The organism is Lactobacillus agrestimuris (genome assembly GCF_943193025.1).
In the GTDB taxonomy this organism is placed as follows: domain Bacteria; phylum Bacillota; class Bacilli; order Lactobacillales; family Lactobacillaceae; genus Lactobacillus; species Lactobacillus agrestimuris.
On the sequence record NZ_CALPCQ010000002.1, the window covers coordinates 1 to 57,671 of the forward strand.

A 57,671-nucleotide genomic window follows, 5' to 3' on the forward strand; every position below is an offset into this window, starting at 1 on the left:
GATGCGGCTGAACTTGCGTTACTCTTTGCTACATCTGCTGCACTATTTGCTTCTGATGCTGAGCTTGATGCTGCTGGGTAGTAAGGGTTAACAGTAATCTTACCATCTAAACCATTCTTGGCATCGTTGATTGCCTTAGTTGCTTCATCTACTTTAGCTTGGGTTGCATCTGGGTTATCTAAAACATCCTTACCTGCTGCTACAGCATCATCGTATGCCTTCTTAGCATCGTCTTTACCATTAATGTATGCTGGGGTCTTTTCTACTGTTGGTGCATCGTCAACTGCCTTTTGTAAGTCAGTCTTGTCTGCACCTTCTACTGTTACTGGAACAGTTACTGTATCAGTGGTTCCATCTGGGTATGTTACTGTTACTTCACCAGTAGTTTCGCCAACCTTGCTTGTGTTTGGAGTCTTAGTCCATTCATAAGTTGTGCCTTCTGGCATATCCTTGCCATTAGTAATAGTAGTTCCTGCGTCTGGTACTTGGCCACCTACTGGAACCTTTACATCAGTTGATGCTTCTGGAGTGTAAGTATCTGAATCTGGCTTACCATCTAATGCACCCTTAGCGTCGTTGATTGCAGTAGTGGCGTTATCTACTTGAGCTTGGGTTGCATCTGGGTTATCTAAAACATCCTTACCTGCTGCTACAGCATCATCGTATGCCTTCTTAGCATCGTCTTTACCATTAATGTATGCTGGGGTCTTTTCTACTGTTGGTGCGTCGTCAACTGCCTTTTGTAAGTCGGTCTTATCTGCACCTTCTACTGTTACTGGAACAGTTACTTTGTCAGTAGTTCCATCTGGGTAAGTTACTGTTACTTCACCAGTGGTGTTACCAACCTTACTTGTGTCTGGAGTCTTAGTCCATTCATAAGTTGTGCCTTCTGGCATTTTATCTGCATTAGTAATAGTAGTTTCTGCAGCTGGTACTTGGCCACCTACTGGAACCTTTACATCAGTTGATGCTTCTGGAGTGTAAGTATCTGAATCTGGCTTACCATCTAATGCACCCTTAGCGTCATTGATTGCCTTAGTAGCGTCATCTACTTGAGCTTGGGTTGCATCTGGGTTATCTAAAACATCCTTACCTGCTGTTACAGCATCATCGTAGGCCTTCTTAGCATCATCTGTACCATTAATGTATGCTGGTGTCTTTTCTACTGTTGGTGCTTCATCTACAGCATCTTGCAAAGCAGTCTTATCTACTTTTTCTGCAGTTACAGTTACGGGTACTGAGACCTTATCAGTGGTTCCATCTGGGTAAGTTACTGTTACTTCTCCAGTAGTTTGACCTGCTTTACTTACATCTGGTTCAGTAGTCCATGCATAAGTAGTACCTTCTGGCATTTGATCAGCATTAGAAATTGCTTTAACTGCTTCTGGTACATTACCTACAGTAGTAGTTAAATCAGTTGCAGCTTCTGGAGTGTATTGATCTGCATCAGTAAGTCCAGTAGTAGTAATAGTAGTAGAAACTTTATCAGTTGAACCATCTGGGTAAGTTACGACAATCACACCTGGAATAGTTTGATCTGCAGTAACTGGGACTTGTTGTCCATCTTGCCATGCTGCAGTAGTACCTTCTGGTAACTTGTCCATGTTCATAATTTGAGCTGCTGCATCTGGTAATGATTCTGGAGTAGCTTGAACAGGGTTTTTAACTTGTGGAGTGTAAATAGCACTGTCGTCGTAATGAGCTGTACCAGTTACTTCGATTGGTTCAGCACCTGGAACAGTAACAATAACCTTAGCTGGTACATTGTCACCTGCTACAGGAGTATTATCATCTGCCCAAGTTACCTTAGTACCGGCTGGTAAGTTAGCTGGATCCTTGACCATGTCATATGGAGAAGTTGGGTTCTTCACATCATCATTAGTTGCAACGGCTACGCTCTTAACAGTAGTTTGAGTAGCTGAACCATCTGGGTAAGTTACTGTTACAGGAACAGTGGTTACACCAGTAGTATTAGTTGCTGGAATAGTAACAACACCAGTTGCTGGATCAATAGTTGCACCTGCTGGAGCATTACCATCAATAGCAAACTTAGTTCCAGCTGGAACTTCAATAGTCTTACCATCGTTATCAGTAATTACTGGAGTAATAGTTGCAGCTTCTTTAGCTGAAGTTGCAGTAGTTGGGTAAGTTACATCAACATCATCAGCAGTTTTTGCTGGATCATTAACTTTGTATTGAACTGGAATATCTAAGTAAGCTGGAGTAGTACCATCTGCTTGCATTACTGATGGGTAAGTTACACGAACAACACCAGAATTTTGTGCCTTAGTAGTTGGAGTTTGTGCCCAACTTAAAGTGTAACTAATTCCAGCATTATCTAAAGCAGTAGTATCAACTAAACGCTTGAATTGAGTTTGAGTTAAACCGTTATCGATACTCTTCTTTGAGAAGCCAAGATCAGTATTCTTAGCAGCAGCACCGGTTAAGTCTAAGTTTAAGTCAGCAGTTTGAGTACCACCCTTAACATAACCATTCTTAACTACAACTGAATCTGGAGCAAAGCTAATAGATACTGGAGCTGTAATAGTTTCATTGTTACTTGGAGTATCTACCACAGTTGATGGTGCCTTAGCCCATGAAACTTTACCGTAGTTAGTAATATCTACTGGAGTAACTTCTGGATTATCCTTAGTTGGGATAGCGTAGTAAGTTAACTTGTAGTTATCAGCAATATTTTCTACTTGTGCTGACTTATCAGTAGTTTCTGGTAAGTTACCTGCAGCATATTGAATTGCAACAGCACCAGTGGTATTACCATTTTCATCCTTTTGCCATACAGGTGTAGTATCGTTACCTAAAACATAAACAGGAGCAATAACTTGATCGATTGAGTCATCCTTGTAAGTTACAGTTACAGGAATGTATACAACAGTACCAACTTGACCTTGGTTAGCAGCAAAAGTAATCTTACCAGTTGCTGGATCAATAGTTGCACCTTGAGGAATTGTTACATTACCAGTTTGTGCCCAACCTAATTGGTATGGGTGACCTGACATAGTGTTATCAAGTAAATCAGGATTTGGATTTGCTGGAGTAAGAGTTCCATCTTCACCTACTTGGTAGAAAGTTGGTGCATCAATGTTAACAGTTTCGCCAACTTTAGCAGTTGAATCCTTGTAACGAGCATCGTAGTTGTATGCTTCAAGATCCATTGAAGTCATTACTAAACGTTGTTGAGTACCCTTGGTTAAGTTAACACTTGAAAGGAAATCGTTTAATTTGTTGTTATCAACTGGTGCCATACCAGCAGCGTTAATCTTACCGCTAGATTCTTCACTAAAGTTTTCAACTTGCCAAGTCTTGTTTGGGTCAGCATTGTTATTACCCTTATCCCATTGCTTGATATCAACGCCACCAAACTTACCAGCGTCCATGTGAAGACCTGATTCAGCATTAATTAAATTACCAACTGAGTAACCATTAGGGTTAGTTCTTTGGAGGTTTAAGTACTTAACTTGACCAATAGTTCCAACCTTTGAGGTCTTCATAATGTAAATTAATGGACTATAAGCATTTTTCTTACCAGTAGTAACACCAATATTACCTATACCAGCAGTCATACCTTCATTGTCAGAAGCATCTTGAATATCAATGATTGAGCCATCTGCAAATTCTAAGTCGTAAGATTGACCACCAAATACTGTACTTCCCCCAATTTGAATCATGGCAGTAGAAGTCTTAACATTACCACGGGTCATCTTTAAGGTAGCACCGTCAGCAACTGTTAAACGTGCATTACCAGTTTGTGAGAAACTGATGGCACCTAAAGCAATAGGAGCATAAATCCAACCATTTGAACCCATGTTACCAGACATTCTTTGACTAAAACCATTATTGTCTTGCATGGTGTCAATATTAAGAGTTGAACCCTTCTTTAAGTCTAAGTTAGATAAAAGAACAGCAGATGAGTGACCTTTACCTAAGGTCATGTTAACAGTAGCACCTTCATTTAATGTCAAGGTACCATTAGCATTACGTGAAGCAATACCACGTAAACTTGTAGTACTTCCTTTACCATCAATACCATTAGTATTAATAGTTAACTTAGCATTCTTACCAACAGCCATACTACCTGCTGGATCACTACTATCACTAGTATCAGGACTAAGCTTAATTACATTGTGTTCTTCATCTTGAACACCAGAAGTAAGGCCACCAAGACCAAATGATCCAGTCATTGATGCCGTAATACTTACATCAGCATTGTCATCAATAAGGACGTTACGTGCAAAAATAATGTTTCTATCAGCACCTGATTCAATTGAACCAGTAGCATTATCTGCTAAAGGTGAAACATTAATTACATCTTTACCCTTGAAGATAACATCCACACCATCTTCATCATTAGTTAATGGTGTATTTAAATCAGCTTGGAAATTATTGAAAGTAAGAGTAACCTTTTTGAGATTAGCACTGTTCATGTTTCCAAAGTAAATTGGTGTGTAACGTGTACTGGTTGAGTTGTTCTTAACCTTTACATCATTGAAAGTTAATTTCCAACCATTAGTATTATCTTGGTTTTGGTTCCACAATGAAATGAACCAGTTACCCATATTAACTGTGTGGCCATTACCATTAACAGTTAAAGCACGAGCAATGCTAGTAAATGGACTATTTGAAGTCTTATTAGCAGCTAATTCGTAAGGTTGTAACCAGTTATCACCAGTTAAACCAGTACCACCTGATACTAATCCACCATCAACTTGACTTTGTTCTTCAGTCATGTTGGTTAAATCAATATCACCAGTAAGGTTAATGGTATTAATATCCTTGTTTGCAATAGCCTTTGATAAGTCAGCAAAGTTGTCTACAGTAGCAGTATGTTCATCAGTAGTTGCTGGAGTAGCAACTTTACTTTCTTTAATTAAAGCATCTAATGAACCATTACCTTTTGCTAAATCCTTAGTATTAAGCTTTAAAGTAGTTGTTTCTGTGGATTTTGCATCTTTATTATCAGTCTTTTCATCTGCTTTTGTAGCATCAGACTTAGCTTCTGACTTAGGTGCATCAGATTTAACTGCATCTGATTTTGGAGCTTCAGATGTTGTTTTTTTATTTTCTCCAGCAGCTGACTTTGCTTCTTGATTTTCTTGAGAAGTAGAAGCAGAAGCAATTTGTAATGTTTCTTCAGATGAAGTAGGAGCATCAGAAGCAACTTGTAATGTTTTTTCTGCAGATTGGGGATCTGGAGTCTCAGATCCAGTTGAATCAGTTCCTTTATCACTTGCAACATTAACATTGTGACCAGTTAATTCAGAAGCACGAACTACATGATTGGTTGGTCCCTCATTCATAAAGAACAATACTCCGATAAGAACAGAAGCAGCACCTACGCTAAACTTTCTGATTGAGAAACGTTCTTGTTTACGTTCCATCTTACGAAGACGTTCTTGATAATTATTCTTAGATAACATCTATTCTTTATCCTCCTTAAGCAACTTGTTGTTTCTTATTTTTCTTTATTAAAGCTTATTTATTTATTAAGCTTTACTTATGATAGCAGGATTTTTTATAAAAACAAGTGTTATTCTATACTTTTTGAATTTATTTTTATACTTTTATTTTTCAAAATCTTTAGTCTATACATGGTTATATTATTCTTGCGCCATAATTATAGTTTTATCGCTTATATAGCCAATTCTTAAAGCAATTTATTTATGATTTGAATAGGAAATTTGTTATTTATTTAGGTATGTGATCATGCTGATTTATAGTCGATTTCTTCCAAAAATTATTTAAAATTCGAGTGAATAATTTGTTATTTATTTAGGTATGTATTCACAAATTTGCGATATTTAAACTAATAAAAAAGCTAATGCATATTAATGCACTAGCTTTTCCTATCTATAAAACCACTATCTTTTAAAATATTAAATTATTAAAACTAATCTTCATTAGTATATTCTGCAGTCCATTGCATTTCTTCAGTAACTTTAACAGGATCAGTAATACCATCCCCGGCTAAGCCTTGATCAATAGCAGATTGTACTACTGCACGAGCTTCAGTCTTAGTAAATGATTGAAGCATTGAAATTGGAGGAAGTACTGCAGCACCTGGTTGAGAAGTATCAACAATACCACCAAGTGAGTGAGCAGCTGCTGATAAAATTTCATCATTAACAAGTTTAGTCTTACTTGCTAAGACACCTAAACCTAAACCTGGATAAATCAAAGCATTGTTTGCTTGACCAATGTGGTAAGTTACACCATTGTATTCAACTGGAGCTGATGGAATACCAGTAGCAACTAATGCACGTCCTTCAGTCCATTTAATAATGTCTTCTGGGTGAGCTTCAATTAACTTAGTTGGGTTTGAAATTGGGAAAATAATTGGACGTTCAGTACCAGCAGCCATAGCTTTTACTACGCCTTCAGTAAAGGCACCTGGATTAGTTGAAGTACCAATCATTACACTTGGATGAACTGCCTTAACTACGGCTTCTAAGTTAGTTAATTCATCAGCATTAGCAAATTCACTTCTCTTACGTACAAATGGCTTTTGTTCAGGAGTTAAGCCTGGAGTATCTTCGAATAAAAGACCTTGCTTATCTACTAAGTAGAAGTGCTTCTTGGCTTCTTCTTCACTTAGGCCTTCCATACGCATTTCACGGTACATCATATTAGCAATACCCATACCTGCAGTACCAGCACCGTAAGTTAAGAAGACTTGATCAGTAAATTTTTGCTTAGAAATGTTTAATGCGCCTAAGACACCAGATAAACATACAATACCAGTACCTTGTACATCATCGTTAAAGACAGGAATCTTGTCTTGGTATTGCTTTAAGATCTTAGTAGCGTTATCACGACCAAAGTCTTCAAAGTGTAAGTAAACATCTGGGAAGACTTCACGTGCTGCTGCAACAAATGAATCTACGAAGTGGTAGTACTTGTCACCATATACACGTTTCTTTCTCAAGCCTAAGTATAATGGATCATTTAATAAAGTTTCGTTGTTAGTACCAACATCTAATGAAACTGGTAATACTTCACTAGGATCAATTCCAGCTGCTGCGGTATAAACCATTAATTTACCAACAGCAATGTTTACACCATTAGTGCCCCAGTCACCAATACCTAAAATACCTTCTGCATCAGTAACAACGATTAACTTAACGTTACGACCAGCTGCAGCATTCTTCAAACTTTCCTTAATATCATCTTCATTATCAATTGATAAAAAGGCAGCTTCTTGAGGTCTTTGGAAGATTTCACTATATTTTTCAATTGCTGGTGCAATAATTGGATCGTAGATAATTGGCATTAACTCTTCAATGTGATCTTGCATCACGCGGTAGAACAAAGTACGGTTAGTGTCAAAAACTTCCATTAAGTATTGACGTTGTTGTAAGCCTTCAGGACGATTCTTATATTCGTCATAAACACGCTTAGCTTGTTGTTCAATAGTTTCAACTTGGATTGGTAAAGTACCTACTAAGCCAAGTCTCTTTCTTTCTTCATTAGTAAATGCGGTTCCCTTATTTTTGAAAGGATTATTTAAAATTGACCATGCATTACTCATTATATTGCCTCCCTAACCTTGGTAATTCTAAATTTTTTCTTGTATCATAGGTTAGTATATCTTGGCCAAAAATTTATAGTCAAAGAGCACATTATCCTAAACTTTTGTTTATATGAAGAGGTTAAACATGAACATCCAAGATTTGAGATACTTCCACGCATTAGTTAATTTAAAAAGTTATACCAAAACTGCTGAAAAATTTGATGTTAGTCAACCAACAATCTCCGCTGCCGTTAAACGCTTAGAGAAGAAATTTGGTGGACAATTTATTATCCGTGATCAATCGCATAAAAGTATAATCATTACAGGTTTGGGACAACAGTTTGATGAACATGCACAAACAATATTAAATGAAGTTTCAGTTGCCGAAGCAGAAGTTAAGGCTCACCCCAGTGCAGATATTTTATTTGGACTTCCACCAATTATCGGACGTAATTATTTACCAAAAATTGCTCCAACACTTTTTTCAAAAGGAATTTTGCCACGACTAAATGTTGTCGAACGTGGTTCTCATGATCTGCGTAAAATGCTTGTTGAGGGTGAAATCAATCTTACTTTGCTAGGTCTTGCTTCATTAGATATTGAACCAATAATTAAACTTCATATTATTGATCGTTATCCAATGGAAGTAATTGTTTCAAAAGATCATACCTTTGCTAAAAAGGATGGCATCTATTTTAAAGACTTAGCTAAAGAAAATTTTATCGGGATGACTCAAGATTATATTCATACTCAATCTTTAGAAAAAATGGCTCATAAAAATCATATTACGCTGAATACTATCTACCGTAGTCCTGATGTAGCCGTCATCAAGTCATTAGTCGGCCAAAATTTAGGTGTTTCTTTTGTTACCACATTATCCCTGAATGAAAAAGATAATGTTGTATCAATTCCACTTTTAGATAAAGATCAGCCTGAATTTATTTTTGCGGCGGCCACAAGAAAAAACTATATCCTTACTGAAAAAGAAGAGCTACTTTGGAACATCTTAACGCAAAAAAAATAAGACTTCGAATGAAGTCTTATTTTTATATTCTAAATTTAACCAACAATCATCATTAATACTGGAACAACAATGATGAATAATAATGTACTTAAAACAACTACGTTAGTTGCGTAATCAACATCACCATGGGCTTCACCAGCCAAGATTGGTAATACGGCAAGTGCTGGAGTAGCTGATTGAACGATGAAAGTATTAGCCATTAAATTAGGCATAGTTAAGTGCATTTGTGGTGCACAGAACATTACTAATAGAATCATGATTGCTGGTGCAAAAATCAAACGTCCAAGCAATGCAAAAATAGTATCTTTATCAAAGTGGATACTCTTAAGACCTGCATTAGCCAAAACAATACCAATATATACTAATGATAATGGAGTAACTAATTGACCAACATAGTTAAGTGTATCACCAGCAAATTTTGGTACTTGAATACCAGTCATTAACCAAATTACGGCTACAATAAAACCAACTAATGGCATTGGTAAAACTTTACGCCAGTTAATCTTATTACCCTTCTTTTCTTGAGCAACTAAAGTTGGATCATCATTCTTAATTAAGAAGACACCAAATGCCCAAGTAGAAACAGTATTGATGATGTAGTAAATCAAGAAGTATGGAGTTGCTTTGTTACCAAATAAAGCAATGTTTAATGGCATTCCAATAAAAATAGTATTGGCGTTAGCAAATGTGTTAATAAATACTCCTCGACGTCCTACCGGTACTTTAAGTACCTTTACTAAAATAAATGCAATAATATATGAAATTACTACTGCAATAAAAGGAATTAATAAATTAGAGAATAATTCTAATAATTTATCCCTAGTCAGAAAGTTTTGAACTGACATAAAAATAGAAGCAGGAAGGGCGATTTGGGTAATAAGTTTTGAAATATTTCCAGCAAATGTATCCGCAAACCATCCCTGCTTACGCAAGATATATCCTAAAGCGATGATCAAAACAATTTCAACCACGCTTGATACGGATGTTAAAAAGTTGGCCATTGCCTAATCTCCTCTCATATAAATAAAATTTTGTTAACCTTTGGGAATGCTTATATGGACATCCCTAGAACAGAATATTTATAACACTTTTTTTAAAAAATTAAAGTGGCAATTTTATTTAAACAAAAAGAGCATTATCTCAAAAATAATATTATGAACAATCCATTTGTATAAATATTTTGATTTGATAAAAATAAAAATAGCAGTCATGGACTGCTATTTTATTATTCATTTTTGGACTTAGCATTTTCAACCCGCTTGTTGATTTCTGCTTCAATGAGTTTTTCTTGTTCAACAAATGAATCATACATTTGTTTAGAATTTGTCATGTTACGACGAACAATTTTTAACTGAGTTTTTAAATCACTCGTTGAATATGTTACTGCATTCCTTTGAATTTGTTCAGTTGCATCATAAGTATTTCTAATGGTATTCAAAGTTCGTGTACCTAAGTGTTTCAGTAAACTTGTAACCACGTTAAGACGACGTTCAGGACTAGTGGCCTCATCAATGGTAGAAACTAATGGTTTAGATACATGACTATCCCACCAAGAAATTAATGGACCCGTGAAGAAGGCAACAATAATTGTGGCAATTCCTACTGGACCACCAACGAGCCACCCACAAACCATAAACAATACATCTTGAGCTACGCGCACCCATCGATAAGGTAAATTAGTTTTCGAAGTAATAATTGGTGCGATCGCATCATAAGGTGCAACACCAAGATTTGGTCCCATATAAAGTGAGGCACCTAAAGTAAAGAGTAGTAGACCAATAATTAAGTCAGCCGCAATAACAAAGAATCCGCTACGGCTGCCAAACCATTGTTTATAAAGAATATCGAAGCCTTGAATTTCAAATCCAACCAAAACCATGTTTAAAAAAGTTCCAATTCCAATCTTCTTGCGGTCTAACCACAAAATAAAAAGAAAAATAACGAAGTTAAATGCAAGTTGAAAAATTCCTAGTCCAATATGTAAATGATTAGAAATTCCCATGTTTAAAGCAGTAAAAGGATCCATTCCGACGCCGCCTCCACGTAGGAAGGTAGCTCCCATCGAAAGGATTGTAATTCCTATGAAAGACATTAAAGTCTTCAAAGAGATATTTACTACAGGACGTGATTTTTTCATAAAGTAATAACCTCCTATAAACTTATTGCTTTCTATTATACAAAACCATCTCATTCAGACAAATTTCATTAAGCTTCCCTCCATATCCCTTATTTACTTCTTAAAGATAACTTTTATATAATGAATTTCAGAACTATTTTATGCTTGAGACAAGTGCATATATATAATTACAAATATCTATTTAAGGAGAAGAAAAATGCATCGTAAACGCAACTATGACTTTGATAAGCTTTCTGATCAAGAAAAAAGCATTTTAAATCAAAACAGAGAAAAATTCCATCATTCATTGGCTAAAGAACCAGAGAAATTACGCGAACATTTACAAGCTTTTAATGATGGGGTAATTGCTATCATTATTACCATTATTGTATTAGAAATTCAGCCTCCCCTTCACTCGACTAATTACGTGAAATTTTTTGGAGACATTTTAGTTTTCTTAATTTCATTTTTTATAATTGCGGACTTTTGGTATGATCTCCACCTTGATTTTTCATATTTTATTCTGAAACCAAGGAAAACAACTGCCATTGCAGATTTTTTCTTACTTGCCGACTTATCTCTGCTCCCAATTATGACTAAATGGATTATGGAAGATACTTCTAGTTTTGCCATAACTTGTTTTGGAATTGTCTTCTTTATCGCGAAAATACTTAGAATCCTCGTCCAATATGTTGGAGCACTGCCAACGATGAAGGACTATAAAATCATTAATACTTTTAGAACACGTGCCTCAATACGCAGAATGTTATCCATTTTAATATTGAATGTAGCGCTAATCGTTCTATCATTATTCGCTCCAAAATTAGCAATGATTCTTTATGTAACTATCCCTATTCTTTCCTTTATTTTCCCTTCAGAAAACTTTTCAGGGAGAACAGGAGGACGTAGACAAAATAAAAGTTCTGCAAAATAAGCGGAATTTTTATTTTTTTGTCCAGTTTTCTTTGTCTTTTATATTTTAATATTACCCTTAATTTCGACTTAGTATTTTAGAATGCCGAAATTAAGGGTGGAATTATATAAATATTATAATTACAAGACGTTTAAAGAATCAAAACTATAATTTGTGTTATCTAAGTATTCAAAAAATCTGCCTCAAATGAGGTGGATTTTTTATGTAAATAGAGTACTTTATATTAATTATTATAAATATAAATAAGGCTATACTTTTAACTACTTGTAAACAAGTAATATCAATAATTACTTAAATTCACATCGTTTTAAATTTATTATAAACGACGTGATTTTTTTATCTTTATAATTGTACTTATTATTACTATTATAATTATCTTTAACCTTATCCACAGATATACAATTATTAAGACAAATATAATTATTTTTAGCTTTAATATTATATGGTGATGTCACGATATATGTGTATTAACATTTACATCTATAATGCTTTCATATCTTAATATTTATATTTCCAAATAACGTCGTTCTTATTTCTACAATATAAAAAGCGACTCCATTTGGAGTCGCTAATAACTAGAAATCAAATTTTATTTACAATACTATTTTCTTTTATATTTATTGCTATAAATATATTAATAATAATATAAATATTTAGATGATATAATTTATAATTATCTATATACCAAAGATTATATTTTAAGCATTAAAAAAAGGCTATAGGTCAACTCTTTAAGCACCTATAGCCTTTATCTATTTTTGATAATCTTCTAATTCAAACAGTGATAAACTATCACCTAAATCTTGTCCAGCATGTGAAAAATCAATTGAATAATTGCCCCTATCACGTCTTGCTTGAAGATCCTTAGCATTATTTTCAAGATTCTTTAGACGCTCTTTTTCGGCCTTCTGGTCGCGTTCTCTGTCCTTCTCAGACTTTTCATAGCCCATCTTGAGTAATTGCATATCTTCCTTGTCTTCTGGCGTTAAGAAGCCTTTCTTATTGACCTCTTGATATACCGAAAGCAATTGAGCAAACTGAGCGTGTTTATATTGAGTTAAGGACTTTAGATCAGATCTATGGAAAGCAGTACGTCTTTGACGCTTATGAAGCTTGTTTGGTAAGAAATAAGAGTGGATATCTCCCTCTTTGTACTCCTTAGCGGTAGTACCCAAGGTAAAGCCATAAAAACGGTCTAAGGCGCGGAATTTCTGCTCATCCGTCATATATGGATTCGATTTGATGTAATAAACAGAGTTAGTATCTTCAATACTGCTGTCATAATAAACATCTTGCTGATTATTTTTCTCTGGAACCCATGTAAAGATGTATGAATCGAGCTTTCTGCCACGTACGCCCTTACGATAGTTTTTAGTGATCTTAAAGTTTTGGAAATTTGCACATAATTCTTCCATGCAAAGTGTTAACACTCTTCGGTCAATATCAGTAGGACGGTATGATTTAGGAATTTGAAGTCGTTTTCTAAATTCATCAATTGGGTACTCTTTACGCCCCACCGTACGCCACTGCTTAAGTAATCTAAATAATTTTCTTGAATAGTTTGAGTGAAGTCGCACATATTGAGTAATAGAAAAACGAGTCCAATGTTCCAAGTGGTTAAACAAATACAAAAAGCTATCGCTTACTTCAACACTTGTTTCCAAAGTATCTGTATCCACAACTGAACGCTTGAAAATATTCTCTCTAATTTTATTGGTATGACCAGTTTTTTCATCTTTTTCCTCAGTAGAAAGTTGAATCGTAAGTAGCCTAGAGAAAGTATCATCAACGTTTTTCGCAATTTGCTTATTTGAAATGTGACTGTTGTACCCAACCTCACGCTTAATTTGGTCTGGGGATAAAGTAATAGTATTACTACCTTGATCCTTTACTTGTGCAGCAATTAACCAAAAGATATTACTATTAATTTCAGGTAGGCTGTCGATAGGCTCAAATAGAGGATCATCGTTAAATCTATTATCAATTTTTATAATTTTTTGAACAGGTCTTTTTCTTATAGCCATCAAGTGTCACCTCATATAACGACTAGACTCCGAGTTACGTCGTTTCTAACAAATTAAAGATAATATAAAGCAATTGCAATGGAATAACAATACTTTTCACTTAATTGGCCCCATATGACGTCACCCTTATTAAAATTTGCTCCATATTGCGTCACTCTTATTAAATTTTCACTCCATACAACGTCGTCTTTATAATAAATTGAGCACTTTCTCCACAAGATGTCACCCTTATTAGCTCCATATGCCGTCGTTTTTAATAAAACTCCATATCGTGACACCCTTATTAAATTTTATTGACTTAGCTACTATATCTAGTGCTTTTCTAATGAAAAAGATCATAATTTTAAAAAAATTATCAATATATAGTAGTTTTACGTTAAAAAACATATATTATTTATATTTTTTCTCCATATGACGTCACTCTTATTAAAATTCGAGCCTTTTCAATAAAAGTGACGTCTCATGGAGGTTCTTTTGAAAATTTGATGTTTATCAATATTCACAGAGTCAAAAGATGAGTAATTTAACATGTTTTTTCCATATTCCGTCACCCTTATTAAAGTAATTTATCGAGCTACATCATATACGACATATTGTGTGTTAGTTCTTAAAAAGCCCAATAGATCAAGCTTTTTTAAACGATGAGTTCCAATATTTAGTATCCATGATGCGTCACTCTTATTAAAAGAAGTCATTATTAATTTCTACTCCATATGACGTCACCTTAAGTATAAAAAGGATGCGCAAAGCCCTGTGGATAAGTATTCTCCACGCTCCGTCACTCTTAAAATTTTGAGCACCTTTTCGAATCCATAATACGTCACCCTTATCTCCACATGAAGTCGTTTAATAATTCCACAGACCGTCACTCTTATCAAAAATCCCCTCATGTCCTACTACTATAGGCTTTATAAGTAATTTTTTCATTTTTTAGCCTCCATCAAACGTCACTCTTAATAATTTTCCTAATAAACTGTGCAAAACGTTGCTACAAGTGGGTTTATAAGATGCTTTACCCATTAAAGTTCTCCACAAGACGTCGTTTATCAAACGCTAGAATCCACCTTGCTCTAAGCTTCATCAAAAAGCTAAATGGAATTAAAGGGTTTATAAAGGGTTTTATATAAATGGATTTAAATATAATTCAAATTTGCCGCTGCGATAATCTAGACCTTTCAGAACCACAATTCAACAATTTGCGAATCAAAGAAATAAATATTTTTATCAAAATCCGTATAAAGATTTCTGATAAGAACTTTCTTAATGAGTTGCAATTAAATCCCATGGCGACTAACAAACATACTTAAACTAAAAAAAGCCAAACACTAATATGTTTGACTTAATTTCAAAAATTTATTTTTGATTAATTATCTTTATTTGCTTCAATCCACTCATCAAGAAAAGCACTAGTTGATGAGAAACCATGTCTTTTAGCAATTTTATTTAAAGCCTTTCTATTACTTGGCTTTAGGGTAAATGTAAAAGGCTTTACCTTTTCTTTTTGAATAGGGGTTCTAGTCGGCATTGAAGAAATAGTTGGTTGAGGTGTTACTACGTCAACAACTGGTTTATTGTTTAAAGCCTCAGTCATTTTTTCATGTGTTTCTTTGCCTTTTTCAAAAGCATTCTTTTTTGGACCATCAAAAGCCATTATAATTAGCCTCCATAAATAATAAGATATATAAACATTATACACACAAACATAAATATATGTAACCATATGTTTTATTCTAGATAAAAGCTGAATAATACTAATATTAAAAGATATATTTTTACATGTATTGATAAATCTATAAAATAGTATAGCTATTATTTTACATACAATTATAATTCAAAATACAAACATATGTATAAATATAATTATAAATGTTTGAAAAAAGCCGATATCAAAGGGATTATAAAATAAAAAGGCCCACAATAAAGTTGTGACCTTTTAGATTTTTATAAACTCTCTTGAATATTTTTAAATGTTTTTTCAAATTCTTGGAAGAAATTGTAATTTCTATTATAAGTTCTAGTGTCGTTTTCCATTTCAACTACAGAAACTTCATCCAAATTTGAACGATTAAATAATTCTTTCTCTGGAATAACTGCGATTACGCTCTTATCATCTTTGATTGATTCTAGCATTTCATTTGAAGATGAAGTATTTCTCTTAATCATATTTGCTATAAAGTACAGCTTTGCAGTAACGTATGATTCACCAGTACTAAATTCAATTGCTTCTTTACGCAGGTCATCAATACGATCTTGTAGATTGTATTTTGCATCAAAACCGTGTTTACTTGGAGTAATAGGGCTAATGATGTCATGACTGACGATAATTGCGTTCTTGGTAGCAGTAGAGAAATCAGGATGACAATCAATAATAATATAATCGTATTGATTAATGCCTAAACTATCAAAATTATTGTTTAACCACATGTATAAACGCATATTTTTATTAGTCATGTTTTCGATATTAGTTTCAATATCATCCAAATGCATGTTTCCAGCAATTAAATCGATATTTTCTTTTACATGATTAATAGTTACATTGTCTTTTTGAAGGAAAATATTAGCAACTGTTCCTATTTTTTCATCACCATATACTTCATAGGTTTGACTTAAGTTACATTGGTGATCCAAATCAATAAATAAAACTTTATTATTTTGTTTAGCTAACCATTCACCAAAATTATAAGCAAGAGTGGTCTTACCAACACCACCTTTAATGGCCGCAAAAGAAATTATTTTCATAATTTGATCTCCTCTAAAAATTCTTGATATTTAGATAATAGCACAAATAGATAGACAAATATATAGTCAAGCCTATGTATTATAGATAATTAAAACTATAATTCTACTCATAAGTATAAATATATGTATGATAAAATATAGAAAAAATGTCAGTACATCAGTAAAATTCATAACACATATAGTTATTAATATGCTAAATATTTATGATTTAAAATATTATAAATAATATGTACTATATTAATTAATATACATGTAGTAATTTTAAAATTCATATCGAAATAAAACGCATACACATTGGATTGAAAGTGATAAAATTAAAGTATGAAATTAACAAAAAATGATAATAACTTAAAGCGAATCAAGAAGATATTATTTCAAAAAGAAGCAAATGTAGATTTTGAAAATAGATATAAAAATAGTGAAGATTATGGAATTATTTCAGATGGCAAATTAAGCAGCTATATTATGTTGAATATTTTTAATTATCAATTATTTCGTAAGAGAGTAAATGTAGCTGGAATTGGTTACATTGCAAATAATGATGAATCAACTGGAGAGAAAAATACAACTAGATTATTGAAGGAGATAATTGAAGATTTACATGTTAAAGATATTGCCTTTGCTAATATTGCAACTCATTCTGAAGAATTCTTTAAGCAATTTGGATTCGAAAATACAATCTATCAAAAAATTTATCAATTTGATTCTAGTAATATAAATGATCTTACAGTTCCTATGAGAGGAAAAATACTCGTGGGGGATTGGCATGATCTCGAAATTCAAAATGGTGCTGTGCAGCTTTATGAAGTGCCCATGCACACCAGTAATGAACGTAATACTATGAATCGTTCATATTGGTGGTGGAATAAGTTAGCTGATCAATATCCTACATATAAATTAGCAGTTTATATTGGGCGGATCGGTTTGCCTTTGGCATATATGTTTTATGAAGAAAAATCCGATCAAATAGTAATTTCGGAATTGTTTTCTAACGATGCAGAAGGAGTTGAGGGATTATTCAATTGGTTAAAGCAAAAAAATAAGAAAATTACACTAACTATGCCCATCGCAAGCCATATGGAACAGTTATGCAAGGAAGAAGAAAAGATCGACATCTACATTAAACCGATAATGATGAGTAGAATTATTAATCTTGATGAAGTGCTTACTTGTATTAAGTTAGAAAACAATAGTCCAATTGTCATTGAAATTACCTCAGATAATCTATGTCCTTGGAATATTGGTAAGTGGAAAGTGCAACAGTCGGCAGATATAGTTACTGTCGAAAAAACTGATGAAGAGGCAAACTTCAGTGGTGATATTAATTCTTGGAATAAGGTTTTCTTAGGAAATTTAACTATTAAGGATGCTATTAAATTTGGAGAAATTAAAATGTACAGGACCACTATGAATGACGTTATAAAGGGAACTGTCACATTTTATGATTATTATTAGTGCTATACTTATTCAAATAATATTAAATATAAATATAAGCATAAATATAAAAGAAGATATATTGATAATAAAGCTAGAAAATATAAATATGTTTTAACGACTCAAGAATCGGAATATACAAAGGCTCTCATTGAATCGCTAACTTAAAGTTTATTTTTAATAGCTAATGCTAGGAGGAAACTTAGTAGGAATTATTTCATTAATTTGGTTAGTCTGTGAGATTCCCGTCATTATCGGATATCTGATTATAAGAAGAAAATTTAGATAGTTTAAAGTAAAACTTCTGTCACTCAGGGTAATGCAATTTTATGTACTGTCCAGCAATTTGCAGGTGCAGTTGGAACTTCAATTACTTCTGCGATTGTAGCTTTCTATTTTGTTTGAGTTTGTTCATTAAATATATGAAAGATAATTAAAAAACTAGTAAATTTTTTATTGTTAACCAGTGTAATGAAAAATAAAGATACTTTTTTAGACTAGGTAAACAGAAGTCATTTATTATCATCTTTTTAAATCTATTAATAACAATAACGTTAATTTTAAATTTTTGCTAATTGAGTAAAATGCTAATTATTCAGCATTGAAAGCGGATACTTATTATGCTATTTTTTGATTATAAGTATTTAAACACTTAATTAAAAAAGAGGTAACAATTATGGCAGAACCACAATGGCTTAAAAATATGAATTCTGATGAATACTTAAAAGAAGATTTTGAAGCAAAAGGTGAGTCAGTTGCTGAAACTACTATTGATGGCATTGATAAGAATGATCCTAAATGGTTAGATAAAGCAGCAGAAAAGGTTCATGCTGCTGAGGGTAATGACTACGTTAAGCTTGATTCAGGTTTGTTAACAGTAAATCAAATTAACTGGATGCTTAGAAATACGATTGGTGAAATGACTTTCGTTGACGATAACAACCAATTCTTATGGTACAACCGTCCAAAGGATCCAAATTATAAGATGAAGGCAAAGCGTGTACCTGAACAAGTTGGGGATACCATGAAAGCTATTCACCCTGATGTTCGCGAAGTTATTCCTAATGCTAAAAAGGTTGTTCACGCACTTCGTACTAAAGAAGCCGGACATGACGATGTTTACATGCCTGTGCCAAATGGTAATTTAAAGAAGTTAGTCCTTCATTACTACAAGAGAGTAGAGGATGACGAAGGTAACTATGCTGGAATTTATGAATGGGTTCAAGATTTGTATCCACTGGTAAAGTACTTCTGCGAAACTACCGGTCAAAAGTTAGTGGTTGATGATGATGCAACAACGGGTGCAACTTACCGTCGTAATTCTGATCCCGATGCAAATACTGGTGCTTCCCAAAAAGGTGATGAAATTAAAGAAGAAAAGCCAGATACCTCAACTGGAGCTTCAGAACATTAATAAATAAAGAAGGTGCAAGTTTAGAAGACTTGCACCTTTTTTATATTATTTCAAATTGGTTCTGAAGAAATTATCAAAGGCATCAAAAGGAATCTTATTAACTTGATCATATAAGTCAACGTGAGTAGCATTTGGCACTATTACTAATTCCTTTGGATCTTTAAGACGGTTATATGCTTCTTCCGCCATATAACGAGAATGTGCTTTTTCACCAGTTACAATTAATTTTGGTGCATCAATAGTTTCAATTTTTTGTTGAAGTGGAAAATTGTAGTAACCCATTGGTGTTGTTGCATCCCAGGCACCATTTGAATTAATAGAACGAGGATGAAAAGCGCGTTTAACATAATAATTAAAGAATTCAGTTGTTACTGGATCCGCATCTTTTGGAAGAGTATCACCAAACATCTTTTTCCAATAAATTGACTTATTATTTTGATCAAAGTCTAACTCATGAGGACCAGGAACATAGCCATTTTCTGCTTCTTGCCAACGCATTTTAGCTAAGTAATCTTTTTCTAATTTTCGTTGTTCTTCAGTTTTACTATTATTAAGTCCCTTCCACATTGAGTCAGACATATCATACATTACACTTGTAGCAACCGCCTTAATGCGAACGTCAACAGCTGCAGCAGTTAAAACATGAGAACCCAATCCGCAGATTCCAATTGCTCCGATACGTTCACGGTTAATAAATGGTTGCACTCCTAAATAATCAACCGCTGCAGAATAATCTTCAACAAAAATATCAGAAGAAGCCATATTACGAACATTGCCACTACTTTCACCAGTCATTGACTGATCAAAGGCTAATGTAATAAAGCCTTTTTCAGCTAGTGTTTGAGCATATAAACCACTTACTTGTTCCTTAACGGCACCAAAAGGTCCTGAAATTGCAATTGCAGCATATTGTTTTTCTGTGGTAAAGTCTTCTGGTAAATAAAGATGTCCAGCAATGGTAAAACCATAACGATTACCAAAACGTACATTTTGAACTTGAATTTTAGGATTAATGTTAAATACTCTACTATCATTAGCAAGACTTGTATTGTTAAATTTCATTGAAAATTCCTTTCTTTAATTAAATTAATGAATATATAATAGGACTTAAAGTTAACTTTAGGTCAAGAAAAAAGGAAAAATTTTATGGAGAAAAATAGCTATACTATTGGTGAAATTGCAAAAATGTTTAATCTTTCAGTATCAACTTTAAGATACTATGATCAAGAAGGCTTAATTCCAAATTTGAATAAAGATGCATCAGGCCATCGAAAATTTAATAGTGAAAACATTGATGCCATAGAAATTATTGAATGTTTAAAAGAGGTGAATATGCCTTTAAAAGATATTAAGCTCTTTATGAAGTGGAATTTGGAAGGTGATATAACCCTAGCAAATCGCTTAAGTTTGTTTATTAATCTTGATAAGACATTGAAAAAGAGGCTAGAGAGGTTAGAAGAAATTTTACGTATTATCGATTATAAAAAAGAATATTATAGTCAAGCAGTGATGGATGGAACTGAAAAATTTGTAAGTAAAAATAAAGTTTCTTTACTTGAAATAAAAAATGATCGTCGTATCCCTAAAGAGAAGTGATTTAATTCTAAAAATTATAGTGTTTATCAATAGACATAATTAAATAGAAAAGGGGGAGTATAAGAATGGATTTTATCTATGAATACACTGAAGATAATCTTCGCTTACCTGCAACTTATTTTGAAAGTAGGGAAAAAGATATCTGTGTTGTATTTATCCATGGAATGTATACCAACATTCTAGAAAATTATTTTGCAGTCGAATGGGGTAAACTACTTGCTCAAAATAATATTGGCTTTTTATACGGTCACACTAGAGGTTATTCCAGTACCAATGATATTATTACTAAAAGTGAAAATTCAGTAACCTTAGGGACAACTTTTGAAATATTCGAAAATTGTTTAAAAGATATCAAAATGTGGATCAAGAAAGCTTATGAATTGGGGTATAAACGCATTGTTTTAGCAGGACATAGCTTCGGTTCTAACAAGGTACTATATTATTATTACAAAAATCATCCTGATATTATTGGAATTATCTTTGCATCTCCACCTGACATGCAAGGTCTTACACGAATGTATGAGCCTAATTACGACTCATTATTGAAAGAAACTGAAAAAAACATCAGAGAAGGACAGCCGAGAAAACTAACAAGTAAGTTGGTAGAAAACTACCTTCCATTTAGTTCAGCAACCTTTCAAAATTTCTACAAACCTGGTAGTAATGTTGATAATTTCCCGATTACTAGAAATCCTGAGCATTTTAAACAACTTGAAACAGTTGAAGTTCCAATTTTAGCCTTTTCAGGGGCAAACGAAGAAGAACCATTTTTACAACTTGATTTGTTAAAACAAAAGGCAAAAAAATGTTCAGATTTTACCTACAAAATTATTTCTAATACAAATCATATCTATTGGAAGAAAGAAAAAGAAACGGGTATGCTAATTTTGAACTGGTTAAAAAATTTAAAATATAACTTAAAATAAAAGGAGTTATGATTATGACAGCAAATGAAAAAATTATTGCTTTAGTTAAACCCGAATATTTAGAAAAAATTCCAAAGATGTTTCGAAAACATGCAACAGAAGGCACTTGCAAATTAATTGCTCGCGAACACTCAGCTCTTTATGCAGCATTTGAAGGTGATCCAAGTGCTGCTAATAAAGAAGAAATGACTAAATTAGTTAATGGAATTTTTGAACAAAGGATGAAAAAGCATAAATTTTTATAATTTTGTGATTTTTGAATTAGAGAAGAATAAGGTTAGTAGTACCAGATTGGCAAGGTAGTACTGACTTTACCTATAATCTTGGTGCTAAAATACTAATTAAGCTAAATAAAAAATTAACTGGTCCTCTAATGGCCAGTTATTTTTCTTTTGAATGGGGAGGATTTTTAATGAAAACTTTGATTATTTATTATTCTTGGTCTGGAAATACGAAAAGAGTAGCAGAGAAGATTCATCATGAAGTAAAAAATAGTGATTTGGTAAAAATTAAAGTGCCTGCGGAGACTTTTTCTGCTGATATGTATAAAACTAATGATATTTTTAAGGAACAACTTAAAACAAATCAACTACCCCAAATTAACTTACCTAAAGTTGATTTTGAACAATATGATCTTATTTTAATTGGTAGTCCAGTATGGGATAGCATGCCAGCTAGTCCCATTAAAAGTTTTTTGAATGAATTACAAAGAGTTAATTATTCTGGTAAAATTGCATCATTTTTTACTGATGTTGGTCAAGATAGAAATTATGATCAAACTTTTAAGACATGGGGCAAAAATTTAAATATAATAGGAACTGGACGAGATATGTCAAAAATTAATGAATGGATTGGTGTTTAATGGATAAGAAATTAGAAAACGCTAGAAATTTATATTTACGTGCTATACGAGATGCTGAAGTTGATGAAGTTTTAGAAAATTATATGGGTGAAACTTATCGGCAACATAGCACAGGTGTCCCTGACGGCAAAGAAGGATTTGCACAGTTTTTTACTGATTTTTTTAAACGTAATCCTAAGCGAGATATTCAAATTGTCCGTGATTTTGCTGATGGAGACTACGTTTTTATGCAGGTTTTACAAAATCTAAATGATGGAACGGTGCAATGGGTAACGGCTGATATTTTTAAAGCTGATAAGAATGATCGAATTATTGAACATTGGGATGTAATTGAGGCCTATAAAAAGAATTTACCTCATGACCAAATTTTAGGAAAATTTGAGATTAAAGATTTAGATTTGACTGAAAAAAATAAGGCCACGGTTAGATTATTTTTAACTGAAGTTATGCAAAATCATAATTTTTCAAAATTTGAAAATTATATTTCATCTGATCTTATTTCGCATGTACCAGAGATTTCAGATGGAAGTGCGGCATATAAAAATTATTTACTTGACCATAAGGTAACCTATGATTTTGTTTTTAAAGTCTTAGGAAAAGGTAATTGGGTTGTGGCTTATTCTAAAATTATTGATCAGAATCAAGCACAAGCTCATTTTGATATTTTTAAATTGAAAAATAATAAGATTGTTGAACATTTTACTGTAACAGAGCCGATTCCTAAAAATGAGGATTTAACTAATTCCGGAAAGTTTTAGATAGTTGCTATTTGAAGGAGGAGTAACATTTTTATGAGTAAAGAGCGACTAGCGGCTTTTACCGATGCCGTACTTGCAATTATTATTACAATTTTAGTTTTAGAATTAGAGAAGCCACATACTTTAACTCTAAATGGCTTTTTAGAATTATGGCCTAACTATATGGCTTATACTATTTCATTCTTTTGGCTAGGTGCGATGTGGATTAACATGCACAATGAATGGTATAACGTTAAAAAAATTGGAACTAGGACTCTTTGGGCTACACTAATTGTATTATTCTTTTCTGCGCTGTTCCCATATGCTACAAGTATCGTTTCAGCCAATTATAACAATAAAGAAGCACAGGTTTTTTATGGAATTATTGTTTTATTGATTACCTTTGCTAATGGTAATATGTATGCTTCAGTTGCTAAAGAAGATTTGCATTTGTCGTTCAGTGCATGGATCAAACGGAGAAGACGTGCGTGGGCAGTTTGGGATATTATTATTAAAGTATTGGGTTTGATAATAGCGGCTACAGTATATCCCCCCGCAATGTTATATTCTGTGTTAATAACTTTGCTTTTCTTAGTTATTCCAAATCAAATTAAACGGCCTAACATTATATAAAATGTTTCAACAAATTAAATATTTTATTATTCATCAAATTAAAAAGAGAAACTAATGCAAAAGAGGTAGCTCACACCGTGAGCTACCTCTTTTATTTAGGCCAGATCTTAATTAACTTTTGCAAAAATGGTTTGATGCGAGCCCTATTTTCTTTGTTTTTTAAATAGCAAGCATAAATTGGTAAGGAATTATGTTGATCACTAATTTGAACTTCTTTTCGGTTATCATCCTCATTACGGCTTTGATCTAATCGAGTTAGATTAGAACGAAAAACGGGAAAGTTTGAATATCGTGTTAATTCATCAAGTGAATTAAGATCTTCTTGGTAAAGAAACTTAGCCTTAGGAATATAAGTTTCACAAATATTTTTCCATGGTCCAATATCTTGAACTACCAAAAAACTTAAGCCTGTTAAATCTGTAAAACTAACACTTTTTTGTTGTGAAAGTGGGTTAAACTTATCGATTTTTACTGATAATTGTTCGCTCCCCAAATAAAGTGATTCAATTTCTTCAGTCTGAATTTCTTGATGAGAAAAAATAATTTGTTCTTTATAAGTAACTAAATCTGAAGGTACATCTTCTGGAGTAATCAATTGATTATTAAATGTTAGTTTTTGTTCAAAGCTATTTTGATCATATTCATATTGAATAAATAATAAAGGACCTGGAGCTACAGAACCGAGTTTAATAGATTGCTGACTTTTCTCAAAATTAATTACCTTTTCGATAAAGACTTCCTGGTTTTTTAATAATTTCTCGGCTTCTTGGGCGGCAAGTTCTCCTGTAGCAGTTAGTTCGATTTTATTAGCGCCCCGATTAAAGAGAGTAACGCCAATTTCTTGTTCAAGTTTTTTCATACCGCGAGTAACACTAGGTTGCGTAATTAATAGGTGTTCTGCAGTAGCACTTAAAGTTCCATATTTTTTAAAAGCTACTAATTCTGCTAATAATTCTGGATTAATCAAGCTATAACCTTCTTTCTACCATACATTAATCGTATACTAGCATAATTCTTTGGTAATTTTAAGCTTGGAGATTGTGCTATATACTCATAACTGAATTAAAAATAAAAGTAAAAAATAATCTGAGGTAGAAAAATGGAATATATTAAATTAAATGATGGAAACAAAATGCCAATGTTAGGATTTGGAGTCTTCCAAGTACCTGATTTAAAAGAAGCTCGTCAAGCAGTTACTGATGCAATTGATGTAGGATACCGTTTATTTGATACGGCAGCAGCTTATCTCAATGAAGAAGCAGTTGGTGCAGCAATTAATAATAGTGGAATTAATCGAAGTGAATTCTTTGTTACTTCAAAATTATGGGTGGATCATTTTACTTATGAAAAGGCTAAGCAAGGAATTGATGATTCACTTAAGAAGTTAAACATGGATTACATGGATTTATACTTACTTCACCAACCTTATGGTGATACTTATGGAGCTTGGCGTGCATTAGAAGAAGCACAAAAAGCCGGTAAAATTAAGTCAATTGGTGTTTCAAACTTTTATCCAGATCAAGTTAAAAATTTGGAATTAATGAGTGATGTCAAACCAGCAGTTAACCAAATTGAAGTTTCACCATGGTTCCAGCAAGATCAAGATGTTAACTTTATGCAAAAAGAAGGTATTGCCGTAGAAGCCTGGGCACCATTTGCAGAAGGAAAACATGAAATTTTTACTAATGAGACTTTAGCTAAAATTGGTGAAAAATACGGTAAGAGTAATGGTCAAGTGATTTTACGTTGGCTTCTTCAAAGAGGAATTGTTGTAATTCCAAAGTCTGTTCATAAAACAAGAATGGAAGAAAACTTCAATGTCTTTGATTTTGAATTATCACAAGAAGATATGGAAACAATTAGTAAACTTAATAAGAATGAAAGTCAATTCTTTGATCACCGTGATCCAGCAGCGATTGAATCAATCTTTGGTTCAAGCTTGAGCGCCTTACGTTAAAGCTAAAAATGCGATTCTTTTGAGAGGAGAGATGTTTTTATGGAAACCTTTAAATTAAATAATGGAGTTGAAATTCCAAAACTTGGTATCGGCACATTTCAAATGGAACCAGAAGCAGCTGAGAAGGCGGTAGTCGACGCTTTGAAAGATGGATATCATTTGATTGATACAGCTAATGGTTATATGAATGAAAGAGCAGTTGGACGCGCCATTAAAGAAAGTGGCATTAAACGTGAAGATATCTTTATAAGTTCTAAGCTTTGGCCAACTGTTTATGAAGATGAAAATGCAATTGATGATACCTTAAAGCGTTTAGGTATTGATTACATTGATTTGCTTTTTCTCCATCAGCCGGCAGGTAATTGGGAAAAAGGATATAAACAAATTGAAAAGGCATATAAAGAGGGAAAAGTTAAAGCTATTGGTATTTCTAACTTTCATGATGAAAAGTTACGCAAATTATTCGAAATGGCTGAAATTAAGCCTCAAGTAATGCAAGTTGAAGCGCATCCATACTTCCCTGAAACTGAATTAAAAGAATTCTTGAAACCTTATGGTACTAGAATTATGGCATGGTATCCGTTAGGCCATGGAGATGCAAGTTTAATTAACGAACCTGTATTTTCTGAATTAGGCAAGAAATATCACAAATCTAATGTTCAAATCATCTTACGTTGGCATATTCAAGAAGGCAATATTGTAATTCCTGGGTCAACAAATCCTGCACATATCAAGTCCAATGCAGATATCTTTGATTTCAGTTTAAGTGCTGAAGACATGGCAGAGATTGCTAAGATTAACAAGAATAAGAGATATTATATCCCTTCAGATAGCTTAGAAGAAAGCTATGCTAACATGAAGATGGATTTTAATTCTCAAAGATAATCGTTATTTAAAACTGAGTTTTAAGCTCAGTTTTTTATTGCACAAATTTTTTAAATTATTATACATGATCTGAATAGTACCATACTTTTTTAGTAATTTTTTAATTAAGATTTATATCTATACTAAGAGTTGTTAGTAATAAAAAGGAAATGATCACTTTGAATAAATTAAAAAACCTAATATTATTTTTATTTGCCAGTTTTGGAATGATTCTAGTGTTGTCTGCGTGTTCTAATCAAAATAGTTCTTCAAACAATGACAACTATAGCTCAAGGAGTACTAGTACTACGAGAACTAAAAAAGATGGTGCTAGTCTAATTGTATATTTCTCAATGTCAGGAACAACAGAAGAAGCAGCTAAACAAATTCAAAAAGATACAGGTGCTAAGATATTTAGAATTACGGCAAAAAGAGCGTATTCTAATGATTATGATGGCTATGCTAAACGTGGTGATTATGAACGCAGACATAATGTTCATCCCGCTATAAAAAATAGAATTCCTGATTGGGAAAAATATAAGACAGTGTATGTGGGTTTTCCAACTTGGTGGCAACACCCACCAATGATCATTCATACTTTATTTGATGATTATAGTTTTAAGGGTAAAACGATAGTTCCATTTACTACTAGTATGTCAACGCCTATGTCTAGTTCAATGCCTTATATTCGTAGAATGGCAAGTAAAGATAGAGCTAGAGTTTTAAACGGCTTTAGATATACTGGGAATAAAACAGCTTTAGCAAACTGGATAAAGGGATTGAAATTAACCGATAATAAATAGAGGTGATTGTAGATGAGAAAATTTAAACAAGTATTTGGAGTGCTCACCTCTGTATTATTGGTATTTACTTTAGTGGCTTGTTCTAATGCAGAACAAGTTAATAGTAAAAATAAAGGTTCTAAAGTAAAAATCACTAGAACTAGTAAAAAAGTAAAGACAAAAGGTGTAGGACAAATCAGAACAATTTTTTATCAAACCGCTTATCAAGGAAAAAAGTATAATAAAAAAGCACAAGTATATTTACCTACTGGTTTTAACAATAATGAAAAACATAATATCCTGTATTTACTTCATGGTTCAACTGAGGTACGAAATGGCCAAAGTACACTTCTGAAAGATGGTAATTTTAAACAATTATTTAATAAGTTAAACAATAATGGACGTTTAAAAAATACGATTGTTGTTTTTCCCACTTACTATCCTTCTGCAAAGTTTGTAACTAGTAACTATTATCAAGATAATACTTTAAATCGTAATTTCGGTAAAAATGAATTGATGAATGACTTAGTTCCAGCAGTTGAAAGTCACTATCGTACTTATTCTAATTTAAAAATAAATAGTTCAGCTTTGCAAAAATCGCGTGCCCATCGGGCATTTGGTGGCTTTTCAATGGGAAGTATTACTACATGGTATGTTTTCCAATATGATTTTCCATATTTTCGATACTATCTCCCATTTGCTGGAGATTCTTGGACTGTAACTTCTGATGGTGGAACTAATGCTCCTAGAAGAACTGCGCAGGTTTTAGCTGATGTAGTTCGCAGATATCCAGATTTCAAATTCAAGATTATGGCAGGAGTGGGTTCAGGTGATGGAACTAGAGGATCAATGGAACCACAAATTGATGCAATGAAAAATTTGCCACAATTTAACAACAATAATCTGCAATATTATGTTCAAGATGGTGGAACTCATAGTGCTCCAACCTTTAATAAAGTAATTAATTATTACGCGACTCAATTATTTAAATAGCATTCGCTTAGCGTATAGCTCTATGAATGATTGATAATTTTCAAGATTTAATAATGACAGTATACTTTTATACGTAAAGAAATTCAGAAAGGACAGATTGATTATGACAAAGAATGTAGCTATTATTGGTGCGAATGGTCAAATTGCACGCTTAGTAGAAGATCGTATTTTAAATGAAAATAAAGATGTTCACTTGACGCTATTTTTAAGAAATGCAAGTCGTCTTTCAGAATTAGAAGGTAATAGTCAAGTAACTATTATCGATGGAGATGCAACTGATCCGGAAGATTTACGTAAAGCAATTAAGGGCCAAGACATTGTTTATGTTTCATTTGTTGATCACGGTGCTGGTGCAAAAACTACACAAGATATAATTAAGATCATGGATGAAGAAGGTGTAAAACGTCTAATTTCCTCAAATATCCTAGGTATTTATGATGAAGTGCCAGGTAAGTTTGGAGATTATAATCGTGATGTTTGCTTCGGCGGAAAAGTTGAACCGGACAATGCTATGGTTCTTTCAGATAAGTACGTTGAAGATTCAGACCTTAATTGGACTGTGATGCGTATAGCTTGGCTTAACGATCGTGATGATACTAATTATACTGTCACTCAAAAGGGTGAAGAATATGTTGGTGTATCTGTTTCAAGAAAGAGCGTTGCAGATGTTGTCGTATCAATCATCAACGACCCATCTAAATATAGCGATGAAAGTATTGGCTTTGCCGATCCAGCAACTCAAGGCTCAGATAAGCCGGTATATTAATTCTCTATTAGTTAATTTCATTCAAAAAGTGTCTGGAAAAAACTAATTCTCGGACATAAAAAAGAACGATGATTTCCTTTGGATTGATCGTCTTTTCGTATCTGAGGATTAGTTTTTCTCCAGACACTTTTTATACTTCTCTAAAAAATTGATACAAATACTCGCGATAAGCAAATGCCATGATTACATTGCGCAGCATCTGTTTTTGATCGGTATTGTCGTGGCCGATCTTTTGTAATTTGTTATTTTGATTGAAAACATATAATAAAACATTTTTTAGTTCGGCAGCAAAGTAGTTATAAGCTACTTCGGTTGAATATGTTTTTTGCTGAATAGTGATTGCTTTTTGTAAGTCCTCTTGATCCATCACGTTTTTGGCAATAGCAATAAAAATTAAAGTGGCAATTTGATCTCTTTTATATAATCTGCCCTCAGGAGATGCAATCAAATCGTGTTTTACATAGTTACTGATCATTGAAGTAGTAATTTTTAGGTTACCTAAGGGAGCTAAGTATTGATTAATATAAGTTACTACCTGGTTTAAATATAATCCCATTTCGGGTATTTTTTGATAAACGGGAAGATTTAATTCTGCTACTGAAACATTTTTTTTCATGATGGAGTCTCCTCAAAATGATATTAAGTTAATTATTTTCTTTTTTTAGCATTCTGTCAATTAATATCTTGCAACAGGTTTTTGAAAAACTGTTGACATAATTTGCAAAACTAGATAATATCAATTTCATAAGTGAGGTAATTAAAATGACAGTAAAAATAATTACGGATTCAGGGGCTAACGCTTTCATGTCATCTATCGACGGTATACAGCAAAGCAGTGTTCCATTAACAATTAGAGCTGGTTCGCTTTCTTGGCTTGATAATGGGGAAGTAGATATTCCTAAATTTATTTCTGCTTTGAAAAGTACTAAAGATCGCACTTCGACTGCTTGTCCTAGTGTACAAGATTGGATGAATTCTTTTGCCGGAGCAGATGAAATTTTTGTTTTAACAATTACTAGTGCCTTATCTGGAACATATAATTCAGCTGTCCAGGCTGCAAAAATCTTCACCGAAACACATCCAGATGTGAGGATTCATGTCTTCGATACTCGCTCAGCTGGCCCACAAATTAGGTTACTTGCTGAAGATGTAGCGCGAATGTTTAATAATGGCTTAAATTTTGACCAAGTTGTTGAAACTATGAAATATCGACTTAGACAGACAGATTTACTTTTTGTCTTAGAAAATTTGGATAATTTAGCCAATAATGGGCGGATTAATCCGGCTTTGGCGCGGATTGCTCATGCATTGAAGTTAAATATTGTTGGAACTGCTAATGACGCCGGTAAATTTGAAATGGTGGGTAAGACCAGAGGCGGAAAGAAGATGTTTTCTAAATTAGTTAAAAATATGCAAGAAACTGGTTATCGCGGTGGCAGGGTATTAATTGATTATGTTCAAAATCGAGAAAAAGCTGAAAAATTAAAACAGACAATCTTAGTTGTTTATCCAGAAGCGCAAGTTTCTTTATCTGAATGCGGCGGATTGTGTACATATTATGCCGAAGATAATGGTTTAATGATCGGTTATGAAAAAAATTAAGCAAATCAAAGTGTCTGGGAAAAAATTAATTCTCGGACACTTTTTAGTTGTTTTTGAAATTTTTAATGAAATAATGACAATTTTAAGATAAAATAGGGAAAAATAAATTAAGCGGAGGTTAAAAATGAAAAACTTTTTTAAGAAAGTATCGGTAACAACATTCTTAAAGGCAGACGCACGTTTAACACGATCCCTTAATGCAAAGGACTTAGTAGCACTAGGGATTGGAGCTGTAATTGGGACCGGTATTTTTATTTTACCCGGACATGAAGCTGCTCAGCATGCTGGTCCAGCTGTAGCAATTGCTTTTCTACTAGCTGCCATTGTATCAGGGATGGTTGGAATGGCATATGCTGAGTTTTCTTCAGCTATGCCTGTAGCCGGTTCAGCTTATTCATTTGGCTCAGTAGTTTATGGAGAAATAGTTGGTTGGCTGATTGGCTGGGGATTATTATTAGAATATTTCTTGGCAGTATCAGCAGAAGCAACAGGTTTTGCATCATATTTTAATAATAATATTTTAGAAGCAATTGGAATTAATTTACCTAAATCTCTTCAAGCGGGTCCGATGGAAGGCGGAGTAATAAACATTTCTGCAGTAGTAATTATTTTACTAATTGCTGCTATCTTGTACCAAGGTGGCAATATGTCTAAAAAAATAGAAAACTTTGCTGTAATTTTGAAAGTGGCAATTATTATCTTATTTATTATTGTAGGTATTTTTTACATTAAGGCACAAAATTATGTTCCTTTTTATCCTAAAGAATTTAGAACTGAACCATGGGGAATTGGAGGAATTTCAACAGCTGCTGCCACTGTCTTCTTTGCTTTTATTGGATTTGATGCCTTAGCAGCTAACTCAGCTGAAACGGTTCATCCAGAAAAAAATGTTGTCAAAGGAATTTTGGGCACAGTTTTAATTGCAGTAATTCTATATGTAAGTTTTTCATTAGTCTTAACTGGAATGGTAAATTATAAACATCTTAATGTTGATGATCCAGCGGCTTATGCATTAAAAGCAGTAGGACTTAATGCATGGAATAAGTTAATTACAGTAGGAGCATTAATTGGAATCTTCACAGCGATGATTGCCATGTTACTAGGTGGTTCACGTCTACTTTATGCATTAGGAAGAGATGGTTTATTACCTAAAAGTATGGGTCATGTAAACAATAAAAAAATGATTCCTAATAATGCAATTATTGTTTCTACTATCATTGGAGCAATTTTTGCCGGATTAGTTCCTTTAGTACAACTTGCTTCATTAATTAACGCAGGTACATTAATTGCATTCGCATTTATTTCATTTGGTATCATTCCTCTAAGAAAAAGAGAAGATATTAAAAACACTGGATTTCAAATGCCAGGCTATCCGGTATTACCTATTATTGCAGGGGCATTAAGTGTATATTTTGTAATTATGTTACCTAAAACCACAAAAATAATGGTAAGTATTTGGATGTTATTAGGAGTATTAATTTACTTGATTTATGGTTTGAGACATTCTAAACTTCAACAAACAGAAAAGTGTCTGGGAAAAAACTAATTCTTGGGCATGAAAAAAGAACGATGATTTCCTGATGGATTTGTAGTGAGCCGTAAAAGTGTCCAACTTTTACGGCTCACTACAACCAGTCTTCTTTATGCCAAAATAAAAAGAGCAAAAAAAGACGGTCAAGCAGCTCAAATTAAGAGTTGGATTGATCGTCTTTTCGTATCTAAGAGCTAGTTTTTCCCAGACACTTTTTGATTTCAAAATGGGAAAAGAGTCGCTTAATTAATCTAATACTTCTTTTGCAATAGAAATGAATGTATTTAACTTATCACTATCTTCCATCCGAAAAGCTACGTATATAGTTTGTTGAGCTTCAGGATCGGTAATAGGAATTAATCTTCTTTTATGATCTTGATGCTGTTTTGTCTGTTCAAGTTTAAGCGATAGATTTGTTCTAAAAATTGGAAAATTAGATTTTTTAATAAGTTCATTGAAAGTTTCAAGATCATTTTGGAATAAAAAAATACCATGTGGAATATTTTTCTTAATAATTTCTTTCCAAATTCCGATTTTGTTAAAGACAATAAATTCATGTGTATTCAAGTCAGAAAAAGTAATTGATTGATGATGATAGAGAGGATTATATTTAGTGATTTTAATAAAAAGCTTTTCTTTAGTAATTGGAAGTGATTTTATTTTCTCATGATTTATCTTACTTGTTGTGAAAGTAACATCGACTTGGTGACTTAATAAACTAGATAGTACGTCGTCAGTTTTTATCAGAGTAGGGATAAAAATATATTCAGAATTATTTTTAAACTTATTCTTTAATAAAAGTAGAGGAGCAGGAATTGTTGAAGCGACAATTATTTCCTTTTGAGCAAAATTCTGAATAGCTGGAATAAAGTCATTCTGTTCTTTTACAATCTTTTTTGCTAACTTTACAGCATTTTCACCTGCAGCAGTTAGAATAATTCGTTGTGGTTTGCGAATAAAAAGTTTAACGCCTACTTTTTTTTCTAACTTTTGAAGTCCACGGCTAATTGTTGCTGGCGATACATTAAGTTCATTGGCAGTTTTTGATAGGGTATGATTTTTTTCAAAAGAAACTAAATATTCCAATAAATAATTTTCAATCATATTTACCTCCTAGTTTGCACTACACGTAAACTAACATACAAGAGAAGTAATTTTCAAGATTTCAGTTTGTCAGTAAAATTATTTTATCAAGTATTGAAGGGAGATTATGATGAAAAGTAAAGAAAAGTTTGGTATTGTTTTACCAATTGTTTTAGTTTCTTATTTTTTAATATTATTAAATAACTCGTTGATTTTTACTAGTACTGTTCAAATTAGTCGTGATATGCATATGGACAGTATTATGATTGCTTGGGTTAGTAATGCGTATGCGCTAACCTTTGGAGGATTTTTGGCCCTAGGTGCAAGACTAGGAGACATCATGGGTAGAAGAAAAGTCCTTTTAATTGGATTAATAATTTTTAGTATTGCTTCATTATTTGTTGGAATTGCAAGATCTCAAGCAATGCTTATTGGGATGAGAGCAATTCAAGGTTTAGGGGGTGCATTTTTAGCGCCAGCAACTTTGGCCCTTTTGATGGATTACTATCAAGGAAAAATGCTTACTAAATCAATTGCTTATTATGGTGCAACTGCAGGTATTGGAACAAGTTTAGGCTTAATTATTGGGGGAGTAATTGCTAGTTACTCTAGTTGGAGAGTTGGCTTCTTTATTGATATGCTTGTTGGATTAATTCTACTAGCTATGTCTATTAAGTATATTCATCCACATAATACCTTAGATAAAAATCACAATATTGATTATTGGGGGGCTCTAACCTCAATTATTGGTTTTAGTGGTTTAATTTATAGCATCAATGGTACTGCATTCAAAAATATAGCAATTATTATTACAGTGATTGCTTTAATTATGTTTATTTTAATTGAAAGGAAGGCTGCCAATCCTTTAATGCCATTAGTAATTTTTAAGGATAACGAGCGGTCAAGTGCACTTGTTTCAAGATTCTTTATGCTTGGAGCAAGTATGTCATACTTCTTTTTGATGCCACAAGCTTTACAAAAAGTATTTGGTTTAACCCCCTTAATGGCAGCAATCGCGTTTTTACCTTTAACACTTATACAATTTATTGTTTCTCTTTGTGTTGCAAAGCTAACATTTAAATTTACTAATACCAAGGTATTAATTGCTGGAGCAATTGTAGATACTTTTGGATTAATATTGGGAGCCGGTCTTGGAATTGAAAAGGGATATCTTATTGGTGTAGCTTTACCAATGATTTTTATTGGAATTGGTCAAGGATTAATTATGAGTCCCTTAACTGTAGCGGGTGTAGCTCGAATTCCTGATGATATTGCTGGAGCTGCTTCTGGTGTTGTGAATACTGTTCACCAAATTGGAGGGGCCGTTGGTTTAGCAATTGTGTCTGAAGCTGTTGCAACAATTTCTTCTCCTAGCCTCTCTATTGATCGTGCTCAATGGGTAATGGTTATTTTGGCAATTATTATGCTTATTGCAGGTTTAAACATTTTAAGAGGTAAGCACGAATAGAAATACTATTTATTATTTGTATACTGCTATTAGAATTAAGTAATTTTCTTGTGAACTTTTTGAACATATACTTTTTATAAAAGTATTAATGAAAAGGAGTATAGAATGACACAAATTGTTTTTCCAAGCAAGTTAGTTCAAATTCCGCAAGATTATTTTAGACCTTCTACTCAACCGGGAACTTTAATTAATTTAGATTATTCAACTTATGAGTCTTTTACCTATCAGGATAAGAAAAGAGTTTTACATAAACAAGCTATAGTTTATTTACCATATAATTATGATCAAAGTATACCTTATAATGTAGTTTATTTAATGCATGGTGGATGGAGCAACGAAACCACTTATCTAGGTACAGCAGAAAATCCAGAGCCTTTTAAATATATTTTAGATCATGCGATTGCTGACAAGAAAATGACACCAATGATTGTAGTATGTCCAACTTATAACAATTTAAGTCAAAATGACAGTAGCGATTATGAATTAGCAATCCAATTAACAAATAATTATCATCACGAATTAGTTAATGACTTGATGCCAGCGGTAGCTAGAGCATTTCATACTTACAGTAAGGATGGCAGTAAAGAAAGTTTGAAAAATAGCAGGGATCACCGTGCATTTGTAGGATTATCAATGGGCTCTGTTGCAACATGGAGAACTTTTCAATATTGTTTAGATTATTTTAGATATTTTATGCCTTCTAGTGGATCGATCTCAAATAATGGTTGGGACTTAGCTGAAATGGTAAAAAAACAAAATCATGATTGGCAAGATTTCTTTATTTTTGCTGCATCGGGTACAAAAGATTTTGCATATCCAAGTTTTACTAATCAAATTGAAGCAATGAAAAATGATTCGAGTGGAATTTTTAGATATGCCAATAATAGTACAGATGGAAACCTCTATTATTTGATACAGGAGGGCAATGAACATAACTGGAATGCTGCAGTACAGTATTTCTATAACGGTTTGATTTGCTTATGGAAAGACTAAATTAAAAATTATTAAGTGTAGCAATCATTGCTACACTTTTTTAATATACGAAAAGTGAATAGCCCTATACTTAACAAGTAATTTTTTTATATAGTAACAGCTCGTATACTATTTCTTTGTGATAGAAAACTTTAAAAGAGAGATGATTTAATGAAAACTAGAATTTTAGGAAAAGATTTAAAAGTTTCAGCTATTGGATTGGGATGCATGGGCTTTTCACACGCTTATGGCTCACCAATGCCAGAACAAGAAGCTATTAAAACAATTAGAGCAGCCTATGATGCTGGTGAAAGATTTTTTGATACTGCTGAAATTTATCGTGGTGTTAACGAAGATGGATCTATTAACTATAATGAAGAATTAGTTGGTAAAGCATTGCATGATGTTCGCGATGAAGTAGTTATTGCAACTAAATTTGGAATTAGTAATGTTGAAGGAAAAAGTAGTACCCAAGAATTAGCAGTTGATTCTAGTCCTGCCGCAATTAGGTCAGCAATTGAAGGGTCCTTAAAGCGACTTAATACTGATCATATTGATTTGTACTATCAACATCGAATTGATCCTAAAATAGAACCAGAAGAAGTAGCTACTGTAATGGCTGACCTGATTAAGGAAGGTAAAATTACACATTGGGGAATTTCTGAAGCAAATGCAGATTATTTACGTCGTGCAGATAAGGTATGCAAAGTAACGGCAATTCAGAATCGTTATTCAATGATGTATCGTGAATATGAAAAACTATTTTCACTTTTAGAAGAATTAAATGTTGGTTTGGTTGCTTTTTCACCGTTAGCTAATGGCTTACTTACTGGACAATTTACACAAAGCAAGTTTCCAGAAGGTGATTTACGTAATGGAATGCCTCAATTTACTGATGAAGCAATTAAGCAAAATGAGAAGTTAATTGCTCTAGTTGATCGAATTGCTAAAAATCATAATGCAACACCTGCTCAAATTTCCTTGGCTTGGATGATTAATAAAAAGCCATATATTGTCCCAATTCCAGGAAGTCGACATTTAAATAGAATTAAAGATAATTTGGCTGCTGGTGAAATTAAAATGACGCCAGAAGAAGTCTCTGAAATCGATAAAACTTTAGATAAAATTCCAATGTCAGAAGTTTTTGGTGGCTCAAAAGTTAAATAGTATATAAAGATCGTTTTGAATCATATTTAGTTGGTTCTTAACGATCTTTTTGTTGTATATTTTTGCATTTTTACTATAAATAAGTCGAATACTAGCATAAAAAAATAGCAATTTTTTTCAATCAGTTTTCCTCCTATACTAATAAACATCAAGTTAAGACGAATAAAATAGTAAGGAGATAAGAACTATGTCACAAATGATCGGAATTGGAATTTTATTAGGTTTATTATTTTTATCAGTTAGACCGAGCCGAAGAGTTCAACCTCAGAGAATTGATCGTCGTGGAAGATAGGATGATTTAAATGAAAAAGTTCAATTTAAATTCAACAGTTGGTGAGGTAAAGAAGTATTTCGGAAAAGATGGAGAACTATTATTTCCTGTAGATCGATTTTTTGAAAATGAAGAAACTTTAAACGAAATTAGTAATAGTAGTCACTATATTTGGTACAGTCACATTAATCCTAATACTACTGTTGATATTATTAACTATTTGGCTGAAGAACAAGCAAAAAGAAAAATCTTTTATTCGATTTATTCAGATGATGAGATTAGACAAGATCCAAGTAAAGCAGACACTGGTCTTTACTTCTTCAAGGGAAAGAAAGGTGCGCCATTTGCAATTAATAATGCAGGTGGTGGCTTTGCTTATGTAGCAGGGATGCAAGATAGTTTCCCTCATGCTTTATATTTAAGCAAAAAGGGATACAATGCTTTTGCTTTAATTTATCGTCCAGCTCATCCCTACGAAGATTTAGCACGAGCAATAACTTATATTTACGATCATGCAGAGCAACTAGAAATTGACAAAAATCATTACTCGCTTTGGGGTGGATCAGCCGGTGCAAGAATGGCGGCTGAGCTTGGTAATTTAGAAGTTTTACATCAATTAACGCAGAGAACTGATATACCACAAGCTGATAGCGTCATTATGCAATATACCGGTTTTAGTAGAGTTTCCAGATTTGATGCACCCACTTATGTTTGCGTTGGGGATAATGATTGGATTGCAAATTGGGAAACAATGAAAATGCGTCTATTTTACTTAAATAAAATGGAAATTCCAACAGAGTTTCATGTATATCATGGTTTAGGACACGGTTTTGGACTTGGCGATGGAACTGTGGCCGAAGGGTGGATTAATGATGCAATTAAATTTTGTCAGTTAAATATGAATGAAAGATAAAAAAGCTATTCGCTTTACGTATAGCCCTATAATTAAATGATAATTTTAAATATGACTTTGTGATTTTATACTAGTCTATGTAATCGATGAAACACAGAAGAGAGGATTAAAAATGACAGAAGAATACTTTGAATTAAATAATGGTGTAAAAATTCCTAAGCTTGGTATTGGTACATTTAGAATGCAACCAGCAACTGCGCAAAGAGCAGTTGAAGCTGCTTTAAAAGATGGTTATCACTTAATTGATACTGCTGAGGCTTACTATAATGAAGATGGCGTGGGCCGTGCAATTAAGAATTCAGGCATGAAGCGTGAAGATTTATTTATTAGTACAAAACTTTGGACTTCTTCATATAATGATCCTAATGCAGTAGATAAAGCTTTAGACCGCTTAGGTCTTGACTATATTGACTTATTGTTCTTGCACCAACCATCAGGTGATTGGAAAACTGCATACAGAACTTTAGAAAAGGCATATCAAGAGGGTAAAATCAGAGCAATTGGTATTTCAAACTTTGAACGTTCTAGTGCAACTTTAAAGAACGTATTAGATTTTGCTGAAGTTAAGCCACAAGTATTACAAGCTGAAGCACATCCATATTTCCCACAAACTGAAGCAAGAGAAATTTTAAAGCCATATGGTACTCGGTTAATGGCTTGGTATCCACTTGGCTCGGGCGATAGTTCTTTGATTAATGAACCAATTTTTACTAAGCTTGCTAAGAAATATGACAAGAGCAATGTTCAAATTATCTTGCGTTGGCACACCCAAATGGGCTTTATTGTAATTCCAGGTTCAACTAATCCAGAACATATTCACGATAACCATGATATCTTTGACTTCAAATTGACTGATGAAGAAATGACTGAGATTGCAAAAGTTAATAAGAATCGTCGTTACTACTGAAATTTAACTACGCTAACAAAGTATCTAAAATATAAGTTAACGAATGTATTTAGTACACGATAGAAAAGTACGTCTCTTTTAGGAGGCGTATTTTTTTAATAGAATAGTTTAAAAATATAAAGGGACATTTATTATGATACGCGTAGTGTATAGTAGCATGAAAAATAGGCATTTTTTTCTTGATTGATATCCTAGTAAACTAAAATCAATTAAAAGATTACAAGTATTAAATATGAGGAGATAAAAGGAAATGAATATTTTAATTGCATTATTACCAGCTATTGGTTGGGGATTAATTCCTTTAATTGTAAATAAGGTTCCTAAAAGCAAACCTGTCAATCAAATTTTAGGAGTTGGAATTGGTGCAGTTCTTGTTGGATTAATTGTTACTTTGATTCAAAGACCTTCCATGAACCTTCAGATTTCATTATTAGCTATTGTTTCTGGAGCTTTTTGGACAATGGGACAGGTTGGTCAATTCTTATCTTTTACTAGAATTGGCGTAAGTAAAACAATGCCAATTTCAACTGGTTTTCAATTAATTGGTAATACAATTATTGGAGTCTTAATTTTTGGTAATTGGAAGACAGTATACCAATATGTTTTAGGTATCTTAGCCTTAATTCTAATTGTTATTGGAGTTTCACTTACTACTGTAACTAAGAATGGCGATTCTAAGAAAATTTCTTCAAAAGATATTATGTTGTTAATATTTACTAGTATTGGTTATTGGGTATATTCGACCTTTCCTAACGCAGTAAAAGCTGATGCACAGGCCTTATTCTTACCACAAACTATTGGAATCTTATTAGGAGCTGTAATCTATATTACATTTACTAAGCGTTTAGTCACTACGATTAAGCAACGTGCAACCTGGTTAGATGTCTTAGCTGGTTTAGCGTTTGGAATTGGTGCTTATTCTTACATCATTTCAGCTCAAATGAATGGTATTACTAGTGCATTTATTTACAGTCAATTAAGTGTAATCATTTCAACTGTTGGGGGAATGACAATCTTAGGTGAGCACAAGCATGGTAAGGAATTAATTTCAACGTTAGTCGGTTTAGCACTGATTGTGGTTGGCGCAATCCTATAAATATAGTTAAATCAAAAAGAGTAGGTCAAACGACCTGCTCTTTTTGATGCATATAAAGTAAAAGCACCAGTCTTATTCCAATTCTCCATTGCACTTCTTGTGACATTTTTTAATTCATCATTGTTTGAAATGTTAATAAAAACATTTGCACTGGCCTTTGACCATGTTTGATTATCAGATGATTCCTGACTTTCTTCTGTTGAATCAGTTATTTGTTGATTAGAGTTCTTCGAGGAAGGAATTCTATTAGCAAGTGGTAAAGAAAGTACTATACACTTTACGTATAGGGATATAGAACATAAGTAATTTTTTTATTTTTATCATAAATCTATACTTAAGTTAAAGTTAAATAAGAAAGAAGGATAATCATGAAAAGACTAAAGAAAATAATTTTATTACTAGGATTAGGACTATTTATAGTAGTGCTATTTACAGCTTGTGCAAGAGGTAATAATTCCTCACAATCCTCTAGTTCAAAAAGTTCAGTCACTAAAACAAGTAAAAATACAACTAAGAAAAATAATAGAACATTAATAGTATATTTTTCACTGACTGGAACAACTAAGGGTGCGGCTCAGTATATTGAAAAAGAAACTGGAGCAGATATCATTAGATTACGCCCAGTAAAGGCATATGGAGATTACGATAGTGCAGCTCGAAGAGGCGATCGTGAACGTCGGAACAACATTCATCCCGCACTCGCAACCAATATTCCTAACTTTTCTAAGTATCAAACTGTTCTCATTGGTTATCCAACTTGGTGGAGCAGACCACCGATGATCATTCATACATTATTTGATAAGTATGATTTTAGTGGGAAAACAGTTGTACCATTTACTACTAGCATGAGTACACCAATCGGTCCATCTGAAAAAGTTATTCGTCAATTAGCTAAAAAAGATGGCGCTACTTTTAAAGATGGAATTCGCTATGATAATAACAAATCTCAAGTTAGAACTTGGTTAAGAAACTTAAATTTGCTTGCTAAATAAAGAAAGAGGCAAATAATGGATGGATTACTATTTAGATCAAAACCTCTATTTTTACTGCTATTATCGTTTGTGATGTTTTTTATTAAAACTAATCAGGTGCAGGCTTCTAGTCAAAGTCAAACAGAAACAATTTCTTATAAGACTAGTTATCATAATCGAACTTATGAGAAAAAAGCAATTGTTTACTTACCTCCGAACTATAATAAAAATCAAAAACATAATATTTTATATTTATTGCATGGTTCAACAGAAGTAAAAAAAGGCAGATCTACTTTATATCAGGATGGAAACTTTAAAAGAACACTTGATAGTTTAAACCGGGCCGGAAAAATGGAGAACACGATTGTAGTATTTCCTACTTATTATCCAAGCTCTAAGCAAGTATCAAGTAATTATTACAATGATGACCCACTTAACAGACGTTTTGCTAAAAAAGAATTAATGAAAGATTTAGTTCCTGCAGTTGAAAGTAAGTATAAAACTTATGCGAAAAATACCTCTGACTCAGCTTTAAGAAAATCTAGAAATCATCGTGCTTTTGGTGGTTTCTCAATGGGATCAATCACAACTTGGTACGTTTTCCAATATGATTTACCATACTTCAAATATTTTGTACCAATGGCTGGAGACTCTTGGACTGTTACTTCTGATGGTGGCTCTAGTGCTCCAAGAAGAACTGCTCGGGCTTTAGCAAAAGCTGCTCGGCAACATCCAAAATTAAAATTTAAGATTTTAGCAGGTGTTGGTTCAGAAGATGGTACAAGTGGATCAATGGAGACTCAAATTAGAGCTATGTGGTGTTTGCCTGAATTTAATAGAAAAAACTCAGAATATTATACTCAACCAGGTGGAGGTCATGATGCACCAACTATGAGTAAAATAGTTACTCATTATGGTAAGCAGTTATTCAATTAAATATAATAAAACTGTCGTTATTTACTAATGACAGTTTTTATGGTAATGGAGTAAAAAATGAATGCAAAGTTTTTAAGGGTAATTACTAAGTATCAAAATTTTAGTTTTATCAGAGTAGCAAATAAAACAATGATAACTCTATTTCCAGTTATTCTTATTGGTGCGTTTAGTTGGACTTTATCATTTTGTTTTGCCAATCCAGTAAGTTTATTTGGAAGAATAGTCTCTTTAAATAGTTGGTTCCCTCAAGCTTGGTTTTTAAGAGCTATATTAGGAGATCTCTTTACTGTTACATCAGGAACTTTAGCCCTTTACGGTGCATTAATTAGTGCTAGGGAGACGGCTATTTTATATAAAATAAAGCCATTATTTGCGGAATTATTTTCCGTAATTAGTTATTTACTTATTTTTCATCATAGTCTTCGTGGTAATCAAAATGCAATTGAGATGAGATATTATTCAGCATATTGGTTGATTATGGGAATTGTTATAGGATACGTAGTTGGCTTGATTTTTGCTAAATTTACTGTTTCTAAAAAAGACAATGACGAAGAATTAGTTGATCTTGCAAGAAACAGTTCTCGTCCAATTGTAATTAGTGTAGTTCTGGCATTATTGCTACATATTTTATTTGCTTTGGTTAGAACTTATAATCTTGATCAGATTGCTTTTCAAAATATTACTTCTTTCTTTTCAGGACATAGTAGTTATTGGATGTCTATTTTAGTATCTATTATTTCAACACTCTTAGTGTGGCTCGGTTTTGCTGGGACCCTTGAATTTAATAGTAGTGTTTTTAATAATGAAGCAGCAGCTAACTTAAACCATTATTTATTAAATAAGAGTTATCAAAAAATGCCATATCCGTTTACTCCAGCTAGTTTCTTTGATGCCTTCGCTCAGATAGGTGGAATAGGGTGTACATTAGCATTATTAATTGCAATTTTGATAATAAGTAAAAAGAAAAGAGACAAAAATATTGCTATTTGGAGTGCCGTTCCTGTAATTTTTAATGCAAATCTTCCATTGGCTTTAGGTATTCCAGTGATTTTAAATCCATTGTTACTGATTCCATTTGTAGTAACTCCGATAGTTAATATGCTTTTAGGATCTCTTGCAATCGCAATTGGTATGTTTCCACCTTTAGTTTTTCCAACTCCTGTAGGGACTCCTGGAATTTTACGACCATTAATTGCAAGTGGTGGTAATTGGGTATCACTTTTAGTAATGTTGCTACTACTAGTAATAGATGTTTTAATTTATATGCCTTTCATTAAAAAGATGGAGCAATTAGAAATACAGGAAGGTGAAAAATAAAATGAAGAAATATAATAGACTCTTTTGCATAGTTGCTATTTTTATCATCATTTTTTGCTTTGCCTTTCCTGGTGCAATTTGGGCTCAAAAAAATGCCAAAAGATTGCAAGATCAGAAAAATTCTCCTTTAGCACCAATAATTATGATTCCTGGATCAAGTGCTACTGTAAATCGATTTGATCGATTAGTCGATCGAATAAATCGTGATGATCATCAAAATCATAGTTTATTGAAAGTTAAAGTTTTTAATGATGGACATATGACATTTGCAGGCTCGATTAGACCCAATGATAATCAGCCATTTATTGTAGTTGGCTTTGAAAATAATCATGATGGCTATAGTAATATTAAAAAACAGGGAAGAATGTTTAACCAAGCATTCAAAGCCTTAGTAAGACGATATAACTTTAATCATTTTAGCGGGATTGGTCACTCAAATGGTGGACTAATATATACTGAGTTTTTAGAAAATTACTATTCTGGTAGAAATGTTAGAATTAATCGCTTAATGACAATTGGTTCACCTTATAATTTTGCGGAAACTGCAAATCGTGAAACTCAAATGCTTCATGATTTCCGAGCTAATCGCAATCGTTTACCTAAAAATTTAATTATGTATTCTGTTGCCGGAACTGAGAATTATGTTGAAGATGGTCTTGTACCTGTTTCTAGTGTGGAAGCAGGTAAATATATTTATCAAGGCGTAGTTAAACATTATACTCAAATCACAGTAACAGGAAGACTTGCACAACATTCAGCATTGCCACAAAATAGTGAAGTGCTTGACTTGATTCAGCGTTATATTTTACGTCCTGAACGATAAATTGAAATTAAAAGATGCTCAAAAGAGCATCTTTTTTACTATAAATGAAATGAATACTAGTATAAAAATACAGCAATTTTCTAATGAATAATTCCTCGCTATACTTGATGTAAATCAATTGGTAAAGAATAGAGGGATTAAAATGAAGAAAAGAATCATTGCTTTTATAAGTGTAATTGTTGTAGTTATAGCAGCAATTGTCGGTTTTAATGTTTATAGAAGTAGTCAAAATAATTCAGCTCAAAACAACAACACTGCGACTAAAACATCAGTTAAAAAGAATGGTAAAGTTACGACTAAAGGTAAGAATGGCAAAGTATTAGTTGTTTACTTTTCAAGAACTAAAGGAGTTTATGGCGGAAACTTAAGTCGTGGTAATACTGCAAGGGTTGCGGACTTTATCCAAGAAAAGACAAAGGGCGACAGCTACGAGATTGTTCCTCAAAAGGCTTATCCAAATGGCTATGATACTACTACTCGTGTAGCTCAACGCGAGCAAGATCAAAATGCTCGTCCAGCAATTAAAAACGCATTACCGAATGTTAAAAAATATTCAACAGTTTTCATTGGTGCACCAATTTGGTGGGGTGAGTATCCAATGATTGTTAGAACTTTCATGGATAATGTGGATTTGAATGGAAAAACAGTAATTCCATTTACTACCGCTGAAGGTTCTGGCTTAGGAAATACTGCCGAAACTTTACGTAAGTCTTATCCAAAAGCAAAGGTTCGTAAAGGTTTTACTACCGAAGGTAACAATGTTAAGAATGATCCTTCCAGTGTGAGAAGCGATGTTAATTCTTGGCTTGATGGCTTAGGCTACTAATATGAAATAGGTAAAATCATGAAATCACATCGTATTTATCTTGGTATTATCTGGCTGCTTTTAGCGGTCATTTTGCCAATGCCGCTAATTATTTTATTAAATGTTGGCTTAGTGGATAGTAATAATCATTTAATTGCCTATGATTTTGGTATTTTAGCTTATGTTTGGTGGCTAGCTATCGTTTATTTAAGTACTCGTCCCAAGTGGATTACCAGCAAAATTGGAGTTCCATCAACTTACATGATGCATGGAATGTTAGCAATTTTTGCTATTCTAGCTGCAACTATTCATAAATTTTCGTCAACAACTTTTCATGCAATTATTCGCAATACAGGTAATATTGCGTGGTACTTAGAATTATTTTTAATTATTTATGCGATTATATTCTTATCTGGCTGGATTAGCGACCGAAGTGCAGCATTTAGAAAAATAAAGAGCAGACTAGAGAAAGTTTTTAATCATCAGCTTTCTGTTTGGATTCACCGTTTGAATTTTGTTGTAATCGCTTTGATTTGGATACATGTTAATGTAATTCCAAGAATTGCTAATGTTCTATATTTTGTTTTAATATTTGATATTTATACTTTAATTTTTATTGGACTTTATGCATATCAAAAGTTTATCGTAGATGCAGATATGAGGAATAGTGGGGTAATTAGCAAGAGTGTGACCTTAACACCTCAAATTCAGCAATTAACTATTAAGCTGAATAAGAAAGCAAGAAATTATCATGCTGGTGATTTTTACTTTGTTTCTTTTAGAGGAAAAGGCATCTCTAGCGAAGCGCATCCCTTTTCTGTGATTTCTAAACCTAGTAAAGATTCAGTTTCTTTTATTATTCATAGAGTCGGTGACTTTACAAAAAAGATTGATCAAATAAAAATTGGCACAAAAGTACATCTTGACGGTCCATATGGCTTATTTGATACAGAAATAAAGGCTTCAGAAGATCCGATTATTCTTTATGGGCTTGGAACTGGAATTGCACCACTCTTAAGCATAGCGAAGGAATATGCTGGAAAGAAAAAAATACGTCTGATTTGGTCTACACATAGTAAAAAAGACTATTTTGTAGATGAAATTGAAAAATTGGCAGAAAACAATGTTGAAATAAATGTTAAAGAGCATCGTTTTAGTGATGATGAATTGAATAAGATACTTACAATTCCTGAAAAAGAGTTTGGTCAGTTCTACATTGTCGGCTCAGCTCCTATCGTGTTAAAAGTTAGAGAAAATCTGAAAAAGCTAGGTATTAAAGATGGTCAACTTCATGATGAACATTTAACTATGTAAAAAATAGCTCTCCATTTGGAGAGCCATTCTTGTATGCAGTAAGCGTATAGCACCATAAGATACTAGTAATTTTCATAATAGGGCATACGCAATATACTTTTACTTGTAAAGAATTAAAGAGAGGAAGAAAAAATTATGACAAAAAATGTAGCAATCATTGGTGCAAATGGACAAATCGCACGTTTAGTTGAAGATCGTCTTTTAAATGAAGATAAAGATGTACATTTAACCTTGTTCCTTAGAAATGCAAGTCGTCTTTCTGATTTAGCAAACAACGATCAAGTAACTATTATTGATGGGGATGCAACTGATCCGGAAGATTTACGTAAAGCAATTAAGGGTCAAGACATTGTTTATGTTTCATTTGTTGATCATGGTGCTGGTGCTACTGTTACTAAGGACATTATCAAGATTATGGATGAAGAAGGAGTTAAGCGTTTGATTTCTTCTAATATTCTTGGAATCTATGATGAAGTTCCTGGCAAGTTTGGTGATTACAACCGTGATGTCTGCTTTAATGGTAAGGTTGAACCAGATAATCCAATGGTTTTATCTGATGAAGCAATTGAAAATTCAGATCTTGACTGGACTGTTATGCGTTTAGCATGGCTTAATGACCGCAACGATACTAACTATACTGTTACCCAAAAGGGTGAAGAATATGTTGGTGTATCTGTTTCAAGAAAGAGCGTTGCAGATGTTGTCGTATCAATCATTAACGACCCATCTAAATATAGCGATGAAAGTATTGGCTTTGCCGATCCAGCAACTCAAGGCTCAGATAAGCCGGTGTATTAATTCATACTTACTAGTTATTTTCATTAAAAACCTCGATGGCAACTTAATAATTTGGATAATTATTTAAGTTGGATTAATAATCTTGAAGATAAAGAAAATCAAAGTAAATGGAAGAAGTTTAAAAAAGATAGTAACTCATAAGACACAATTCTTGCTGTGAAGTTACTTCATAGCTTAAAATCAAAGGAAGAGGTAAGGAGGTATATTTTATCATGGAAGAACAAAAAGTTGTATTTACAAATAAGGATTTAAATTTACGATTGGCAGGTATTTTACGGTTACCCGATGATTTTGATCTTAGTGAAAATTATCCAGCCATTGTCGTAACTGGACCAATGCTTTCAGTAAAGGAACAAGCCCAAAGCGTATATGCTTCCCGTTTAACTAAACTGGGTTATGTAACTCTTGTCTTTGATGGAGCTTATTTCGGTGAAAGTGAAGGTACTCCTCGGCAACAAGAACTTCCTGAAGTAAAAGAAAGTGATATTGAAGGGGCAGTTGATTATTTAACTAGTTTGCCATATGTTGATAATGCTCGAATTGGTGGATTAGGAATTTGTGGTTCAGGCTCATATATGTCAGTAGCTGGTGTTAAGGAACCACGGCTGAAAGCAATTACTGCTATTGTTCCAGCAATCGCGGATATTGCTAAATCCCCAATGTCTTCATTCTTCCTTCCTAAAGAAGAAGTTGAAAAAGCCAAAAAAGATTATGAAGATGGCAACGGTGAGATTAAGTATCTAAACTTTATGCCACGTGATTTTGCTGAAGGTGCGGCATATTACTTTACAAAGCGTGGAAATCGGCCACGTTGGAGCAATCAAGTGGTAGCATGGAGTCAACTTTCTCTAATTAATTACAATGTGCCAGCTATCATGAAGAAGATGGAGAAACCTTACTTGGTAATTACCGGTGAAAATGCTTGGAGTAGAGATGCTTCTACTGAAGTATTTAATGCCGTTCCAACGGATGATAAGGAAATGCACGTTATTCCTGAAGCTGGTCATTTTGATATGTATGATCTAGATCCTTATGTTACTGAAGCGTTTGAGTACATTACTCCATTCTTTAAGAAAAAATTAAATATTATTGGTTAAAAGCGTCATGATTGAAGTGAACCCTTAAAGTTGGACACTTGATTATGCAACTTGTTCTAAGGCAAGATGCTGATATTCTATCGGTGTCTTGCCTTTTAATTTATGCTGAATACGTTCATATAGGTTTACTAGTGTGAATGGTGAGGTAAAAATGCTAATGAAAACGACAGCTTATATATGTAGATTGATCTCTATGCGTTAAACGAATAGTAGTATTTAAAATCGATAATTTTAATTTTTAGAGATTCTTTCTATAATTATTTTTGAAATGAGCAATATAGAAAAGGAGGATTTCATGAGTAGTACTTTAGTTGTCTACTATTCAATGACTGGTACAACAAAAAAGCTAGCAGAAAGTTTAGCTTCCAGCCTTGATGCAGACTTATTTGCAATTAATGTTGCACCGAATACTTTTCCAAGTGATATGTTTGCTACAGCTGAGTTAGCTAAGAAGCAAAAAGCAGAGAAAAGTTTACCTAAATTATCTTCGAATATTCCAGATTTAACTGGTTATGACGTGATAATTATTGCTGGGCCTAATTGGAGTGCCCAAGTATCTACACCAGTATTGAGTTTCTTGGAACAGATTAAAGGATTTGCTGGTAGAGTCATTTCGTTAAATACAAGTGTTGGTCAAAATGATAATCAATATAATGATGACTTTAAAAAACAAGCAAAGGGATTAAACGTTGTTGCAACATTTAATAATGATCCTGATGCAGTTATACAGATTTTTAAATAGAAAGAAGAATTATAATGAAAGCAGCAATTTTTGTAGAACCAGGTAAGATGGCAGTCAAGGAAATTGATAAGCCAAAGATTGAAAAGTCAACAGATGCAGTTATTCGTATTCTACGTGCTTGTGTTTGTGGGTCAGATCTATGGTGGTTCCGTGGAATTTCTAAGCGTGAAGCTGGGTCAACCGTTGGTCACGAGGCGATTGGTATTGTAGAAGAAATTGGTGATGATGTAACTGCAGTTCATCCAGGTGATTTTGTTATTGCACCATTTACTCACGGTTGTGGTAAGTGTGCTGCTTGTCGTGCCGGTTTTGATGGTTCGTGTGAAGAACGAATTGAAAATACTAACGGTGGATATCAGGGTGAATACTTGAGATTCGAGCATGCTAACTGGGCGTTAGTTAAGATACCTGGTAAGCCAGAAGATTATACTGATGCACAATTAAACAACTTCTTAACTTTAGCCGATGTGATGGCAACTGGTTATCATGCAGCAGCAAGTGCAGAAGTTAAGCAAGGTGATACTACTGTAGTTATTGGCGATGGCGCCGTTGGTCTTTGTGGTGTGATTGGCGCTAGACTTCGCGGAGCTTCAAGAATTATCTTAATGAGTCACCACGAAGATCGTGCTAAACTTGGTCGTGAATTCGGTGCCACTGACATCGTTTCTGAACGTGGTGAAGATGCTGTTAAGAAGGTTATGGAATTAACTAATGGCAATGGTGCTGACAGCGTTCTTGAATGTGTTGGTGCAACAAGCGCAATTGAACAAGCCGGTCAAGTTGCTCGCGCAGGTGCTGTTGTTGGCCGTGTTGGTGTTCCTCAAACCGAACCATCATCAAACACTTTGTTCTGGAAGAATATTGGCCTTCGTGGTGGTATTGCTTCAGTAACAACTTATGACAAGGACATTTTGCTTGATGCTGTTCTTAAGGGTGAAATCAACCCAGGCAAGGTATTTACTAAGAGATTTGATTTAGATCATATTCAAGAAGCATACGAAGCAATGGATAAGCGTGAAGCTATTAAATCATTGATTATTGTTGCAGATAAGTAAAATTTTATTCAGAAATATTTGGAAGAGAAACGTGTAATGCGTTTCTTTTTTATAATTGCTAGTATTCGCTAGTTGCATACTTGCATAGCTATAAAGTATTTTTCAAAAAATTTATTTATCAATATAATTTTACTTGTAAATTAAAGAGATAAAGAATTAAAACAAAGGAGATATAGATTAATGGTATATTCAGAATTGAAAAATCGTGTTGCCGTTGTAACAGGCGGATCAAAAGGTATCGGAACTGCTATTTCAGAACGTTTCGGTAAAGAAGAAATGAAAGTTGTTATCAACTATCACTCTGATGAAAAGGGTGCACAAGAAGCTGCTGACGCTGTAAAGAAAAACGGTGGGGATGCAGTTATTGTTCAAGCTGATATTGGTTCAGAAGAAGGTGCTCAAAAGTTAATTGACGCTGCAGTTGATAACTTCGGTGACCTTGACGTTTGGGTAAATAATGCCGGCATGGAAAACCAAGTTCCAACTAAGGATCTTTCATTAGACGATTGGAACAGAGTTATCAATGTTAACTTGACTGGTGTATTCTTGGGTACTAAGATGGCTCTTCGCTACTTTACTGATCATAATAAGAAGGGTAACATCATCAACATGTCTAGTGTTCACGAACAAATTCCTTGGCCAACATTTGCTCACTATGCAGCAAGTAAGGGAGGCGTTAAGCTCTTTACTGAAACTGTTGCCATGGAATATGCTAAGCAAAACATTCGTGTTAATGCTATTGGACCAGGTGCAATTAATACACCAATTAATGCAGAAAAATTTGCCGATCCTGAACAAAAGGCTATCACTACTTCAATGATTCCAATGGGTAGAATTGGTGATCCTGAAGAAGTAGCCGCTGCAGCTGCATGGCTTGCTTCTGATGAATCAAGTTATGTAACTGGTATTACTATGTTCGTTGACGGTGGTATGACACTTTACCCATCATTCCAAGGTGGTCGTGGATAGATTAATAAGTAATTTATATATTTAATAATGAACGGCAATGGAATAATATTCTATTGCCGTTTTTTAATTACTTTGTAATAGTACTGTTATCCAAAAATTAAATTGTCAGTGAGCAAAAATAATGAAATTGTAAAAGTTAGTGTCCAAAATAATAGTGATTATGCTGATCAAACTATTATTATAAGAACTTATGGATGGATAAAGCTATTAAATCATAGTCTCATCTATTTTTACTTATTAAGTATACGATAATTGTATACTTAATAAGTAATTTTTTTATTCGTGCCCCCCTTATATACTAAAAACATCGAGTTAAGAAATAAAAAGCAAGTTTTAAAAGGAATATATTCGGTATTTCAAACTTCGAAAGAAGTTCACGTACTTTGAAGAAAGTTTTGAACTTTGCCGAAATTAAGCCACAAGTTTTGCAAGCTGAAGCAAGAAAGGTCTTGGAACCAACCGGCACTAGACTTATGGCTTGGTACCCGCTTGGTTCAGGCGATCGTTCACTTATCAATGAATCAATTTTTAGCAAGCTTGCTAAGAAGTATCATAAGACTAATGTTCAAATTATCTTGCGTTGGCATACTCAAATGGGCTTTATCGTAATCCCTGGTTCAACTAATCCTGAACACATTCATGACAATCACAATATTTTCGATTTTAAATTGACTGATGCTTTTTATATATAACTCGCAATTATACTCTCTATACTAAAGAACAAATACTTAATTATACTTTGGCGAAAGTAAATAAACTATTCGTTAAGAAGAATTACCTAATGTTAAGAAAATTGATATCAAGTATAAAAATACTATGCATTTTCTGTATAGCCTCATGCATAATAAGTATTTTATTCTATATAAAGCTCAACATATACTAAAAACGTAATCAATTGAGGGCAATAAAAAGGAGTGTAAGTATATGAAATACAAGGCTTTCAAGAAATTTTTAGTGGCGGGCTTAGGAGTATTAGCCGTTGCTTCGTTATTTAGCTTTATCAAAACAAATCAACAAGTAGAAGCAGCCAAGAAGTCATCTAGCAGTTTAATAATTTACTTCTCAAAGACTGGGAATACTAAACGTGTTGCGCAAAGAATTCAAAAGGAAACAGGTGCAAAAATTTTACGAATTACGCCAAAAAAGGCATATCCTAACGATTATGATGCAACTACTCGTGTAGCTCAAGATCAAATTCGTAAAAATATTCATCCAGCAATTAAGACAAAATTGCCAAGCATTAAAAAATACAAGCATATTTATATTGGCTTTCCAACTTGGTGGATGCAACCACCAATGATTATTCATACTTTGTTTGATCGTTACAACTTCCGTGGTAAGACAATTACTCCATTTACAACAAGCGCTGAATCATCAATTTCAAGCTCTATGCCTGTAATGCGTCGCTTGGCAAAGCATGATAAGGCTAAGCTTACTAAAGGCTATCGTTATACTTCTAATAGCAGTCTTCATGGTTTCTTAATTAGCATTGGTGCCATTAAAAGAAACAGAAAGGCTAAGATAAATAAGAAAAAAAATACTAATCCAGCGACTACTCCGCGTCCAACAAATAGCAAGAGTTTAGTTGTTTATTTCTCAATGTCAGGACAAACTCAAAAGGCTGCACAAGAAATTCAAAGATTAACTAATTCAAACATTTTTAGAATTCAAGCTGCCAATCCATACCCATCAGATTATGATGGATATGCTAGACGTGGTGACAATGAACGTCGTAACAACATTCATCCAGCAATTCAAGGAACTATTCCAAATTGGAATCGCTACTCAACTGTTTATGTTGGCTTCCCAACTTGGTGGCAACAACCACCAATGATCATTCATACTTTGTTTGATCAATACAACTTCCGTGGTAAAATAATTGTTCCATTTACTACCAGTATGTCAACTCCTATGAGTGCTTCAATGCCTTACATGCGACAATTAGCTCAACCATACAATGCAACTGTATTAAATGGTTTCAGATATACTGGTAACAATACTGCATTAAGAAGTTGGCTTCAAAATTTGGATTTGATTTAGTAATATGAATTAATTAATAACCCAAATCTATTCTATAAAATAGATTTGGGTTATTTTGTTTCCAATTTCACTAAAATAATGAAACAGTTAACAGTTATATGTAGATTTTCTAATCAGTAATCCAATTTTTAACGACTTCTTTTAAAAATGGTTGTACAATTGAACGTTGGCTTATTAAATAAGTACCATAAATTTCAATTTCATTGTTATTATCTTTAATGGGAACGGAAATTCTATCGTCATCATTACGTTCACGAAAGTTAGAAGCTGCCATAGTTAAGTTTGACCTAAAGACAGGAAAATTAGAGTAGTGAGTTAATTCATCTAATGAATTTAAGTCTTCTTGATACAAAAATTTAGAATCAGGAATATTATCCTCAATTATTTTTTTCCAAGGGCCAATATCGTTGACTACTAAGAAACTTTGACCTGCTAAATCTTTAAAAGTTAAACTTTTTTTTGCAGAAAGAGGATTGAATTTGTCAATGCGAACATATAATTTTTCAGTGCCAATAAACATTGATTCAACTTCATTATCATCTTCAATTTCTTGTGCAGTAAAAATCAATCTTTCTTTATAATTTTTTAAATCGGAAATAACTACATCAGAGTGTATTAATGATTTAGTAAACGTCAATTTTTGACTATATTTATCTTGGTCGCTTTGGAGAAGCATTAATGGACCGGGAGCTACAGAACCAATATTAATATATTTCTGCATATGATCAAAATTTATAACAGATTCTGTAAAATTTTGTTCGGCTGATAACAATTTTTTTGCTTGCGTCGCGGCCATTTTTCCTGTTTCATTTAATGAAATACGATTAACTTGACGATCAAAAAGTACCACACCTAGTTCTTGTTCCAATTTTTTCATGCCACGAGTTACACTGGGTTGAGTAATCATTAAATGTTCAGCCGTTGCACTTAAGGTACCGTATTGTTCAAAAGCAACTAATTCTTCAAGTAATTCAAGGTCTATCATATGTAGTAATTCCTTTCTACTATTCATTATTAGTATAGTAGCATATTTTTAATACTAGAATAGATATTTAGCTATATTAAAATTACTTATTAATTAAGTGGATAAGAAGAAAAATTATATATAAATATTCTTCTAAATGATACAAAAATTCCTCAATTGGTATTAGTAACTTCGATGGGAAACGTCTTAATGATAGTATTGGTATTGCTTGCTGATCCTGCAACTCGAGGTGGTGTAAAGCTCTTTACCCAAACTGTGGCGATGGAATACGCTAAGCAAAATATTCGCGTTAATGCTATCGGGCCTGGTGCTATCAATACTCCAATTAATGCGAAGAAGTTTGCCGACCCTGAACAAAAAGCCACCACTACTTCAATGATTCCAATGGGCAGAATTGGTGATCCAGAAGAAGTTGCTGCAGCTGCAGCTTGGCTTGCTTCAGATGAATCAAGCTACGTGACTGGCATTACAATGTTTGTTGATGGTGGTATGACACTTTACCCATCATTCCAAGGTGGCCGAGGCTAAAGATATTTTCCTTAAATAATTAATCTCTTACTAATTGATATTATGAACTGAAAGATATTTTAAAAGTCTTTTAGTTCCTATTTTGTTGGAAAGGTAAATTTTTATGGATAAAGATGAAAAGATATTTACTAAGGACACTATTTTGGTAATAATTTAAATGATTTTAATAAAATGAAAATAATTTGTTTAAAGAGTAGTTGATTCATAAGCTTACTCTTTTTGTTCCATTTGACAATATGTCGTTAACGACTTATACTAATTAATGAAATATGTCGATATAAACACAAAAAAGGAGAAGATAAATTATGGCAAACTTAAATCATATGGACAAAAAGTTCAAAACTTTAGATGACTTTTTAGGTACTCACTTTATTTATACTTATGACAATGGTTGGGAATATGAATGGTATGCAAAAAATGATCATACAGTTGATTACCGTATTCATGGTGGTATGGTTGCCGGTCGTTGGGTAAAAGATCAAGAAGCTCACATTGACTTACTTACTGATGGTATTTATAAAATAGCTTGGACTGAACCAACTGGAACTGATGTAGCACTTGATTTTGTACCAAATGAACACAAATTAAACGGAACCATTTTCTTCCCTAAGTGGGTTCAAGATCATCCTGAAATTACAGTTACTTTCCAAAATGAACACATTGATTTAATGCACGAATCACGTGAAAAATATGATACTTATCCTAAGATGGTGGTACCTGAATTTGCTAAAATTACTTATATTGGTGATGCAGGTCAAAATAATGAAGAAGTTATTGCCGAAGCACCATATAAAGGTATGACTGATGATATTCGTGATGGTAAATACTTCGATGAAAACTACAAGCGTATTAATAAATAATATTTCTAGTATAATAAAAGGAAGAATATAGTTTGGAGGCTTAATCATGCCCAAGGAGCGTATTCTTCCTTTTATTATTTTGGGAATTATTGATAATCATCCCCAAATTACTGGAAGAGAAATTACAAATGAATTTAACACCGAAATTGGTGATTTTTGGAAAGCATCTCATAGTCAAATTTATCCAGAATTAAAACGAATGTTAACCGATAACTGGATTAAAGTTACGATGAATCCTGATAATGCTAAGGAAAAATTTTATGATTTAACTTCAGAAGGGGAAGAAGTTCTTAATCATTGGTTAACACAAACAGTAACTAAACTTCCTATTCACCAAGATCTATTTTCACTTAAATTATTCTTTATTAAAAAGGCTAATGATCCTCGTATCAAGGATTTGCTTGTACAGCAAATTAAGTTACTAAAAGATGAATTAGAGCATTTGTTAGAACGAAAAAAATTAGTCTTTGCGAATCAGACTACAATTAATAATCATTATGGCCATTATTTGATTTTGACACGTGCAATTTCACGCACTGAAGGTCAAATCAGGTGGTTAAAAGAAGAATTACAAACGCTAAATGATTAAAGTAAAGGTGAAATTATGAAAGTAGCAGTATATATAACTGGTGGAATTGCCGCCTATAAGGCAGTAAATGTTGTACGACTATTACAAAAAAATGGTCATACTGTAAGGGTAGGGATGACAAAAAATAGTCAAAATTTTGTCGGAAGTCAAACTTTGGCAGCTCTGAGCAAGTATCCTGTACTCGATGATTTGTGGGAAAAAGAGGCCCAAATTAGCCATATTGAATTAGCTGATTGGTCAGATGCAGCAATTGTGGTACCTGCGGATGCAAATATAATTGGTAAAATGGCCCAGGGATTGGCCGATGATGCAGTATCGACCACACTTCTAGCAACTAATGCACCTAAATTTGTTGTACCGGCAATGAACGTCCATATGTGGGAAAATCCAGCACTGCAGCGAAACTTAAAGTTATTGAAGGATGATGGCGTTCAAATCCTAGATCCAGATAACGGTAGATTAGCAGAAGGGTACAGAGGAAAAGGGCGGATGCCAGAACCTGATAAAATTTATCAGTGGTTTATAGAAAGCATGACCAAAGATTTGCCTCTGCAAGGTAAAAAAATTTTAGTAACAGCTGGCGGAACGCGTGAACAAATTGATCCTGTAAGGTTTATTGGTAATAATTCAAGTGGAAAAATGGGGCTTGCTTTAGCAACCCAAGCAGCTAAGTTAGGGGCTAAAGTTGATTTGGTTTATGGTCAAGTAAGTGTTCCATTGCCAACTAATCGTCAAATTAAAGTTCATGCTATCAAAAGTACCGAAGATTTGTTAACCAAAGTGAAAGAATTGTTTAAAGATGAAGATGCTTTGATAATGGCAGCTGCACCGGCAGATTTTCGACCAAAGAAATATATTGATCATAAAATAAAAAAGCAAAAGGATATTGATGATTTTCAAATTGAATTTGAAAAAACTCCAGATATTTTGAAGACAATTGGGCAGTTAAAAAATAAAAATCAATTAGTAATCGGCTTTGCTGCAGAAACGAATGATTTACTAGAAAATGCCGAAAAGAAATTAACAAATAAAAAAGCTGATTATATTATTGCCAATGATGTTTCTAAAGGGGTATTTGGTAGCGATGAAAATGAAGTAGTAATTTTGACCAAAGATGGTAGACAAACTAGATTACCAAAAATGACTAAAGTGGAATTAGCTAAAAAGATATTAGAACTTACAATTGAAAAGAAGAATAAAGATTAAAAAATTAAGTACAGTTTTGGAAAAAACTGTGCTTTTTTGTTCAGAACCAAGAATTCAACTATGAAAAGAAAAGATTATATAATTGAACTAAAAAAGAAGTGATTTAATGGTTTATCTAACTAATACTAAAAATAATAAAGTCTATCTATTATCGGATACACATTTAATTGCTAAGGACTTGCATGATGATGGTGCGGCTTTTCAACGAATGCGGGATACAAGTGCGGGGAAAGATTTGGATTATCAAGGTTTGGCCTTAATAGCATTTGTACGAAAAGTTTTAAAGGAAAAACCTGCAGC

At 33.2% G+C, this 57,671-nt stretch carries 54 protein-coding genes (1 of these 54 running past the window's edge); 42 read left to right on the top strand and 12 right to left on the bottom strand.

Annotated elements, in window-relative coordinates; translation table 11 throughout:
* Together NFR82_RS00640 and NFR82_RS00645 are read right to left on the bottom strand one after the other, a co-directional pair.
* A partial coding sequence (locus NFR82_RS00640) for a Rib/alpha-like domain-containing protein (RefSeq protein ID WP_251716219.1) occupies window positions 1-5,435 on the bottom strand: 5,435 nt, incomplete at its 3' end.
* 470 nt (window positions 5,436-5,905) lie between these two features.
* Window positions 5,906-7,543 (bottom strand): malolactic enzyme, encoded by a 1,638-nt coding sequence (locus tag NFR82_RS00645; protein ID WP_251716220.1) that lies wholly within the window; start codon window positions 7,541-7,543, stop codon window positions 5,906-5,908.
* 127 nt (window positions 7,544-7,670) lie between these two features.
* Here NFR82_RS00645 and NFR82_RS00650 point away from each other — a divergent pair, with 127 nt between their 5' ends.
* Window positions 7,671-8,549, top strand: a complete 879-nt coding sequence (locus NFR82_RS00650; protein WP_251716221.1) for a LysR family transcriptional regulator — start codon at window positions 7,671-7,673, stop codon at window positions 8,547-8,549.
* A 35-nt stretch (window positions 8,550-8,584) separates the two neighbouring features.
* On the opposite strand, the gene NFR82_RS00655 is transcribed toward NFR82_RS00650, so the two are convergent.
* Window positions 8,585-9,550, bottom strand: a complete 966-nt coding sequence (locus tag NFR82_RS00655) for an AEC family transporter (RefSeq protein ID WP_251716222.1) — start codon at window positions 9,548-9,550, stop codon at window positions 8,585-8,587.
* Between the two features lie 224 nt (window positions 9,551-9,774).
* Entirely contained in the window at window positions 9,775-10,686 is a 912-nt protein-coding gene (locus tag NFR82_RS00660) for a YczE/YyaS/YitT family protein (protein WP_251716223.1), read from the bottom strand.
* A 196-nt stretch (window positions 10,687-10,882) separates the two neighbouring features.
* Between NFR82_RS00660 and NFR82_RS00665 the strand changes: the two genes are divergently transcribed.
* On the top strand, window positions 10,883-11,599 hold the full coding sequence (locus tag NFR82_RS00665; protein ID WP_251716224.1) for a TMEM175 family protein: 717 nt from the start codon (window positions 10,883-10,885) through the stop codon (window positions 11,597-11,599).
* A 752-nt stretch (window positions 11,600-12,351) separates the two neighbouring features.
* Here NFR82_RS00665 and NFR82_RS00670 read toward each other — a convergent pair.
* The 3 genes from NFR82_RS00670 to NFR82_RS00680 form a co-directional block, all read right to left on the bottom strand.
* The gene (locus tag NFR82_RS00670) at window positions 12,352-13,623 is read right to left on the bottom strand and encodes a replication initiation protein (protein ID WP_251716225.1); all 1,272 of its coding nucleotides are present in this window, start codon (window positions 13,621-13,623) and stop codon (window positions 12,352-12,354) included.
* Window positions 13,624-14,986: 1,363 nt separating this feature from the next.
* Window positions 14,987-15,274, bottom strand: a complete 288-nt coding sequence (locus NFR82_RS00675) for a hypothetical protein (protein WP_251716226.1) — start codon at window positions 15,272-15,274, stop codon at window positions 14,987-14,989.
* A 290-nt stretch (window positions 15,275-15,564) separates the two neighbouring features.
* Window positions 15,565-16,362, bottom strand: coding sequence for a ParA family protein (locus NFR82_RS00680; RefSeq protein WP_251716227.1), 798 nt, complete (start codon window positions 16,360-16,362; stop codon window positions 15,565-15,567).
* A 321-nt stretch (window positions 16,363-16,683) separates the two neighbouring features.
* Between NFR82_RS00680 and NFR82_RS00685 the strand changes: the two genes are divergently transcribed.
* Together NFR82_RS00685 and NFR82_RS00690 are read left to right on the top strand one after the other, a co-directional pair.
* Window positions 16,684-17,817: a GNAT family N-acetyltransferase gene (locus NFR82_RS00685; RefSeq protein ID WP_251716228.1), complete on the top strand. Its 1,134-nt coding sequence runs from the start codon at window positions 16,684-16,686 to the stop codon at window positions 17,815-17,817.
* 655 nt (window positions 17,818-18,472) lie between these two features.
* Window positions 18,473-19,210 carry a PAS domain-containing protein gene (locus NFR82_RS00690; protein ID WP_251716229.1) on the top strand — a complete coding sequence of 246 codons (738 nt, stop codon included), beginning with the start codon at window positions 18,473-18,475 and terminating at the stop codon, window positions 19,208-19,210.
* A 45-nt stretch (window positions 19,211-19,255) separates the two neighbouring features.
* Here the strand turns inward: NFR82_RS00690 and NFR82_RS00695 are convergent, their stop codons facing one another.
* The gene (locus NFR82_RS00695) at window positions 19,256-20,272 is read right to left on the bottom strand and encodes an alpha/beta hydrolase (protein WP_251716230.1); all 1,017 of its coding nucleotides are present in this window, start codon (window positions 20,270-20,272) and stop codon (window positions 19,256-19,258) included.
* Between the two features lie 84 nt (window positions 20,273-20,356).
* Here NFR82_RS00695 and NFR82_RS00700 point away from each other — a divergent pair, with 84 nt between their 5' ends.
* The 6 genes from NFR82_RS00700 to NFR82_RS00725 all read left to right on the top strand — a co-directional run bounded on the left by NFR82_RS00700 (window position 20,357) and on the right by NFR82_RS00725 (window position 23,964).
* A complete protein-coding gene (locus NFR82_RS00700) occupies window positions 20,357-20,806 on the top strand; it encodes a MerR family transcriptional regulator (protein WP_251716231.1) in 450 nt (149 codons plus the stop codon).
* A gap of 65 nt (window positions 20,807-20,871) precedes the next feature.
* On the top strand, window positions 20,872-21,732 hold the full coding sequence (locus NFR82_RS00705; RefSeq protein ID WP_251716232.1) for an alpha/beta hydrolase: 861 nt from the start codon (window positions 20,872-20,874) through the stop codon (window positions 21,730-21,732).
* Window positions 21,733-21,746: 14 nt separating this feature from the next.
* A complete protein-coding gene (locus tag NFR82_RS00710) occupies window positions 21,747-21,977 on the top strand; it encodes a hypothetical protein (protein WP_251716233.1) in 231 nt (76 codons plus the stop codon).
* Window positions 21,978-22,144: 167 nt separating this feature from the next.
* A complete protein-coding gene (locus NFR82_RS00715) occupies window positions 22,145-22,594 on the top strand; it encodes a flavodoxin family protein (RefSeq protein ID WP_251716234.1) in 450 nt (149 codons plus the stop codon).
* Window positions 22,594-23,352, top strand: a complete 759-nt coding sequence (locus NFR82_RS00720; RefSeq protein ID WP_251716235.1) for a nuclear transport factor 2 family protein — start codon at window positions 22,594-22,596, stop codon at window positions 23,350-23,352. The genes NFR82_RS00715 and NFR82_RS00720 overlap by 1 nt, the downstream gene beginning before the upstream one ends.
* Before the next feature lie 33 nt (window positions 23,353-23,385).
* Complete coding sequence (locus tag NFR82_RS00725) at window positions 23,386-23,964, top strand: TMEM175 family protein (RefSeq protein ID WP_251716236.1); 579 nt, start codon at window positions 23,386-23,388, stop codon at window positions 23,962-23,964.
* A 91-nt stretch (window positions 23,965-24,055) separates the two neighbouring features.
* On the opposite strand, the gene NFR82_RS00730 is transcribed toward NFR82_RS00725, so the two are convergent.
* Complete coding sequence (locus tag NFR82_RS00730; protein WP_251716237.1) at window positions 24,056-24,931, bottom strand: LysR family transcriptional regulator; 876 nt, start codon at window positions 24,929-24,931, stop codon at window positions 24,056-24,058.
* 132 nt (window positions 24,932-25,063) lie between these two features.
* Between NFR82_RS00730 and NFR82_RS00735 the strand changes: the two genes are divergently transcribed.
* The 5 genes from NFR82_RS00735 (at window position 25,064) to NFR82_RS00755 (ending at window position 29,326) form a co-directional block, all read left to right on the top strand.
* Window positions 25,064-25,921, top strand: a complete 858-nt coding sequence (locus NFR82_RS00735) for an aldo/keto reductase (RefSeq protein WP_251716238.1) — start codon at window positions 25,064-25,066, stop codon at window positions 25,919-25,921.
* 39 nt (window positions 25,922-25,960) lie between these two features.
* Window positions 25,961-26,806 carry an aldo/keto reductase gene (locus NFR82_RS00740; RefSeq protein ID WP_251716239.1) on the top strand — a complete coding sequence of 282 codons (846 nt, stop codon included), beginning with the start codon at window positions 25,961-25,963 and terminating at the stop codon, window positions 26,804-26,806.
* Window positions 26,807-27,012: 206 nt separating this feature from the next.
* On the top strand, window positions 27,013-27,588 hold the full coding sequence (locus tag NFR82_RS00745) for a flavodoxin (protein WP_251716328.1): 576 nt from the start codon (window positions 27,013-27,015) through the stop codon (window positions 27,586-27,588).
* A gap of 12 nt (window positions 27,589-27,600) precedes the next feature.
* Window positions 27,601-28,560, top strand: a complete 960-nt coding sequence (locus NFR82_RS00750) for an alpha/beta hydrolase (protein WP_251716240.1) — start codon at window positions 27,601-27,603, stop codon at window positions 28,558-28,560.
* Between the two features lie 103 nt (window positions 28,561-28,663).
* Complete coding sequence (locus tag NFR82_RS00755; protein WP_251716241.1) at window positions 28,664-29,326, top strand: NAD(P)H-binding protein; 663 nt, start codon at window positions 28,664-28,666, stop codon at window positions 29,324-29,326.
* Window positions 29,327-29,456: 130 nt separating this feature from the next.
* Here the strand turns inward: NFR82_RS00755 and NFR82_RS00760 are convergent, their stop codons facing one another.
* Window positions 29,457-29,942 (bottom strand): DUF1836 domain-containing protein, encoded by a 486-nt coding sequence (locus NFR82_RS00760; RefSeq protein WP_251716242.1) that lies wholly within the window; start codon window positions 29,940-29,942, stop codon window positions 29,457-29,459.
* A 146-nt stretch (window positions 29,943-30,088) separates the two neighbouring features.
* Here NFR82_RS00760 and NFR82_RS00765 point away from each other — a divergent pair, with 146 nt between their 5' ends.
* From NFR82_RS00765 to NFR82_RS00775, 3 genes are all read left to right on the top strand, one after another.
* Complete coding sequence (locus NFR82_RS00765; protein ID WP_251716243.1) at window positions 30,089-30,928, top strand: DegV family protein; 840 nt, start codon at window positions 30,089-30,091, stop codon at window positions 30,926-30,928.
* Window positions 30,929-31,052: 124 nt separating this feature from the next.
* A complete protein-coding gene (locus tag NFR82_RS00770; protein ID WP_251716244.1) occupies window positions 31,053-32,474 on the top strand; it encodes an APC family permease in 1,422 nt (473 codons plus the stop codon).
* A 45-nt stretch (window positions 32,475-32,519) separates the two neighbouring features.
* Window positions 32,520-32,657, top strand: coding sequence for a hypothetical protein (locus tag NFR82_RS00775; RefSeq protein ID WP_251716245.1), 138 nt, complete (start codon window positions 32,520-32,522; stop codon window positions 32,655-32,657).
* 48 nt (window positions 32,658-32,705) lie between these two features.
* Here NFR82_RS00775 and NFR82_RS00780 read toward each other — a convergent pair whose 3' ends face one another.
* Window positions 32,706-33,563 (bottom strand): LysR family transcriptional regulator, encoded by an 858-nt coding sequence (locus NFR82_RS00780; RefSeq protein ID WP_251716246.1) that lies wholly within the window; start codon window positions 33,561-33,563, stop codon window positions 32,706-32,708.
* Window positions 33,564-33,672: 109 nt separating this feature from the next.
* Here NFR82_RS00780 and NFR82_RS00785 point away from each other — a divergent pair, with 109 nt between their 5' ends.
* The 19 genes from NFR82_RS00785 (at window position 33,673) to NFR82_RS00875 (ending at window position 53,203) form a co-directional block, all read left to right on the top strand.
* Window positions 33,673-35,010 (top strand): MFS transporter, encoded by a 1,338-nt coding sequence (locus NFR82_RS00785; RefSeq protein ID WP_251716247.1) that lies wholly within the window; start codon window positions 33,673-33,675, stop codon window positions 35,008-35,010.
* 105 nt (window positions 35,011-35,115) lie between these two features.
* The gene (locus tag NFR82_RS00790) at window positions 35,116-36,003 is read left to right on the top strand and encodes an alpha/beta hydrolase (RefSeq protein WP_251716248.1); all 888 of its coding nucleotides are present in this window, start codon (window positions 35,116-35,118) and stop codon (window positions 36,001-36,003) included.
* Window positions 36,004-36,153: 150 nt separating this feature from the next.
* Window positions 36,154-37,149: an aldo/keto reductase gene (locus NFR82_RS00795; protein ID WP_251716249.1), complete on the top strand. Its 996-nt coding sequence runs from the start codon at window positions 36,154-36,156 to the stop codon at window positions 37,147-37,149.
* Window positions 37,150-37,451: 302 nt separating this feature from the next.
* Complete coding sequence (locus NFR82_RS00800) at window positions 37,452-38,333, top strand: alpha/beta hydrolase (RefSeq protein WP_251716250.1); 882 nt, start codon at window positions 37,452-37,454, stop codon at window positions 38,331-38,333.
* 112 nt (window positions 38,334-38,445) lie between these two features.
* On the top strand, window positions 38,446-39,240 hold the full coding sequence (locus NFR82_RS00805; RefSeq protein ID WP_251716251.1) for an aldo/keto reductase: 795 nt from the start codon (window positions 38,446-38,448) through the stop codon (window positions 39,238-39,240).
* Window positions 39,241-39,490: 250 nt separating this feature from the next.
* Window positions 39,491-40,336, top strand: a complete 846-nt coding sequence (locus NFR82_RS00810) for a GRP family sugar transporter (RefSeq protein ID WP_251716252.1) — start codon at window positions 39,491-39,493, stop codon at window positions 40,334-40,336.
* Between the two features lie 368 nt (window positions 40,337-40,704).
* Window positions 40,705-41,328 (top strand): flavodoxin, encoded by a 624-nt coding sequence (locus NFR82_RS00815; RefSeq protein ID WP_251716253.1) that lies wholly within the window; start codon window positions 40,705-40,707, stop codon window positions 41,326-41,328.
* A gap of 15 nt (window positions 41,329-41,343) precedes the next feature.
* The gene (locus NFR82_RS00820) at window positions 41,344-42,243 is read left to right on the top strand and encodes an alpha/beta hydrolase (RefSeq protein WP_251716254.1); all 900 of its coding nucleotides are present in this window, start codon (window positions 41,344-41,346) and stop codon (window positions 42,241-42,243) included.
* Window positions 42,244-42,300: 57 nt separating this feature from the next.
* Entirely contained in the window at window positions 42,301-43,560 is a 1,260-nt protein-coding gene (locus NFR82_RS00825; protein WP_251716255.1) for a PTS transporter subunit EIIC, read from the top strand.
* 1 nt (window position 43,561) lies between these two features.
* A complete protein-coding gene (locus tag NFR82_RS00830) occupies window positions 43,562-44,383 on the top strand; it encodes an alpha/beta hydrolase (RefSeq protein ID WP_251716256.1) in 822 nt (273 codons plus the stop codon).
* A 142-nt stretch (window positions 44,384-44,525) separates the two neighbouring features.
* Window positions 44,526-45,209 carry a flavodoxin gene (locus NFR82_RS00835; RefSeq protein WP_251716257.1) on the top strand — a complete coding sequence of 228 codons (684 nt, stop codon included), beginning with the start codon at window positions 44,526-44,528 and terminating at the stop codon, window positions 45,207-45,209.
* A gap of 18 nt (window positions 45,210-45,227) precedes the next feature.
* The gene (locus NFR82_RS00840; RefSeq protein ID WP_251716258.1) at window positions 45,228-46,502 is read left to right on the top strand and encodes an FAD-binding oxidoreductase; all 1,275 of its coding nucleotides are present in this window, start codon (window positions 45,228-45,230) and stop codon (window positions 46,500-46,502) included.
* A gap of 135 nt (window positions 46,503-46,637) precedes the next feature.
* Window positions 46,638-47,300, top strand: coding sequence for an NAD(P)H-binding protein (locus tag NFR82_RS00845; protein ID WP_251716259.1), 663 nt, complete (start codon window positions 46,638-46,640; stop codon window positions 47,298-47,300).
* A 212-nt stretch (window positions 47,301-47,512) separates the two neighbouring features.
* Window positions 47,513-48,397 carry an alpha/beta hydrolase gene (locus tag NFR82_RS00850; protein WP_251716260.1) on the top strand — a complete coding sequence of 295 codons (885 nt, stop codon included), beginning with the start codon at window positions 47,513-47,515 and terminating at the stop codon, window positions 48,395-48,397.
* Window positions 48,398-48,692: 295 nt separating this feature from the next.
* On the top strand, window positions 48,693-49,139 hold the full coding sequence (locus NFR82_RS00855; RefSeq protein ID WP_251716261.1) for a flavodoxin: 447 nt from the start codon (window positions 48,693-48,695) through the stop codon (window positions 49,137-49,139).
* Between the two features lie 14 nt (window positions 49,140-49,153).
* A complete protein-coding gene (locus tag NFR82_RS00860; RefSeq protein WP_251716262.1) occupies window positions 49,154-50,194 on the top strand; it encodes a zinc-dependent alcohol dehydrogenase family protein in 1,041 nt (346 codons plus the stop codon).
* A 180-nt stretch (window positions 50,195-50,374) separates the two neighbouring features.
* The gene (locus tag NFR82_RS00865; RefSeq protein WP_251716263.1) at window positions 50,375-51,163 is read left to right on the top strand and encodes a glucose 1-dehydrogenase; all 789 of its coding nucleotides are present in this window, start codon (window positions 50,375-50,377) and stop codon (window positions 51,161-51,163) included.
* Between the two features lie 383 nt (window positions 51,164-51,546).
* The gene (locus NFR82_RS00870; RefSeq protein WP_251716264.1) at window positions 51,547-51,855 is read left to right on the top strand and encodes an aldo/keto reductase; all 309 of its coding nucleotides are present in this window, start codon (window positions 51,547-51,549) and stop codon (window positions 51,853-51,855) included.
* Between the two features lie 232 nt (window positions 51,856-52,087).
* Entirely contained in the window at window positions 52,088-53,203 is a 1,116-nt protein-coding gene (locus tag NFR82_RS00875; protein WP_251716265.1) for a flavodoxin, read from the top strand.
* Window positions 53,204-53,312: 109 nt separating this feature from the next.
* On the opposite strand, the gene NFR82_RS00880 is transcribed toward NFR82_RS00875, so the two are convergent.
* Complete coding sequence (locus tag NFR82_RS00880) at window positions 53,313-54,188, bottom strand: LysR family transcriptional regulator (protein WP_251716266.1); 876 nt, start codon at window positions 54,186-54,188, stop codon at window positions 53,313-53,315.
* Window positions 54,189-54,344: 156 nt separating this feature from the next.
* Between NFR82_RS00880 and NFR82_RS00885 the strand changes: the two genes are divergently transcribed.
* The 5 genes from NFR82_RS00885 to NFR82_RS00905 all read left to right on the top strand — a co-directional run.
* Complete coding sequence (locus NFR82_RS00885; protein WP_277612417.1) at window positions 54,345-54,716, top strand: SDR family oxidoreductase; 372 nt, start codon at window positions 54,345-54,347, stop codon at window positions 54,714-54,716.
* A gap of 323 nt (window positions 54,717-55,039) precedes the next feature.
* On the top strand, window positions 55,040-55,576 hold the full coding sequence (locus tag NFR82_RS00890) for a phenolic acid decarboxylase (protein ID WP_251716329.1): 537 nt from the start codon (window positions 55,040-55,042) through the stop codon (window positions 55,574-55,576).
* A 46-nt stretch (window positions 55,577-55,622) separates the two neighbouring features.
* A complete protein-coding gene (locus NFR82_RS00895) occupies window positions 55,623-56,165 on the top strand; it encodes a PadR family transcriptional regulator (RefSeq protein WP_251716268.1) in 543 nt (180 codons plus the stop codon).
* A 15-nt stretch (window positions 56,166-56,180) separates the two neighbouring features.
* Entirely contained in the window at window positions 56,181-57,371 is a 1,191-nt protein-coding gene (gene coaBC / locus NFR82_RS00900; protein ID WP_251716269.1) for a bifunctional phosphopantothenoylcysteine decarboxylase/phosphopantothenate--cysteine ligase CoaBC, read from the top strand.
* Window positions 57,372-57,477: 106 nt separating this feature from the next.
* On the top strand, window positions 57,478-57,671 hold the 5' portion of the coding sequence (locus tag NFR82_RS00905; RefSeq protein WP_251716270.1) for a metallophosphoesterase family protein. Its footprint extends 1,045 nt past the window's final position; only the first 194 of its 1,239 coding nucleotides appear in the window; its start codon is at window positions 57,478-57,480; the stop codon falls past the right edge of the window.

Excerpts from the sequence above, each read along its gene's own strand:
- NFR82_RS00780 (WP_251716246.1), bottom strand. The coding sequence starts at position 33,563 with ATGATTGAAAATTATTTATTGGAATATTTAGTTTCTTTTGAAAAAAAT.
- NFR82_RS00770 (WP_251716244.1), top strand. The coding sequence starts at position 31,053 with ATGAAAAACTTTTTTAAGAAAGTATCGGTAACAACATTCTTAAAGGCA.
- NFR82_RS00845 (WP_251716259.1), top strand. The coding sequence starts at position 46,638 with ATGACAAAAAATGTAGCAATCATTGGTGCAAATGGACAAATCGCACGT.
- NFR82_RS00750 (WP_251716240.1), top strand. The coding sequence starts at position 27,601 with ATGAGAAAATTTAAACAAGTATTTGGAGTGCTCACCTCTGTATTATTG.
- NFR82_RS00795 (WP_251716249.1), top strand. The coding sequence starts at position 36,154 with ATGAAAACTAGAATTTTAGGAAAAGATTTAAAAGTTTCAGCTATTGGA.
- NFR82_RS00760 (WP_251716242.1), bottom strand. The coding sequence starts at position 29,942 with ATGAAAAAAAATGTTTCAGTAGCAGAATTAAATCTTCCCGTTTATCAA.
- NFR82_RS00745 (WP_251716328.1), top strand. The coding sequence starts at position 27,013 with ATGATTCTAGTGTTGTCTGCGTGTTCTAATCAAAATAGTTCTTCAAAC.
- NFR82_RS00710 (WP_251716233.1), top strand. The coding sequence starts at position 21,747 with ATGACAGCAAATGAAAAAATTATTGCTTTAGTTAAACCCGAATATTTA.
- NFR82_RS00735 (WP_251716238.1), top strand. The coding sequence starts at position 25,064 with ATGGAATATATTAAATTAAATGATGGAAACAAAATGCCAATGTTAGGA.
- NFR82_RS00805 (WP_251716251.1), top strand. The coding sequence starts at position 38,446 with ATGACAGAAGAATACTTTGAATTAAATAATGGTGTAAAAATTCCTAAG.
- NFR82_RS00765 (WP_251716243.1), top strand. The coding sequence starts at position 30,089 with ATGACAGTAAAAATAATTACGGATTCAGGGGCTAACGCTTTCATGTCA.
- NFR82_RS00815 (WP_251716253.1), top strand. The coding sequence starts at position 40,705 with ATGAAAAGACTAAAGAAAATAATTTTATTACTAGGATTAGGACTATTT.
- NFR82_RS00705 (WP_251716232.1), top strand. The coding sequence starts at position 20,872 with ATGGATTTTATCTATGAATACACTGAAGATAATCTTCGCTTACCTGCA.
- NFR82_RS00860 (WP_251716262.1), top strand. The coding sequence starts at position 49,154 with ATGAAAGCAGCAATTTTTGTAGAACCAGGTAAGATGGCAGTCAAGGAA.
- coaBC (WP_251716269.1), top strand. The coding sequence starts at position 56,181 with ATGAAAGTAGCAGTATATATAACTGGTGGAATTGCCGCCTATAAGGCA.
- NFR82_RS00690 (WP_251716229.1), top strand. The coding sequence starts at position 18,473 with ATGGCAGAACCACAATGGCTTAAAAATATGAATTCTGATGAATACTTA.
- NFR82_RS00695 (WP_251716230.1), bottom strand. The coding sequence starts at position 20,272 with ATGAAATTTAACAATACAAGTCTTGCTAATGATAGTAGAGTATTTAAC.
- NFR82_RS00840 (WP_251716258.1), top strand. The coding sequence starts at position 45,228 with ATGAAATCACATCGTATTTATCTTGGTATTATCTGGCTGCTTTTAGCG.
- NFR82_RS00810 (WP_251716252.1), top strand. The coding sequence starts at position 39,491 with ATGAATATTTTAATTGCATTATTACCAGCTATTGGTTGGGGATTAATT.
- NFR82_RS00895 (WP_251716268.1), top strand. The coding sequence starts at position 55,623 with ATGCCCAAGGAGCGTATTCTTCCTTTTATTATTTTGGGAATTATTGAT.
- NFR82_RS00820 (WP_251716254.1), top strand. The coding sequence starts at position 41,344 with ATGGATGGATTACTATTTAGATCAAAACCTCTATTTTTACTGCTATTA.
- NFR82_RS00880 (WP_251716266.1), bottom strand. The coding sequence starts at position 54,188 with ATGATAGACCTTGAATTACTTGAAGAATTAGTTGCTTTTGAACAATAC.
- NFR82_RS00790 (WP_251716248.1), top strand. The coding sequence starts at position 35,116 with ATGACACAAATTGTTTTTCCAAGCAAGTTAGTTCAAATTCCGCAAGAT.
- NFR82_RS00645 (WP_251716220.1), bottom strand. The coding sequence starts at position 7,543 with ATGAGTAATGCATGGTCAATTTTAAATAATCCTTTCAAAAATAAGGGA.
- NFR82_RS00680 (WP_251716227.1), bottom strand. The coding sequence starts at position 16,362 with ATGAAAATAATTTCTTTTGCGGCCATTAAAGGTGGTGTTGGTAAGACC.
- NFR82_RS00715 (WP_251716234.1), top strand. The coding sequence starts at position 22,145 with ATGAAAACTTTGATTATTTATTATTCTTGGTCTGGAAATACGAAAAGA.
- NFR82_RS00875 (WP_251716265.1), top strand. The coding sequence starts at position 52,088 with ATGAAATACAAGGCTTTCAAGAAATTTTTAGTGGCGGGCTTAGGAGTA.
- NFR82_RS00785 (WP_251716247.1), top strand. The coding sequence starts at position 33,673 with ATGAAAAGTAAAGAAAAGTTTGGTATTGTTTTACCAATTGTTTTAGTT.
- NFR82_RS00890 (WP_251716329.1), top strand. The coding sequence starts at position 55,040 with ATGGACAAAAAGTTCAAAACTTTAGATGACTTTTTAGGTACTCACTTT.
- NFR82_RS00850 (WP_251716260.1), top strand. The coding sequence starts at position 47,513 with ATGGAAGAACAAAAAGTTGTATTTACAAATAAGGATTTAAATTTACGA.
- NFR82_RS00755 (WP_251716241.1), top strand. The coding sequence starts at position 28,664 with ATGACAAAGAATGTAGCTATTATTGGTGCGAATGGTCAAATTGCACGC.
- NFR82_RS00725 (WP_251716236.1), top strand. The coding sequence starts at position 23,386 with ATGAGTAAAGAGCGACTAGCGGCTTTTACCGATGCCGTACTTGCAATT.
- NFR82_RS00865 (WP_251716263.1), top strand. The coding sequence starts at position 50,375 with ATGGTATATTCAGAATTGAAAAATCGTGTTGCCGTTGTAACAGGCGGA.
- NFR82_RS00670 (WP_251716225.1), bottom strand. The coding sequence starts at position 13,623 with ATGGCTATAAGAAAAAGACCTGTTCAAAAAATTATAAAAATTGATAAT.
- NFR82_RS00800 (WP_251716250.1), top strand. The coding sequence starts at position 37,452 with ATGAAAAAGTTCAATTTAAATTCAACAGTTGGTGAGGTAAAGAAGTAT.
- NFR82_RS00835 (WP_251716257.1), top strand. The coding sequence starts at position 44,526 with ATGAAGAAAAGAATCATTGCTTTTATAAGTGTAATTGTTGTAGTTATA.
- NFR82_RS00720 (WP_251716235.1), top strand. The coding sequence starts at position 22,594 with ATGGATAAGAAATTAGAAAACGCTAGAAATTTATATTTACGTGCTATA.
- NFR82_RS00855 (WP_251716261.1), top strand. The coding sequence starts at position 48,693 with ATGAGTAGTACTTTAGTTGTCTACTATTCAATGACTGGTACAACAAAA.
- NFR82_RS00685 (WP_251716228.1), top strand. The coding sequence starts at position 16,684 with ATGAAATTAACAAAAAATGATAATAACTTAAAGCGAATCAAGAAGATA.
- NFR82_RS00740 (WP_251716239.1), top strand. The coding sequence starts at position 25,961 with ATGGAAACCTTTAAATTAAATAATGGAGTTGAAATTCCAAAACTTGGT.
- NFR82_RS00700 (WP_251716231.1), top strand. The coding sequence starts at position 20,357 with ATGGAGAAAAATAGCTATACTATTGGTGAAATTGCAAAAATGTTTAAT.
- NFR82_RS00655 (WP_251716222.1), bottom strand. The coding sequence starts at position 9,550 with ATGGCCAACTTTTTAACATCCGTATCAAGCGTGGTTGAAATTGTTTTG.
- NFR82_RS00675 (WP_251716226.1), bottom strand. The coding sequence starts at position 15,274 with ATGGCTTTTGATGGTCCAAAAAAGAATGCTTTTGAAAAAGGCAAAGAA.
- NFR82_RS00665 (WP_251716224.1), top strand. The coding sequence starts at position 10,883 with ATGCATCGTAAACGCAACTATGACTTTGATAAGCTTTCTGATCAAGAA.
- NFR82_RS00830 (WP_251716256.1), top strand. The coding sequence starts at position 43,562 with ATGAAGAAATATAATAGACTCTTTTGCATAGTTGCTATTTTTATCATC.
- NFR82_RS00660 (WP_251716223.1), bottom strand. The coding sequence starts at position 10,686 with ATGAAAAAATCACGTCCTGTAGTAAATATCTCTTTGAAGACTTTAATG.
- NFR82_RS00650 (WP_251716221.1), top strand. The coding sequence starts at position 7,671 with ATGAACATCCAAGATTTGAGATACTTCCACGCATTAGTTAATTTAAAA.
- NFR82_RS00825 (WP_251716255.1), top strand. The coding sequence starts at position 42,301 with ATGAATGCAAAGTTTTTAAGGGTAATTACTAAGTATCAAAATTTTAGT.